This window comes from Caulobacter sp. BE254 (genome assembly GCF_031457295.1).
GTDB lineage: Bacteria > Pseudomonadota > Alphaproteobacteria > Caulobacterales > Caulobacteraceae > Caulobacter.
In genome coordinates this window covers 1-56425 of record NZ_JAVDWJ010000007.1, presented here as the reverse complement: position 1 = coordinate 56425, position 56425 = coordinate 1, and the positions used below count along the sequence as shown (strand labels likewise).

Annotated in this window: 51 protein-coding genes (1 of these 51 cut by a window edge); 26 read left to right on the top strand and 25 right to left on the bottom strand. The window is 68.7% G+C overall.

Annotated elements, in window-relative coordinates; all coding sequences use genetic code 11:
• Nucleotides 1-182, bottom strand: the 5' portion of a protein-coding gene (locus J2X41_RS14020) for a hypothetical protein (RefSeq protein WP_310082589.1). It extends 61 nt beyond the left edge of the window; the window shows 182 of its 243 coding nt (coding positions 1-182); its start codon is at nt 180-182; its stop codon lies beyond the left edge, outside the window.
• 121 nt (nt 183-303) lie between these two features.
• Here J2X41_RS14020 and gpmA point away from each other — a divergent pair, with 121 nt between their 5' ends.
• The 3 genes from gpmA to J2X41_RS14005 all read left to right on the top strand — a co-directional run bounded on the left by gpmA (nt 304) and on the right by J2X41_RS14005 (nt 3798).
• Complete coding sequence (gpmA, locus tag J2X41_RS14015; RefSeq protein WP_310082588.1) at nt 304-1017, top strand: 2,3-diphosphoglycerate-dependent phosphoglycerate mutase; 714 nt, start codon at nt 304-306, stop codon at nt 1015-1017.
• A 123-nt stretch (nt 1018-1140) separates the two neighbouring features.
• Nucleotides 1141-2400, top strand: a complete 1260-nt coding sequence (locus J2X41_RS14010; RefSeq protein ID WP_310082586.1) for a pentapeptide repeat-containing protein — start codon at nt 1141-1143, stop codon at nt 2398-2400.
• A 135-nt stretch (nt 2401-2535) separates the two neighbouring features.
• The gene (locus tag J2X41_RS14005) at nt 2536-3798 is read left to right on the top strand and encodes a pentapeptide repeat-containing protein (RefSeq protein ID WP_310082584.1); all 1263 of its coding nucleotides are present in this window, start codon (nt 2536-2538) and stop codon (nt 3796-3798) included.
• A 94-nt stretch (nt 3799-3892) separates the two neighbouring features.
• Here J2X41_RS14005 and J2X41_RS14000 read toward each other — a convergent pair whose 3' ends face one another.
• Nucleotides 3893-4360, bottom strand: coding sequence for an Hsp20 family protein (locus J2X41_RS14000; protein ID WP_310082583.1), 468 nt, complete (start codon nt 4358-4360; stop codon nt 3893-3895).
• Between the two features lie 241 nt (nt 4361-4601).
• Here J2X41_RS14000 and J2X41_RS13995 point away from each other — a divergent pair, with 241 nt between their 5' ends.
• The 7 genes from J2X41_RS13995 to J2X41_RS13965 all read left to right on the top strand — a co-directional run bounded on the left by J2X41_RS13995 (nt 4602) and on the right by J2X41_RS13965 (nt 9187).
• Nucleotides 4602-5444, top strand: coding sequence for a methyltransferase (locus tag J2X41_RS13995; RefSeq protein WP_310082582.1), 843 nt, complete (start codon nt 4602-4604; stop codon nt 5442-5444).
• A 77-nt stretch (nt 5445-5521) separates the two neighbouring features.
• Nucleotides 5522-6412, top strand: a complete 891-nt coding sequence (locus tag J2X41_RS13990; protein ID WP_310082581.1) for a methyltransferase — start codon at nt 5522-5524, stop codon at nt 6410-6412.
• Between the two features lie 38 nt (nt 6413-6450).
• Nucleotides 6451-7092, top strand: a complete 642-nt coding sequence (locus J2X41_RS13985) for a hypothetical protein (protein WP_310082579.1) — start codon at nt 6451-6453, stop codon at nt 7090-7092.
• Between the two features lie 90 nt (nt 7093-7182).
• A complete protein-coding gene (locus tag J2X41_RS13980; RefSeq protein WP_310082578.1) occupies nt 7183-7491 on the top strand; it encodes an SCP2 sterol-binding domain-containing protein in 309 nt (102 codons plus the stop codon).
• Nucleotides 7492-7494: 3 nt separating this feature from the next.
• Nucleotides 7495-8445: an alpha/beta hydrolase gene (locus tag J2X41_RS13975; protein ID WP_310082577.1), complete on the top strand. Its 951-nt coding sequence runs from the start codon at nt 7495-7497 to the stop codon at nt 8443-8445.
• 89 nt (nt 8446-8534) lie between these two features.
• Complete coding sequence (locus J2X41_RS13970; RefSeq protein WP_310082576.1) at nt 8535-8876, top strand: type II toxin-antitoxin system RelE/ParE family toxin; 342 nt, start codon at nt 8535-8537, stop codon at nt 8874-8876.
• Between the two features lie 11 nt (nt 8877-8887).
• Nucleotides 8888-9187 carry a hypothetical protein gene (locus J2X41_RS13965; RefSeq protein ID WP_310082575.1) on the top strand — a complete coding sequence of 100 codons (300 nt, stop codon included), beginning with the start codon at nt 8888-8890 and terminating at the stop codon, nt 9185-9187.
• Here J2X41_RS13965 and hisN read toward each other — a convergent pair whose 3' ends face one another.
• Together hisN and J2X41_RS13955 are read right to left on the bottom strand one after the other, a co-directional pair.
• Nucleotides 9188-10024, bottom strand: coding sequence for a histidinol-phosphatase (gene hisN, locus J2X41_RS13960; RefSeq protein WP_310082574.1), 837 nt, complete (start codon nt 10022-10024; stop codon nt 9188-9190).
• A gap of 46 nt (nt 10025-10070) precedes the next feature.
• Nucleotides 10071-10457, bottom strand: coding sequence for a helix-turn-helix transcriptional regulator (locus J2X41_RS13955; protein WP_310082572.1), 387 nt, complete (start codon nt 10455-10457; stop codon nt 10071-10073).
• 139 nt (nt 10458-10596) lie between these two features.
• Here J2X41_RS13955 and J2X41_RS13950 point away from each other — a divergent pair, with 139 nt between their 5' ends.
• Nucleotides 10597-11523 (top strand): lysophospholipid acyltransferase family protein, encoded by a 927-nt coding sequence (locus J2X41_RS13950; RefSeq protein ID WP_310082571.1) that lies wholly within the window; start codon nt 10597-10599, stop codon nt 11521-11523.
• On the opposite strand, the gene J2X41_RS13945 is transcribed toward J2X41_RS13950, so the two are convergent.
• The 10 genes from J2X41_RS13945 to J2X41_RS13900 all read right to left on the bottom strand — a co-directional run bounded on the left by J2X41_RS13945 (nt 11520) and on the right by J2X41_RS13900 (nt 18730).
• Complete coding sequence (locus J2X41_RS13945; RefSeq protein ID WP_310082569.1) at nt 11520-12023, bottom strand: response regulator; 504 nt, start codon at nt 12021-12023, stop codon at nt 11520-11522. The two genes, J2X41_RS13950 and J2X41_RS13945, sit on opposite strands and share 4 nt — an antisense overlap.
• Before the next feature lie 101 nt (nt 12024-12124).
• Nucleotides 12125-12865 carry a M23 family metallopeptidase gene (locus J2X41_RS13940; protein WP_404979937.1) on the bottom strand — a complete coding sequence of 247 codons (741 nt, stop codon included), beginning with the start codon at nt 12863-12865 and terminating at the stop codon, nt 12125-12127.
• Nucleotides 12866-12972: 107 nt separating this feature from the next.
• Nucleotides 12973-13194 carry a DUF2093 domain-containing protein gene (locus tag J2X41_RS13935; protein WP_028039552.1) on the bottom strand — a complete coding sequence of 74 codons (222 nt, stop codon included), beginning with the start codon at nt 13192-13194 and terminating at the stop codon, nt 12973-12975.
• Between the two features lie 56 nt (nt 13195-13250).
• The gene (xseA, locus tag J2X41_RS13930) at nt 13251-14840 is read right to left on the bottom strand and encodes an exodeoxyribonuclease VII large subunit (protein WP_310082567.1); all 1590 of its coding nucleotides are present in this window, start codon (nt 14838-14840) and stop codon (nt 13251-13253) included.
• A gap of 452 nt (nt 14841-15292) precedes the next feature.
• Complete coding sequence (locus tag J2X41_RS13925; protein ID WP_310082566.1) at nt 15293-15751, bottom strand: hypothetical protein; 459 nt, start codon at nt 15749-15751, stop codon at nt 15293-15295.
• 237 nt (nt 15752-15988) lie between these two features.
• The gene (locus tag J2X41_RS13920; protein WP_310082564.1) at nt 15989-16264 is read right to left on the bottom strand and encodes a hypothetical protein; all 276 of its coding nucleotides are present in this window, start codon (nt 16262-16264) and stop codon (nt 15989-15991) included.
• A 69-nt stretch (nt 16265-16333) separates the two neighbouring features.
• Nucleotides 16334-16786, bottom strand: a complete 453-nt coding sequence (locus J2X41_RS13915) for a hypothetical protein (protein ID WP_310082563.1) — start codon at nt 16784-16786, stop codon at nt 16334-16336.
• 69 nt (nt 16787-16855) lie between these two features.
• The gene (locus J2X41_RS13910) at nt 16856-17137 is read right to left on the bottom strand and encodes a hypothetical protein (protein ID WP_310082562.1); all 282 of its coding nucleotides are present in this window, start codon (nt 17135-17137) and stop codon (nt 16856-16858) included.
• Between the two features lie 170 nt (nt 17138-17307).
• Complete coding sequence (locus J2X41_RS13905; RefSeq protein WP_310082560.1) at nt 17308-18036, bottom strand: LysM domain-containing protein; 729 nt, start codon at nt 18034-18036, stop codon at nt 17308-17310.
• Nucleotides 18037-18211: 175 nt separating this feature from the next.
• Entirely contained in the window at nt 18212-18730 is a 519-nt protein-coding gene (locus J2X41_RS13900; protein ID WP_310082559.1) for a GcrA family cell cycle regulator, read from the bottom strand.
• 297 nt (nt 18731-19027) lie between these two features.
• On the opposite strand from J2X41_RS13900, the gene J2X41_RS13895 reads away from it, so the two are divergent.
• Nucleotides 19028-19849, top strand: a complete 822-nt coding sequence (locus J2X41_RS13895; protein ID WP_310082557.1) for an ABC transporter permease — start codon at nt 19028-19030, stop codon at nt 19847-19849.
• Between the two features lie 92 nt (nt 19850-19941).
• Here the strand turns inward: J2X41_RS13895 and J2X41_RS13890 are convergent, their stop codons facing one another.
• A complete protein-coding gene (locus J2X41_RS13890) occupies nt 19942-20367 on the bottom strand; it encodes a YbaY family lipoprotein (RefSeq protein WP_310082554.1) in 426 nt (141 codons plus the stop codon).
• A gap of 233 nt (nt 20368-20600) precedes the next feature.
• On the opposite strand from J2X41_RS13890, the gene J2X41_RS13885 reads away from it, so the two are divergent.
• The 4 genes from J2X41_RS13885 to J2X41_RS13870 all read left to right on the top strand — a co-directional run bounded on the left by J2X41_RS13885 (nt 20601) and on the right by J2X41_RS13870 (nt 24173).
• Entirely contained in the window at nt 20601-21815 is a 1215-nt protein-coding gene (locus J2X41_RS13885) for an aspartate aminotransferase family protein (RefSeq protein ID WP_310082552.1), read from the top strand.
• A gap of 67 nt (nt 21816-21882) precedes the next feature.
• Entirely contained in the window at nt 21883-22818 is a 936-nt protein-coding gene (gene argF / locus J2X41_RS13880) for an ornithine carbamoyltransferase (RefSeq protein ID WP_310082550.1), read from the top strand.
• A 10-nt stretch (nt 22819-22828) separates the two neighbouring features.
• The gene (locus J2X41_RS13875) at nt 22829-23068 is read left to right on the top strand and encodes a DUF2164 domain-containing protein (protein WP_007668579.1); all 240 of its coding nucleotides are present in this window, start codon (nt 22829-22831) and stop codon (nt 23066-23068) included.
• Between the two features lie 181 nt (nt 23069-23249).
• Complete coding sequence (locus tag J2X41_RS13870) at nt 23250-24173, top strand: Hsp33 family molecular chaperone (RefSeq protein ID WP_310082548.1); 924 nt, start codon at nt 23250-23252, stop codon at nt 24171-24173.
• Between the two features lie 79 nt (nt 24174-24252).
• On the opposite strand, the gene J2X41_RS13865 is transcribed toward J2X41_RS13870, so the two are convergent.
• Together J2X41_RS13865 and J2X41_RS13860 are read right to left on the bottom strand one after the other, a co-directional pair.
• Nucleotides 24253-26970, bottom strand: coding sequence for a glycoside hydrolase family 2 TIM barrel-domain containing protein (locus tag J2X41_RS13865; protein ID WP_310082547.1), 2718 nt, complete (start codon nt 26968-26970; stop codon nt 24253-24255).
• Nucleotides 26971-27065: 95 nt separating this feature from the next.
• On the bottom strand, nt 27066-27866 hold the full coding sequence (locus J2X41_RS13860; RefSeq protein WP_310082545.1) for a FadR/GntR family transcriptional regulator: 801 nt from the start codon (nt 27864-27866) through the stop codon (nt 27066-27068).
• Nucleotides 27867-28039: 173 nt separating this feature from the next.
• On the opposite strand from J2X41_RS13860, the gene J2X41_RS13855 reads away from it, so the two are divergent.
• Both J2X41_RS13855 and J2X41_RS13850 read left to right on the top strand, forming a co-directional pair.
• The gene (locus tag J2X41_RS13855; RefSeq protein WP_310082544.1) at nt 28040-30331 is read left to right on the top strand and encodes a TonB-dependent receptor; all 2292 of its coding nucleotides are present in this window, start codon (nt 28040-28042) and stop codon (nt 30329-30331) included.
• Between the two features lie 340 nt (nt 30332-30671).
• Nucleotides 30672-30929, top strand: a complete 258-nt coding sequence (locus J2X41_RS13850) for a hypothetical protein (protein ID WP_310082543.1) — start codon at nt 30672-30674, stop codon at nt 30927-30929.
• A 55-nt stretch (nt 30930-30984) separates the two neighbouring features.
• Here the strand turns inward: J2X41_RS13850 and J2X41_RS13845 are convergent, their stop codons facing one another.
• The 5 genes from J2X41_RS13845 to J2X41_RS13825 form a co-directional block, all read right to left on the bottom strand.
• On the bottom strand, nt 30985-32505 hold the full coding sequence (locus J2X41_RS13845) for a PepSY-associated TM helix domain-containing protein (protein ID WP_310082542.1): 1521 nt from the start codon (nt 32503-32505) through the stop codon (nt 30985-30987).
• Nucleotides 32505-33083 (bottom strand): hypothetical protein, encoded by a 579-nt coding sequence (locus J2X41_RS13840; RefSeq protein ID WP_310082862.1) that lies wholly within the window; start codon nt 33081-33083, stop codon nt 32505-32507. Before J2X41_RS13840 ends, J2X41_RS13845 begins: the two co-directional genes overlap by 1 nt.
• Nucleotides 33083-35422, bottom strand: a complete 2340-nt coding sequence (locus J2X41_RS13835; protein ID WP_310082541.1) for a TonB-dependent receptor — start codon at nt 35420-35422, stop codon at nt 33083-33085. The genes J2X41_RS13840 and J2X41_RS13835 overlap by 1 nt, the downstream gene beginning before the upstream one ends.
• Nucleotides 35423-35580: 158 nt before the next feature.
• Nucleotides 35581-37899, bottom strand: coding sequence for a TonB-dependent receptor domain-containing protein (locus J2X41_RS13830; RefSeq protein WP_310082540.1), 2319 nt, complete (start codon nt 37897-37899; stop codon nt 35581-35583).
• A gap of 104 nt (nt 37900-38003) precedes the next feature.
• Nucleotides 38004-40544: a TonB-dependent receptor gene (locus J2X41_RS13825; protein ID WP_310082539.1), complete on the bottom strand. Its 2541-nt coding sequence runs from the start codon at nt 40542-40544 to the stop codon at nt 38004-38006.
• A 271-nt stretch (nt 40545-40815) separates the two neighbouring features.
• Here J2X41_RS13825 and J2X41_RS13820 point away from each other — a divergent pair, with 271 nt between their 5' ends.
• Together J2X41_RS13820 and J2X41_RS13815 are read left to right on the top strand one after the other, a co-directional pair.
• Nucleotides 40816-41388 (top strand): sigma-70 family RNA polymerase sigma factor, encoded by a 573-nt coding sequence (locus J2X41_RS13820; RefSeq protein ID WP_310082538.1) that lies wholly within the window; start codon nt 40816-40818, stop codon nt 41386-41388.
• Complete coding sequence (locus J2X41_RS13815; RefSeq protein ID WP_310082537.1) at nt 41345-42367, top strand: FecR domain-containing protein; 1023 nt, start codon at nt 41345-41347, stop codon at nt 42365-42367. Before J2X41_RS13820 ends, J2X41_RS13815 begins: the two co-directional genes overlap by 44 nt.
• Before the next feature lie 78 nt (nt 42368-42445).
• Here J2X41_RS13815 and J2X41_RS13810 read toward each other — a convergent pair whose 3' ends face one another.
• Nucleotides 42446-45238, bottom strand: a complete 2793-nt coding sequence (locus tag J2X41_RS13810) for a M14 family metallopeptidase (protein WP_310082536.1) — start codon at nt 45236-45238, stop codon at nt 42446-42448.
• Nucleotides 45239-45448: 210 nt separating this feature from the next.
• Here J2X41_RS13810 and J2X41_RS13805 point away from each other — a divergent pair, with 210 nt between their 5' ends.
• The 4 genes from J2X41_RS13805 (at nt 45449) to J2X41_RS13790 (ending at nt 52361) form a co-directional block, all read left to right on the top strand.
• Complete coding sequence (locus J2X41_RS13805; RefSeq protein ID WP_310082535.1) at nt 45449-46930, top strand: amidohydrolase; 1482 nt, start codon at nt 45449-45451, stop codon at nt 46928-46930.
• Nucleotides 46931-47031: 101 nt separating this feature from the next.
• Nucleotides 47032-47244 carry a hypothetical protein gene (locus J2X41_RS13800; RefSeq protein ID WP_310082534.1) on the top strand — a complete coding sequence of 71 codons (213 nt, stop codon included), beginning with the start codon at nt 47032-47034 and terminating at the stop codon, nt 47242-47244.
• A gap of 126 nt (nt 47245-47370) precedes the next feature.
• A complete protein-coding gene (locus tag J2X41_RS13795) occupies nt 47371-49176 on the top strand; it encodes an amidohydrolase family protein (protein ID WP_310082533.1) in 1806 nt (601 codons plus the stop codon).
• Between the two features lie 137 nt (nt 49177-49313).
• The gene (locus J2X41_RS13790) at nt 49314-52361 is read left to right on the top strand and encodes a TonB-dependent receptor domain-containing protein (protein ID WP_310082532.1); all 3048 of its coding nucleotides are present in this window, start codon (nt 49314-49316) and stop codon (nt 52359-52361) included.
• Between the two features lie 59 nt (nt 52362-52420).
• Here J2X41_RS13790 and apaG read toward each other — a convergent pair whose 3' ends face one another.
• Both apaG and metZ read right to left on the bottom strand, forming a co-directional pair.
• Complete coding sequence (gene apaG / locus J2X41_RS13785; protein ID WP_310082530.1) at nt 52421-52885, bottom strand: Co2+/Mg2+ efflux protein ApaG; 465 nt, start codon at nt 52883-52885, stop codon at nt 52421-52423.
• A complete protein-coding gene (gene metZ, locus J2X41_RS13780; RefSeq protein WP_310082529.1) occupies nt 52866-54050 on the bottom strand; it encodes an O-succinylhomoserine sulfhydrylase in 1185 nt (394 codons plus the stop codon). The genes apaG and metZ overlap by 20 nt, the downstream gene beginning before the upstream one ends.
• Before the next feature lie 172 nt (nt 54051-54222).
• Here metZ and J2X41_RS13775 point away from each other — a divergent pair, with 172 nt between their 5' ends.
• Nucleotides 54223-55242 carry a 2'-deoxycytidine 5'-triphosphate deaminase gene (locus J2X41_RS13775; protein WP_310082527.1) on the top strand — a complete coding sequence of 340 codons (1020 nt, stop codon included), beginning with the start codon at nt 54223-54225 and terminating at the stop codon, nt 55240-55242.
• Nucleotides 55243-55328: 86 nt separating this feature from the next.
• Entirely contained in the window at nt 55329-56204 is an 876-nt protein-coding gene (locus J2X41_RS13770) for a TraB/GumN family protein (protein ID WP_310082526.1), read from the top strand.
• Nucleotides 56205-56425: the final 221 nt, after the last annotated feature.

Below are 56425 nucleotides of genomic sequence, written 5' to 3'. Positions count from 1 at the left end.
CGCTGGGCCGCCGCGTCCTTCTCGCGCTGGATCTTGGCCTTCATTTCCGGCGTCTGCTGGATCGGGACCGAGCCGAACGGGTCCGGCGAGCGGTCGCCGTAGCCCTGGGGCCAGACGAGCGACAACGCGACAAGGGCCAGGCCTAGGAGCGCCATGAAGGGCATGAAGATGCGATCGGGCATGGCCTGCCTATAGCATGTCGTCCAGAGGAGAGAAGGGCGAGAGAAGGGCGGGGAAGCGGCCGGGCGCTTGACGCGGAGCCGGCCGGGGCTTAGCCCGCCACCGTCACATCCTGGAGGTCCGATGCCCGTTCTCGTCCTGCTGCGCCACGGCCAGAGCCAATGGAATCTCGAAAACCGCTTCACCGGCTGGGTGGACGTCGACCTGACCGCCGAGGGCGAGGCCCAGGCCCGCAAGGGCGGCGAGCTGATCAAGGCGGCCGGCATCGATATCGACGAGGCCTTCACCTCGGTCCAGACCCGGGCCATCCGCACCTGCAACCTGGCGCTGGACGCGGCCAGCCAGAGCTTCGTGCCGGTGACCAAGGACTGGCGGCTGAACGAGCGCCACTACGGCGGCCTGACCGGGCTGAACAAGGCCGAGACCGCCGAGAAGCACGGCGAGGAGCAGGTCACCATCTGGCGCCGGTCCTACGATATCCCGCCGCCGGAACTGGCGCCGGGCGGCGAGTACGACTTCAGCAAGGACCGCCGCTACGCCGGCCAGGACCTGCCCAGCACCGAAAGCCTGAAGACCACCCTGGTGCGCGTGTTGCCCTATTGGGAGGCGGCCATCGCCCCCAAGCTGGCGGCTGGCGAGACGATCCTGGTGGCGGCGCACGGCAACTCGCTGCGCGCCATCGTCAAGCACCTGTTCGACGTGCCTGACGCCGACATCGTCCATGTCGAGATCCCGACCGGCAATCCGCTGGTCATCGACCTGGACGGCGGCCTGAAGCCGACCGGCGCGCGCTACCTCGACGAAAGCCGGGCCCAGCCGCTGCCGGCGGCCCGCTGATCCGGCGTTCGGGACACCCGGCCAAACCCGGCTCCGGTGTCCCGAACTGCCTGGAAACGCAGCGTTAATGCGGCGGCGCGCATTGTAAACGCCTAGCCCCTCGGGGAGCCGACAAGAGCAGCCATGAGCGCCCCTCCCGCGGCAGGCCAAGAGCACAAGCGCCTGACGCAACACGACGTCGACATGATCTGCGCCCGGCACGACCGTCTATGGTCGGCCCGGATGGGCGGGGCGCGCGCCGTCTTCGCCTTCTGCGACCTGTCGGGGCTGTCGGTCACCGGGCGTAATCTGTGCGACGCCGATTTCACCGGCGCCCTGATGGTCGGCTGCGACCTGCGCAAGGCCAAGCTGGACAACGCCACCCTGTACGGCGCGGATCTGCAGGGCTCGGACCTGACCGACGCCTCGATGCGGCGCGCCGACCTTCGCGGCTCCAGCCTGCGCGGCGCCAACCTGACCGGCGCCGACCTGTTCGAGGCCGACCTCCGCGAAGGCCAGATCGCCGCCGCTGACCGCAAGGAAGGCTACCGCATCATCGAACCCGTCCAGCGCGAGGCCCAGGCAAGCGGCGCGATCCTGGCCGGCGCCAACCTGGAACGCTCGCGCCTGTCGGGCATCATCGCCACCAAGGCCGACTTCAGCGACGCCATCCTCAAGGACGCCAAGCTGGTGCGGGCCAATCTCAAGCAGGCCAATTTCAACGGCGCCAACCTGGCGGGGGCCGACCTCTCGGGCGCCAATCTGGTCGGGGCCGACCTGCGCAATGCCGTGCTGGTCGGCGCCAAGACCATGTCCTGGAACATCAACGACACCAACATGGACGGCGCCCTGACCGACAAGGCGTCGGGCAAGGACGTGTCCGACATGCCCTACGAGCAGATGATCGCCGACCACGCCCGCTGGTGCGAGACCGGCGGCGCGGAGGGCGCGCCCTCGGTGTTCGACAGGGCCGACCTGCGCAACCTGAAGTCCGTGCGCGGCTTCAACCTGACGGCCCTGTCGGCCAAGGGCGCGGTGTTCTACGGCCTGGACATGGAAAGCGTCCAGATGCAGGGGGCGCAGCTGGAAGGCGCCGACCTGCGCTCGTGCAACCTGCGCCGGGCCGACCTGCGGGGCGCGCGGCTGAAGGGCGCCAAGCTGGCTGGGTCCGACCTGCGCGAGGCCCAGCTGGGTCCGCTGCTGATCGGCCGCGACCGCCTGCTGCCCAGCGACCTGACCGGCGCCTTGCTGACCAACGCCGACTTCGCCCGGGCCGACCTGCGCCAGGCTTGTCTGAGCGGCGCCGACCTGTCGCGCGCCAACTTCACCAACGCCCTGCTCAAGGACATCGACGTCACCGGCGCGATCCGCATGGGCGCTCGCGGCCTGGACGACGTGATCTAGCAATCCAGCACCATTGGCAATTTCCGCGCCGGTTCGCGAAAGTTGCGGCAAAACCGCGCGGCCTTAACGCTTCGCTCGTCGGTCTCGGGTATTTCCTAAGTCGATCAAGGGGTTCTCGGGGGAGAAGCATAGGACATGAGCGCGGCGCGGAGCATCGCGGGACGGCGACGCCTGAGCCAGGCCGAACTGGACATGATCGTGTCGGCCCACGAAAAGTTCGTCACCGGCAAGCAGGGCGGAAAGCGGGCCTCGCTGCGGTTCATGAACCTGTCGGGCCTGGACCTGTCGTTCCGCAACCTGGCCGACGCCGACTTCTCCGCCTCCATCCTCGACGGTTGCCGTATGGTCCGCACTCGGCTGGAGCGGGCCAATCTGTTCGGCGCCGACCTGCGCCAGGCCGACCTGCGCCAGGCCGTGCTGGTCCGCGCCGACCTGCGGGGCGCCTGCCTGCGGGGCGCCAACCTGTCGCAGGCCGACCTGACCCAGGCTGACTTCCGCGAAGGCCAGGTGGCCATCCCGCACCCTCGCAAGGGGTTTGAGACCGTTCGCCACGAGACCCGCAACGGCGAGGTCGACGAGGTCAACTTCTCGGGCGCGACCCTGGACGGCTCGCAGTTCGCGGGGGTATCGGGGTTCAAGGCCGACTTCAGCGACTGTTCGCTGCGCGGCGCCAAGCTGTCGGGCGCCAACCTCAAGGAAGCCAATCTCAGCGGCGCCATCCTGGACGGGGCGGACGTCAGGGGCGCCAATCTCGAAGGAGCCAACCTGACCGGCGCGGTCATGGCCGGGGTCGACACCTCCACCGCCCGCCTCAGCGGCGCGGCCATGCAGGGCTGCCTGACGGCGTCGACCGAACGCGCCCTGTCCCGCGTAGAGGAGATCCACCAGCGCTGCCTGGCCAACCAGGCCTGGTGCCGGACCGGCGGCAAGGAGGGCCAGCCCGCTCATCTGGACGGCGAGGACCTGCGCCCGCTCGGCGACCGGCTCAAGGGCCTGCGGCTGACGGCGATGAGCGCGGCTGGGGCGTGCATGGTCGGGATCGACCTGTCGGGAACCCAGCTGCAGGGCGCGGACCTGCGCAACGCCGATCTGCGCACGGCCAACCTACGGGGCGCCGACCTGCGCGGCGCCAAGCTGGCGGGGGCGAACCTGACCAAGGCCGACCTGCGCCAGGCGATCCTCTCGCCCCTGCCGCTGGGACCGGAACGCAGGACGCTGGTCGACCTGAAAGCCGCCCGTCTGCGCTATGGGCTGATGCAGGGCGCCGACCTCAGCGAGGCGGTGCTCGACGGCGCCGACCTGGGCGGGGCGGACCTCACCGGCGCCCGCCTGGCCAAGACCAGCCTGCGCGATTGCGACCTGAGCCAGGTGCAGGGCCTGGACCTGGCGCCGGCCTAGGCGGGTGGGTCCGCGTCCAGGCAGAAAAAAGGGCGGCGCTGATGCGCCGCCCTGAAAGTCTAGAGGGGGAATACGATAACGCGCGAAGGTGGTGTTAGGCTGCCTTCTCGCCTTCGATCTTGTCGCCTTCGATCAGCGGGGCCGCCGACTTGATCTCGATCGTGCGGGGCTTCAGCGCCTCGGGCAGTTCGCGCTTCAGCGAGATCGACAGCAGGCCATCGGAGAGGGCGGCGTCGGTCACGACCACATAGTCGGCCAGCTGGAAGCGCCGCTCGAAGTTGCGCTCGGCCAGGCCGCGATGCAGGTAGCGCTTGGCCTCGTCATTGGCCGGCTTGCGGCCGGTGACGGTGAGAAGGTTTTCCTTCACCTCGATGCCGAGTTCTTCCGACTTGAAGCCGGCGACGGCGATCTCGATGCGGTACGCGTTCTCGGCGGTGCGCTCGATATTGTAGGGGGGGTAGCCCGAGGCGGCTTCGTTCGAGGCGGCGGCGTCCAGCAGGGCGGCCAGCCGGTCGAAACCGACGACGGAGCGATACAGGGGGGACAGGTCGATCGTACGCATGGTCACATCCTTCTCATCAAGCAAGGTTGTTCAGTCTGTTCAAACCTTTGGCGACCCGGATTGGCGTCGCCGACGGTCTGGAAGGCCCGGGGTTCCAGCGCCTTCGAGACCAAGGTGGTGAGCCGTTTTTCGACTTCAAGGGGTTGAATGAACGGCCTGGTGGTGAATCGCTTGATCGATGTTCGGCCACCGCTAAGGTCGGCGCTGCCCCACCCCGGCCAAACCCTCGAGAGTTCCGACGATGACCCACCGCCGCCACCTCCTGTTGCTGGCCGCCGCCGCGCTTTGCCTGGGCGCGACCCCCGCGCTGGCTGACGATCCCGTCCTGAAGACCGCCATCAGTTCGCCCCATCGCACCGCCGCCAACACCGCCCGCGACCAGGCGCGTCACCCTTACGAAAGCCTGGTGTTCTGGGGGCTGAAGCCCAGGCAGACGGTGATCGAGGTGTCGCCGGGCGGCGGCTACTGGACCGAGATCCTGGCCCCCTACGCCAAGGCCACCGGCGGGACCTATGTCGCCGGCGTCGCCGACCTGGCCAATCCGAAGATCTCGGAAGGCGCCCGGAAGGGGCGGGCGGCGTTCGAGGCCCGCTTCGCCGATCCGGCCCTGTACGGCAAGATCCGGTTCGTCAACTTCGGCCCGGTGGCCGAGGCCCTGGGCGGCCCGGGTTCGGCCGACCTGGTCCTGACGGCGCGCAACGTCCACAACTGGACCGGCCAGCCGGGCGTCGCCGACAAGATCTTCGCCGACTTCTTCGCGGTGCTGAAGCCTGGCGGCCTCTTGGCGGTCGAGGACCATCGCGCCGATCCCAAGTCCGAGACCGACAAGGGCGCGGACGGCTATCTGGCGACGGCCACGGTGGTGGCCCTGGCGGAGAAGGCCGGCTTCAAATTGGACGCGACGTCGGAGATCAACGCCAATCCCAAGGACACCAAGGACCATCCGTTCGGCGTCTGGACCCTGCCGCCGACCCGGCAGAGCGCGCCGGACGGCCAGCCGGCTGATCCGGCGTTCGACCGCGCCAAGTACGACGCCATCGGCGAGAGCGACCGCATGACGCTGCGCTTCCGCAAGCCGGGCTGAAAACTTGGCCGCCCGGCGCCGTTTCGCCAAGGTCGGGTGTTCATGATCGGCAATTGCGAGTGAATGGTGGGGCAGGCATGGCTTCAGGACTTCGATGGTCACGGCGACGGCTGCTGGCGGGAGCGGCCGCGCTGAGCCTGGCGGGATGCGGCCGCAAGACGGCCGAGCCGGACGCCGACAAGCCCTCCGCCAAGGTCAAGCCCATGACCCTGGCGGCCGCCGCGCAGGGCGATTGGCGCTCGCCCGCCGACAAGGCCCGCGACGTCTGGCGCCATCCGGTCGAGAGCCTGGAATTCTGGGGGCTCAAGCCCGGACAGACCGTGGTCGAGTTCTGGCCCGGCGCCGGCTGGTACACCGACGTCCTGGCCCCGTACCTGGCGGCGACCGGCGGCAAGCTCTACGCCGCCTCGCTGCAGACCGACCTGCCGGACGACCCCGCCGCCAAGGCCGCGGTCGAGGAATACCAGCGCAAGCTGGCCGCCAGGAAGAAGCTCTATGGCGAGGTCGTGGTCACGGCCTTCGGGCCGACCAGCGGTCCGGTCGCGCCGGCGGGATCGGCCGACCTGGTGCTGTTCCTGCGCAACCTGCACAACTGGATGGCGGCGGGCCTGGCCGAGAAGGCGTTCCGCGACGCCCTGACCGCGCTCAAGCCGGGCGGCGTCCTGGGCGTCGAGGAGCACCGCGGCGAGCCGGGGCGCGTGCAGGACGTTCTGGCCGCCGACGGCTATGTGCAGCAGGCCTATGTGATCGAAATGGCCCGCGAGGCCGGCTTCGTCCTGGCCGGGGAGAGCGAGATCAACGCCAACCCGAAGGACACCAAGGACCATCCGTTCGGCGTCTGGACCCTGCCGCCGACCCGCCTGTCCGCTCCCCGCGGCGAGCCGGCCGAGCCCGGATTCGATCACGCCAAGTACGACGCCATCGGCGAAAGCGACCGCATGACCCTGAAATTCGTCAAACCGAAATGAGGACCTCCCTGAAACGCCGCGCCGCCCTCGTGGGCCTCATGGCCCTGGCTCTTGCGCCCCTGGGCCCCATCTCCAACGCCTGGGCCGACGCCGGCAAGATCGTGCCCGCGACCAAGGTCTTTCCGTTCCTAGAGGCGATGCTGAAGCTGCCGCCGACGGAACGGGCTCGGATCAAGGTGGGCTATGCCCTGAGGCGCGACGGCAAGCCGGCCGCGGGCGTCAAGGCCGCCCTGGTCGAGGCGAGCGGCGCGCGCACCCCATTGCCAATCGACGACAGGGGCCGTTTCGAGCGTCTGCCGACCCTGGCCCAATTGCAGGCCAAGGCCCAACTGCACCTCGACGTCCCGGCGGATGTGAAGTTCGGCACGGTGATGTTGCTGGACCCCGTGCTCAAGCCCTCGGCCGACTACGACGCCCGCGAGCTGGTGGCGACGGTCGAGGAATCCAACAGCACGATCCGCAAGGCCGCCGGCGCCATGGCCATGCTGGCCCCGCAGATGGAGGGGCTGGCCTTCCAGAAAGCTGAATCCGGTGTCGCGATCTTCCCTAACGGAAGCTCTCGGCCGCTGCCGTCGGAGGCCGGGACGGTCGTCTTCGAGCCAGGCCAGTTCAAGGGCGCGGCCCGAGTCCGCTTGGCCAAAACCCCGACGGCGGTGGATTATTACGACAAGAAGAAATAGCCGCCGGCGCGTCTGAACAGTGTTTACTCGCGGCGATCCAACGGCCAGTCTGCCGCCCAGAATCCACGCGCCACAGAGGGAGACGCGCTTATGGCTACGTTGCAGGAAATCACCGATCGCATGAAAGCCGCCGTCGGCGAGGACAGCGGACTGGGCAAGAGCCTCAAGTTCGACCTGAAGGACGCCGGCGTCATCCACATCGATGGCGGTTCGGTGAGCAACGAGGACAAGCCCGCCGACTTGACCATGACCCTGTCGATGGACGACCTGCTGGCCATCGGCGCCGGCGCGCTGGACCCGACCATGGCGGTGATGACCGGCAAGCTGAAGCTGTCGGACATGGGCACGGCCATGGCCCTGCAGTCGAAGATGGCGGCCCTCTTCGCGAAGATGCGCTGATCCATGGGGAGCGTGGCGCCGCTGGTCTCGATCCCCGAGGCGCCCGTTCCCGATCATGGACAGGCCGAATGGTTCAGCGGCGCGGATGGGGCGACCCTCCGCGCCGCCTTGTTTTCGCCGGACGGTCAGCCTCGCGGCTCGGTCGTGGTCAGTCCCGGCCGCAGCGAGCCGATCGAGAAGTATTTCGAGGTCGTGCAGGACCTGCTGGACCGCGGCTTCGTGGTGCTGGTCCACGACTGGCGCGGGCAGGGGCTGTCCCACCGCGCCTTGCCGGACCGGCTGAAGGGCCACGCGGCCGGTTTCAAGGACTTCCTGGGCGACTACCAGGCGCTGCTGGCGGCGTTCGAGACGCGGCTGCCCAAGCCCTGGATCGCCTTGGGCCACTCGATGGGCGGATGCCTGACGATGCTGGTCCTGGCCACGGGCGAGCGCCGCTTCGCCGCCGCCGTGCTGTCGGCGCCGATGCTAGGTCTCAACACCGGCGCTCGGCCCGCCGGCGGCGCCCGCGCCCTGGCCTGGCTGATGAGCCGTTCACGCTACAAGGGCGACTACGTGCTGGGCGACGCCGGCGACCCGTTCGTTCAGAGCTTTCCCGACGACGCCTTGACCCACGACGCGGCCCGCTATGCCCGCCACCGAGCCCAGATCCATGCCAATCCCGACATCGCCCTGGGCGGCATCACCTGGGGCTGGATCGACTTCGCCTTCTCGGCCTGCGCCTTCCTGCGCCGGACCAGGGGAGTGGAGGCCGTGCCGATCCCGGTGACCATTGTCGCGGCGGGGCAGGACAGCCGCGTGCTGATCGCCGACGAGAAGTCGATCGCCGGCCGCCTCCCGCAAGGCCGCTATGTCGAGATCCCCGACGCCTTCCACGAGATCCTGATCGAGACGGACGACCGCCGGGCGGTGTTCTGGAAGGCGTTCGACGAGACGGTGGACGCGGTCGGGATTTAACTTGACGAAGTACCATATAAGGTACAATCGTGTCGTGACGCTAGAACACGGAGGTTCGCTGATGCTCATACGGTCAGGAAAGCCCCGCCATGTTCACCGTCCTATTCTATGAAACCGCTACTGGAAATAAGGTCGTCAAGGATTGGCTTCGTAGCTTCGCGAAGGAAGATCGCACCGTTCTCGGTGAGGACCTGAAGACGGTCCAGATTGGCTTTCCGATGGGCTTGCCGCTTTGTCGGGCGCTTGGAAACGGTCTCTGGGAGGTTCGCAGCACCTTGCCGGTGAAGCGCGCCGAAGCCCGGATGATCTTCTATCAAGACAGCGATGCGGGCGCGCTGGTCGTCGTTCATGGCTTCATCAAGAAGGCTCAAAAGACGCCCAAGCGCGATATCGATATCGCCTTGCGCCGCAAGCGAGAGACCAGTCCCTGACGGGAGACGCCATGACAGACAAGATTCATAAGAGCCGCGTTGCGGAGTTCGAAACGCTTGATGACTTCCTCGACGAGGAAGGCGTCCGCGAAGAGGTGACCGCGCGTGCCATCAAGCGGATCATCGCTCTGCAGCTTCAAGAAGCCATGCGCGATCGCAAGCTGACCAAGGCGGCGATGGCCGATCTGATGGAAACCAGCCGCGCCCAACTGGCCCGCGTTCTGGATCCTGAGGAGTTCAACGTGACGCTGGATACGTTGACGCGCGCCGCCAAGGTGGTGGGCCGAAAGCTGCGGGTCGAACTGGTCTAGTTACTTCGCCGACCGCCGCAGCGCCACCAGCGCCTCGTCCAGGCAGCGACGGTCGCCGGCGATCGCCATCTGGCCCCCGTCCTGGCCGATCGGCTGGCCGCGCCAGTCGGTGACGATGCCGCCGGCGCCTTCGATCAGCGGAATGGCGGCCTCGATGTCCCACGACTTCAGGCCGGCCTCGATGACCATGTCCATCTTGCCCATGGCCACCATGGCGTAGGCGTAGGCGTCGCAGCCCAGGCGGGCCAGCTTGGCGGCGGCGCGCACCTGCAGCCAGGCGCCGCGCTCGGCCCCGTCGAAACAGGCGTCCGGGTCGGTGGTGGCGATGATCGCGTCGGTCAGGCTGGGGCATTCGCGCACCCGGATCACCTGCTCCGAGCCTCGCGACAACAGGCGCGAGCCGGCGGCCGAGCCGATGAAGATCTCGCCGGTATAGGGCTGGCCGATCGAGCCCAGCACCGGACGCCCCTGGTGGCGCAGGCCGATCAGGGTGGTCCACAGCGGCAGGCCCGAGATGAAGGCGCGGGTGCCGTCGATCGGATCCAGCACCCAGACGAACTCGGCGTCGGGGCGGTCCTCGCCGTACTCCTCGCCGATCACCCCGTGCTCGGGATAGCGCTCGGCGATCAGCTGGCGGATCGCCGCCTCGGCGCCGCGGTCGGCTTGCGTCACCGGATCGAACGCCGCGTGGCTGTCGCGCGGCAGGTTCTTGCCCGCGCCCTTGTCTTCCAGCCCATGGTCGGTCCGGAACAGCGGCAGGATCGCCGCGGCCGAGGCGCGGTTCAGGTCGATGACGAAGGCGTCGAGCTGGGCGAGAGGGGCGGCGGCGAGGGTCATGGACGAGGACTTAGCCCGCCCTTCGACTCGACGCCACCGTTCGAACCTAGGCTTCGAGCATCTCGCCGCCGTTCAGCGACTTGGCCAGGTCCAGCAGGCGACGACGCGGGCGCTCGCCCAGCAGGTAGTAGGCGCGCACCAGGTCCAGCGTCTCCTTGCGAGCGAACATCTCGCCGCCGCCTTCGGCCTCCAGGTTGGTTTCCTTCTCCATCCGGTCCGACAGGCCGTCGTAGAAATAGCCGACCGGCACCTCCAGCGCCTCGGAAAGCTGCCACAGCCGCGCGGCCGAGATGCGGTTGGCGCCGCATTCGTACTTCTGGATCTGCTGGAAGCGCACCCCGACGACGCCGGCCAACTGTTGTTGGGTCAGGCCCAGCAGGCGGCGGCGGCGGCGCAAGCGCTTGCCCAGATACACGTCGATGTCGTTGCCCATGATGACGCCCCGATTTCATGTTCCCGTCCCGAAACGGAACGGCGTGGGTCGAAGTTCGCAAGTCGCGTGCCGGGCGAACCGCGCGGATCGACGCACGCGGCGAGTCCCACTCGCCCGCGAAGCAGGCTACGAAGGGCTCATGTCGGATAAGCGTCGGCCTTGGGCCCAGGACCTCCTTTGGCGCGCGGAAGCGCTGGGTTTTGACCTGTTCATAGGCGTGGTGCGCCTGCTCGGCGTGGACGCCGCCTCGGCGTTCGGCGGCTGGCTGGGCCGCACGGTCGGGCCCTTGAGCGGCGCCCACAAGGTGGCGGTGCGCAATCTGAAGCTGGCCTTTCCCGACAAGGACGAGGCCTGGCGGGCGGCCATGCTCAAGGCGCAGTGGGACGGCCTGGGCCGCACCTTCGCCGAGTTCCCGCTGATGGACAGGATCCTGCCGTCCACCGGGCGGGTCGAGGTGGTCAACCAGGAGCGCCTGTTCCAGATCGCAGCCGACAAGGTCCCGGTGGTCTTCGTTTCGGGACACCTGTCGAACTGGGAGGTGATGCCGGCGGCCATCGTCGATTCCGGGGTGGTCTGCGAGATGACCTACCGGGCGGCCAACAATCCGTATGTCGACGAACGGATCAAGGCCAGCCGCTTCCGCTACGGCGTGCGGCTGTTTGCTCCCAAGGGCGGGGACGGGGCTCGAGAGCTGCTGGAGGGCATGAAGCAGGGCAAGTCGGTGGCGCTGATGAACGACCAGAAGTTCAACACCGGCGTCGAGGGCCTGTTCTTCGGCCATCCCGTGCGTACGGCCCCGGGGCCTTCGCGCCTGGCGATCCGCTTCGGAACGGTCCTGCAGCCGATGTCGGTGCAGCGCATCAAGGGCGCGCGCTTCCGGGCCGTGGTCCACGATCCGATCCGCCTGCCCAACACCGGCGACCGCACGGCCGACATCGAGTCCGGCGTCAGGCTGGTCAACGCCTTCATGGAAGAGCGCATCCGCGAGCGGCCCGAGGAATGGTTCTGGGTCCATCGGCGCTGGCCGAACGAGGTCTATGCCGCGCTGGCGGCTTCTGGACGCTAGAGTTCCAGCGCCCGCTCGGTCCCCCGGCGGCGGGGGCCGTCATAGGCCGGGTCGTCGCGGCGACGGCGGCAGGGTCCGAAATAGTCCTCGACGCGGATGAACGGCCGGGGCTTGAAGATCACCGTGTTGATCCGGTCCAGCAGCGAGCGGGCGGTGACCGGCTTGACGACGATCTCGGTCACGCCGGCGTCGCGGGCCTCGAACACCCGGTGCCGCTCGGCGAAACCCGTCAGCATGATGATCGGCAGGAACGGGTCGGGGCTGTCGGGCGACTGGCGGACCAGCTGGGTGAACTGCACCCCGTCCAGGGGCGACATCTTGAAGTCGACGATGGCGATGTCGATCTGGCGGTCGCGCACCACCTGCAGGGCCTCGGCCCCGTCCATGGCCTCCAGCACGTGCCGCACGCCCACGCTTTTCAGGATCGTCGAGACGATCGCCCGCATGTGATGGTTGTCGTCCACCAGCAGGAACCGCAGCTGCTCGAGCGTCGCGGACATGCGGGGCGGGCCTCCATCGCGAAAAAGGGGATGGTGGGGGATACTTCACCGTCAACGGGCTGTCGATCCCCTGCGAGGGGAATTGACCGATAGGGCTCGCCCTATGCGCGAGGCGGCGTGAAGCCGACCATCAGGGACGGGTCCAGGTTCTGGTCGCGCCAGCGCATCCGCCAGCACAGGTGCGGACCGGTGGCGCGGCCTTCCTTGCCGACGGCGCCGATCACCTGGCCCTGGGTCACCGACTGGCCGGCGACGACGGCGATGCGCGACAGGTGCAGATAGGCGGTGACCAGGCCCTGGCCATGGTCGATCAGGATCAGGCCGCCCTCGAAGTGCAGGCCAGTCTCGGCGAAGCTGACCATCCCGGCCGCCGGGGCGACCACCGGCGCGCCGACCGGCGCGGCCAAATCGACGCCGTAGTGCGGGCGCTTGGCCTGGCCGTTCAGGATCCGTTGGCCGCCGAACCGGGACGAGCGCCGCACGGCCTGGACCGGCAGGATGAAGCCGGTGCGGAAAAAGTCGCCGTCGATGCGACTGGCGAAACCGACGCTTTTGCGGGCGCTTTCGGCGGCGATGCGGGCCAGCAGGGCCGGGTCGCTGGGCGACACCTGGTCGTCGGCCAGGCCGTCGATCCGCTGGATGTCGAAATCCCCGGCCGCGATCGTCAGCTGTTGGCTGGCCGAGCCCTCCGGGGTCGCGACCGTGATCAAGGCCGCCGGCGGGGCGTCGCGATCGAAGCCGATCACGAACCACCCGGCCGCCGAGGCCTGGGCGACGGGGGCGCCGTTCAGCAGCACGGTGGCGCGAGGCGCGGTGCGGCCGACCGCGAAACCGCCCTGCACGAAGCGGCCCGACAGGGACAGGCCCGGCGCGGCGGCGCGGGCGACGGATCCCAGGGAAAGCGCGCCGGTCAGGCCCGTGGCCAGGCCGACGAGCGCGCGGCGGCGGTTCAGCCGCGGCTCTCCCGCCAGCGCTTGAGGGCCTCGGCCGGGCCGGCATAGGCCTCCTGCAACTCGGGGCTCCAGTAGCGCAGGGCTTCCAGCGCGACCTTCGCGCCGGTGACCGCGCACAGCACGTATTGCCCCGGGCTCATGACGGCGAACTCGCCGTCGCCATAGTGCAGGGTGGCCGGGCCGCCGGATTTGCCGAGATGGGGGTCGAACGCGTTCATGCAGGTCTTTTACGCCAGTTGAGGGCCGGGGAACAGGTGGGCGGAGGCGCGCGGGGTCAAAACAGGCTGCCCTGGTCCGGGGAGGGAGGCGGCTTGGGCCTGGGAGACGGGCGGGGCGCGGCGACGGGCGGCGGCGGCGGGGTCGGGGGCGAGCCCTCGCCGTCGATCACCGCGTCGCGGTCGCCTTGCTTGAACTTCAGGTTCACGCGTTCGCCGCTGGTCAGTTCGGCCGCCGAGCGGGCGATCGTGCCGTCGGCCTTGCGGACCAGGGCGAAGCCAAGCTCCAGGGGCCGTTCGGGATTGAGCGAGATCCGCAGCTTGTCCAGGGCGACCAGGCGGTCGGTCTCGCGCTCCAGTCGCCGCGTGGCGCAGTTGTTCATCCGCTCCTGCAAGGCCGGGAGGCGGGCGTGCTGGGCGACGCGTTCCGGAACGCGCCGGGCGGCCAGGTCCAGCCGCCGGCCCAGGTCCTGCACCCGCCGGCCGCAGTCGGCGCGTTGGCGATGCAGAGTGTCGGGCGACAGGCGGGCGGTGACCTTCAAGAGGTCGCGGGCGTGGATGTCGGTGTTGCGCTGCAGGGCCGCGTCCAGGCGGGCGGCGACCTCCTTGAAGCGGCGCTCGGCCGGGGCGGTCAGGTCGTCCAGACGCGGCAGGCCGCGCACGGCCAGGTCCAGGCGCTGCTGGGCCAGGGCCAGCAGGTCGGCGGGACGGGGCAGGCCGCGGGCGGCGCCGACCAGGCGGGTGCGGCGCTCCTCGATCGCCCGGCCGCCGCAAGTGTTCAGGCGACGGTCGTAGTCGCTGACCAGGGCCCGCAACTCGGCCAGGACGGGGGTGGCCATCTCGGCGGCGGCGGTCGGGGTCGGGGCGCGGCGGTCGGAGACGAAGTCGATCAGGGTGGTGTCGGTCTCGTGGCCGACGGCCGAGATCAGCGGGATCGTCCCTTCGACCACGGTGCGCGCCAGGCCCTCGTCGTTGAAGGCCCACAGGTCCTCGACCGAGCCGCCGCCCCGGGCGACGATCAGGATGTCGGGGCGTGGCACGGAACCGCCGGGCGCGATGGCGTTGAAGCCGCGGATCGCGGCGCTGACCTGGCCGGCGGCGGCATCGCCCTGGACCACGCAGGGCCAGACCAGCACCTGGCAGGGCCAGCGGTCGCGGATGCGGTGCAGGATGTCGCGGATCACCGCCCCGGTCGGGCTGGTGATCACCCCGATCACGGCGGGCATGGCGGGCAGGGGGCGCTTGCGGTCGGGAGCGAACAGGCCCTCGGCCTGGAGTTTCGCCTTCAGGCGCTCCAACTGGGCCAGCAGGGCGCCGACCCCGGCCGCCTCCATGGTCTCGATGACGATCTGGTAGCGCGAGCCGGCCGGATAGGTGGTGATCTTGCCGGTGACGATGACCTCCAGCCCGTGCTCGGGCCGGATCTGCAACTGGCGGACATTGCCCTTCCAGATCACGCCGTCGATGGCGGCCTTGTCGTCCTTGACGGTCAGGTAGACGTGGCCGTTGGAATGGTGGGTGACCTTGGAAAGCTCGCCGCGCAGTCGCACGAAGCTGTACCGGTCTTCCAGCGTGCGCTTCAGGGCGAAGGCCAGTTCCGAGACGGAATAGGCCTGGGCGTTGGAATCAGGGGCGACGGTGTCGGTCATGGGCCTCTAGATAGGACGGATCGGGGTTTGGCTGAAATGGGCTCCAGCCCCTCCCCCCATGGGGGAGGCGATCGCGCAGCGATCGGTGGGGGGCGTTTTGGGGTCGTCGATCCGGGTTGCGGCCATCGGCCGATCACTCCCCCTCCGTCGCCCTTTGGGCGACACCTCCCCCACAGGGGGAGGATCTTGGACGCACAACTTGGCCGCCTCGCAGCCGGGGAGGTGCACTCATGGCAAGGCCTTGCGCATCGATCCCCGGCCGTCGGGTGAATGCATGTCCCCACCCACATCACGGCGTCATGGGACTTCAGCGCCGGACTCAGCAGGTCCGTTGGGGACACGCACTCACGGCCAGCGCCCTGCAAGCCGGCGGGCGTCCTGCCGTGAGAGCGCGTCCCCGGCTACGACTCGGCCCCTGAGGCGAGGGCGTGTCCCGAGCCGCCGACCGTCGATTAATCCAGCTTCACCAGAGGGCAGTTGAGCCGATCGACCTTGGCTTCGGCCTTGTAGGCTTTCATGGAGGTGAAGCCGGAGGCGTGCCATTCGACCCGGCCGTCCACGTCGACGAGCTTTTTCAGCATCACCACCTTGTAGAAGCAGCTCTTGGGCGTACGGACGAACCGATAGGCCCATTGGGTGGCGTCGCCCTCCCGGCGACGCTCGACCAGGGTGTAGGCCGAGGCGGGGCAGGGACTGAAGGCGGTGTTCCAGCTTAACCGCTTGGGAGTGATCTTCAGCAGTCCGCTGCAGGCCCGTCCTGTGCCTTCGAACACGCCTAGCTGGACGCGCGGCTCGACCGGCGGTGAAACGGTGGCCGGCGTCTGCGCGGGCTTGTTGGGCGCTCTGGCGAGAGCCGCCGGGGGTGCGCACAGCAGAAGCGCGAGGAGGAGGAGACGGAGCGAGGGCTTCATGGTGAGGCCTGTGAGATCCAGGTGAAAACTCTGGGGGCCGCGTCTCGATCCCTCGTCGCCGAACTAATCCAGCTTCACCAGATAGCAACTGAGACGGATATCAGAGCTGGCCTTGTAGGCCTGCATCGAGGTGAAGCCAGTGACGTTCCACGCGATCGAGCTGTCTGGGCTGACCACTTTCTTCAGCACAACCAATTTGTAGAAACAGCTCTTGGGGGCGCCGACGCGCCCATAGACCTATCGGGTGGTCCCGTCCTCCTGGCGACGCTCCGCCAGGGTGAAGGCCAAGGTGGGGCAGGAACTAAAGGGGGTCTTCCAGCTCAGCCGCTTGGGCGTGATCTTCAGCAGTCCGCTGCAGGCGCGTCCGGTGCCCTCGAAGACGCCGAGTTGAAGGCGGGGCTCGCTCGGCGGCGCAGCGGCGGCCGGCGCGGGCTTGTCGGGTGCCCCGGCGCGCGCCGCGGCGGGTGCGTACAGCAGCAGGGTGAGCAGGAAGAGGCGGGGCGCGAGCTTCATGATCGGGCCTTCGCAATTCAAACAAGGGCCGTCGGATCCGTCCTAGCATCTCCAACCGCCTGCCGTCGACTAATCCAGCTTCACCAGATAGCAACTGAGCTGGTCGTTGGAGTCGGCTCTATAGGCTTTCATCGAGGTGAAGCTGTAGGCGTTCCAGGCGATCCTGGCCTCCGGGCGGGCCACCTTTTCCAGAACAACCACCTTGTAGGTGCAGCTTTTGGGCGCGCCGACGAGCCGATAGACCCAACGGGTGGCTTCGCCCTTCTGGCGACGCTCCGCCAGGGTAAAGGTCGAGGGGGGGCAGGGGCTGAAGGGGGGGCTCCAGCTCAACTGCTTGGGTGTGATCTTCAATTGTCCACCGCAGGCGCGTCCAGTGCCGTCGAAGAGGCCGAGCTGAAGGCGGGGCTCGCCCGGCGGGACAGCGGACTCGGCCCGCACGGGCTTGTCAGGCGCCCTAGCGCGCGCCGCAGCGGGCGCACACAGCAGAAGCGCGAGGAGGAGGAGGCGGGACGAGGGTTTCATGGTCAGGTCTGTGGATCCACGTCAAAGCCATGGGCGAACGTGCAGCTTTGGCGTCCCCGAGTCATCGAGCTAGTCGAGCTTCACCAGAGGGCAGTTGAGCCAGACATTGGAGTTAGCCTTGTAGGCTTTCATCGAGGTGAAGCCGTAGACGCTCCAAGATGTCGTGTCGCTCGGGTCGACCGCCTTTTCCAGGATCACAACTTTATAGAGGCAGCTCTTGGGAGCGCCGACACGTTGATAAATCCATTGGGTGGTGGCGCCCTCCTGGCGACGCTCCGCCAGGGTGAAGGCTGACGGGGGGCAGGGATTGAAGGGGGGGCTCCAGCTTAGCCGCTTGGGGGTGATCTTCAAAAGTCCACTGCAGGCGCGTCCGGTGCCCTCGAAGACGCCCAACTGAAGGTGTGGCCTGCTCGGCGGCGAAGCGGCGGTTGGTGTCCGCGCGGGAGGATGAGGCGCTCTGTCGCGCGCCGTGGCGGGCGCGCACAGAAGCAGGGCAAGCAGAAGGAGACGGGGAGAGGGTTTCATTTGATCTTCCCCTGGCAATAGGCGAGCTTTTCGGCGTAACGACTGTCGCCGACATTGTAGAGCCGGGCCACGGTGGCGTTGTCGAGCGACTTGAAGCCGGCGATCATCTTCGTGTTCGTGGCTTTTTGAACCTTGAGGGCTCGGCCGATCTTCAATGGCCTGTGCTGGTCCATCTCGCTCTGAAGGCCGGGATTGAGCCAGTACAGGTGGCCCACGGTCGAGCCGGTGCGCTTGGCGATGCGATCGATGCTGTCACCGGCGGCGACTTTGTACTCGTCGATCGGGGCCTTGGGATTCCAGACGTCGTCGTATTTGAAGTTGGCGGCCCGCATCAGCAGATAGCCGACGCCCGCCTGGATGTTTTTCACCGGGTCGGTGCCGACATTCTGGACCGTCAAGCCGCTGGCGATGTCGCTGGGCATGATCAGTTCGCCGCCCTCCTTGCCGCCCAACAAGGCGGCCAGGCCTGGGTCGTCCTTGTTGCCGATCTGCATGGGCCGTGTCGCCCAGGCCAGTTTGGCGGTGGCTCCGGTCTCGGTCCACGCCATCGCCTTGATCAGCTTCCAGTCCAGCGCGGTGAAGCCCGGGGCCGACTGCAGGTGAGCGTTGTACTTGTCGACCGTGCTTTTGATAATCGCGTCGTAGCCGTGCCAGGCCGGGTTCGTCTTTTCCGTGTCGATGGTGTCCTTCCACAGCTGGAAGGGGGTCTTCGGGGGCAACGGCATGCGACGCTCACGGGTAGCGGACAGGGCGGGCGAAACGCGCCCAGGTAGAGCAGCTTGGGCTGGAATCCGGTTTTCGTCCAGGCGCGCGGCGGCGCCTGGCGCAGGCCCCATACGAAAAAATCCCGGAGCGGCCTTTCGGGCCGTCCGGGATTTTCGGTCCGCCGTTGGGGACGGGCTAGATGTAGCGGCGCAGCGAGCGGGCCAGTTCGGTCGGGCCCGACTTCTTCTTGGTCTGCTGCGGCTGGTAGGCGACCCGGGCGTGCTCGTTGCAGTACGGGCCGTCCGACGAGCGGCGGCCGCAGAAGGTGAAGCCGTCGGTCGACGGGTCGCCAATCGGCCACTTGCACATGTGGGCGCCCAGGGTCAGCACGGTGGCCGAGCCCGGCTCCTCGGCGCGGAACGCCGGGACCGACGGCTGCTGGGCCACGGCCGGCAGAGCCGCCGGCTCGGCGGCGATCACCCGGCGCGGCGCCGAGGGCATGGCCGTGGCGGCCGGACGCGCCGGACGCGGGGCCTTGAAGGCCGGGCGCGCCGGTTGCGACGGCGCGGCGCGGCCCGACAGGCCCAGGCGGTGCACCTTGCCGATCACGGCGTTGCGCGTGACGCCGCCCAGCTGTTTGGCGATCTGACTGGCGGACAGGCCGTCCAGCCAGAGCTTCTTCAAGGTGGTGACCCGTTCGTCAGTCCAGCTCATGACCCATCTCCGCCTAAAAAAGAGTCCGAAACGGGTTTCCCCGACTCGCCCCGGCCTCTACATCTGGTGTACGGACGACCCCGCCGGCCGCTCGCCTACCAGATAGTGTAAAGAATACGTTAAAACACACAATAGGCGCCATCCGGTCTGTCCACAGAAACAACATATTGATTCCGTCGAAGCGCCGCTTGCGCCGGGCTCGCCTCAAGCGCACATGCCAGGGGCTTGGCTGATCGAGGGCCCTGGCGGCGCCAGGCCCTCGGGCCGTTCGATCGAGACCTCCAGGACCGCAAGACCATGAAAGACGTGACGGCCTCCGTCATCCCCCCGCAGCCGCGCGACTATCACGGCTGGAACTGGAGCGGGTTCTTCACCCTCTACCAGCGCGAGATCCGCCGCTTCTGGAAGGTGGGCACCCAGACGGTGGCCGCCCCGGTGGTGACGACCCTGCTCTACATGCTGGTGTTCGTGGTGGCGGTGGGCGGCAGCCGGCCGGCGGTGGGCGGCGTGACCTTCGGCCATTTCGTGGCCCCGGGCCTGATCATGATGGCCATCCTCAACAACGCCTTCGCCAATTCGTCCTCATCGCTGATCCAGGCCAAGATGATGGGCCTGACGCCGGACTTCCTGACCCCGCCGCTGTCGCCGCTGGAGCAGGTGGCCGCGTTCGGCCTGGGCGCGGCGACGCGCGGCGTCGTGGTGGGAGCGGTCACGGCCTTGGTGATCGGCGTGCTGCCCGGCGCGGGCCTGCAGGTCAGCCACCTGTGGGCGATCGTCTATTTCGCGGTCGGCGCCTCGATCATCCTGGGCCTGGCCGGCGTGCTGGCCGGTCTGTGGGCCGAGAAGTTCGACCAGCTGGCCGCGGTGACCAATTTCCTGATCATGCCCATGACCTTCCTGTCGGGCACCTTTTACCTGGTGGACCGCCTGCCCGAGCCGTTCCGCTCGGCCAGCCACTTCAACCCGTTCTTCTACCTGATCGACGGCTTCCGCTACGGCTTCATCGGCCACGCCGACGGCTCGGTGGCGATCGGGGCGGTGGTGACCGCGGCCCTGTCGGTGGGGCTGTTCCTGTGGTGCTGGTGGCTGTTCCGGACCGGGTACCGGCTGAAGAGCTAGGTCGCCGCCAAGGGTGTTTGATGAAACGGCCGCTTCCCCAGGGAGGCGGCCGTTTTGCCTTCTACATTCTCAAAACGCCGGGATGAGCGGATTCAAGGAACCCCCTTCACCAGCACCTCGACGTCCTGCGTCGGTCCGCCGTTGATGACCGGGATGTGGGTGTCGTTGATGAACTTCAACTGCCCGTCCACCTCGACCCGGGCCGAGACGGCGATGCGGGCCGACGGCGAAACCTGGGCCGGGTCGTAGCCCAGCGAAAAGGCGACGGGCGGGGTCTGGGCGGGGATCACGGCTTCGGAAATGACCTTGGCCGGGGCGTCGGCCAGGCTGACGTCCTGCAGCCGCACGATCACCTTGGTCTGGGGCGGCAGCATGATCCGCTCGCGCCAGACGACCTGGCCGGTGACCGCCGCGCTGGACGGGCCGGACGGCGGCGCGGACGCGGCGCCGGCGCATCCGGTCAAGAGCGTGCCGGTCAAGAGCGTGAGAGCGAGGAGGGCGGGCGCGAGGGGCTTCATGGACGATCTCCTGAACCTAGGCTCCCCCGAGCGATCAAGGCGTACGGTCTTGACGATCTCAGTTCAACCGGCTGGTCCGGCATGGGACCGCAAACAGTGTGGCTCAACCGTCCCTGACACCCAAAATTCACGGCCGGTTTGTTGACAGGGCCGGCTTACACGCCGACAACGCTGGGCCTTCCGGTCCCCGCGCTTTCGAGCACGGGGGCTTCTTTCCTTTTTGGGAGGCCGTCTTGAGCACGTCGACGTCGTCTAACCCCGCACAACACCACATCATGGGCGTCTACAACCGCGCCCCGCTGGCGTTCGAGCGAGGCCGAGGCGCGCGCCTGTTCTCGACCACCGGCGAGGAATATCTGGACTGCGTGGCCGGCATCGCCACCTGCGGCCTGGGCCACGCCCACCCGGTGCTGGTCGATGCGCTGAAGACCCAGGGCGAGAAGCTCTGGCACGTCTCCAACATCTACACGATCCCCGAGCAGGAAGTGCTGGCCGACAGGCTGTGCGCGGCCACCTTCGCCGACGTGGTGTTCTTCACCAACTCCGGCACCGAGGCGATCGAGTGCGCCCTGAAGGCCGCGCGCCGCTACCACGTGGTCAACGGCCAGCCCGAGCGGGTCGACATCATCGGCTTCGACGGCTCGTTCCACGGCCGCTCGTACGCGGCGGTCAACGCCTCGGGCAATCCCGGCTACCTGGACGGCTTCGGGCCGCGCCTGCCGGGCTACATCCAGCTGCCGTTCGGCGACTGGGACGCCCTGAAGGCCGCCATCGGCCCGACCACGGCCGGGGTGATCATCGAGCCGGTGCAGGGCGAGGGCGGGGCGCGGGCCCTGACCGACGCCCAGCTCAACGAGCTGCGCCAGATCACCCGCGACGCCGGCGTCCTGCTGATCTTCGACGAGGTCCAGAGCGGCATGGGCCGGACCGGCAAGCTGTTCGCCCACGAATGGGCCAGCGACGCCGCGCCGGACATCATGGCGGTGGCCAAGGCCCTGGGCGGCGGCTTCCCGGTCGGCGCCTGCCTGGCGTCCACCGAGGGCGCGCGCGGCATGACCCCGGGCGTCCACGGCTCGACCTACGGCGGCAACCCCCTGGCCATGGCCGTGGGCAAGGCGGCGTTCGACGCGATCAACACGCCGGAGATCCTGGACAACGTGAAGACCGTCGCCGGCTTCTTCACCCAGCAGCTGGAAGGCCTCAAGGACCGCTTCCCGGACGTCATCGTCGACATCCGCGGCAAGGGCCTGCTGATCGGCATCAAGCTGGTCCCGAACAATCGCGAGTTCATGGTCCTGGCCCGCGACGAGAAGCTGCTGATCGCCGGCGGCGGCGACAACTGCGTGCGCCTGCTGCCGCCGCTGAACCTGACGGTCGAGGAAGCATCCGAGGCCATCGCCAAGCTCGAAAAGGCCTGCGAGGCCGCCCGGGCCAAAGCCGCCGCCTAAACACGGCCGCGACCGATCAAACCGCTCGTTCCGGCAAGGCCGGGGCGGGCGGGCAGGGGGATTTGCAATGACCGAACCCAGGCACTTCATCGACCTGTGGAAGCTGGACGGCCCGACGCTGCGGCTGATGCTGGAGGACGCCAAGGCCCGCAAGGCCGCCCGCGCCGGCTGGCCCAAGGGCCGCGTCGACGCCGACGCCCCGGCCGCCGACCGCGTGCTGGCGATGATCTTCCAGAAGAACTCGACCCGCACCCGCTTCTCGTTCGACGCGGCGATCCGCCAGTTGGGCGGCAGCGGCATCATTTCCACGTCCAACGACATGCAGCTGGGCCGCGGCGAGACCATCGAGGACACCGCCAAGGTGCTGTCGCGGATGGTCGATGCGGTGATGATCCGCGCCAACAGCCACGCCGACGTCGAGCGCTTCGCCCAGGTCTCGACCGTGCCGGTGATCAACGGCCTGACCGACAAGAGCCACCCGTGCCAGATCATGGCCGATCTGCTGACGATCGAGGAGCATCGCGGCGACGTCGGCGGCAAGACCATCGCCTGGGTCGGCGACGGCAACAACGTTTGTTCCAGCTTCATCCACGCCGCGCCGTTGCTGGGCTTCAAGCTGAACATCGCCTGCCCGGCGGTCTACCACCCCGACCTGGTCGACCTGGCCCGCGCCCAGGAGCGCCAGGGCCAAATCACGATGACCGACGACCCGCGCGAGGCCGTGCGCGGCGCCGACGTGGTGGTGGCCGACACCTGGGTGTCGATGGGCGACACCGACCATGACGAGCGCCTGGCGGCCCTGGAGCCCTACCAGGTCGACGACGCGCTGATGGACCTGTCGGCGCCCGACGGCGTCTTCCTGCACTGCCTGCCGGCCCACCGCGGCGAGGAGGTCACCGACAGCGTGCTGGACGGCCCGCGCTCGCTGGCCTGGGACGAGGCGGAGAACCGCATCCACGCCCAGAAGTCGGTGCTGGCCTGGTGCTTCGGGGCCATCGGCTAGGAGGCGCACGATGGCCAAGATCGAGTTCAACAAGCAGAAGCGCGACGCCCTGCTCGACAAGCTGACGCGCTATCTGGACCGCGAACTCGACTGCGAGGCCAGCCCGCTGCAGGCCGGGTTCCTGCTGGACTTCATCTCCGAGCAGATGGGGCCGTACTACTACAACCAGGGCGTCCAGGACGCCCAGCAGCTGTTCCGCGACAAGCTGGAAGACGCGGTGTACGAGATCGAGAAGCCGTTTGTGGATTGAGCGGCTGACACTTGCCCCCACCTGACCGCTTCGCGGTCTGTCCGCCCCCACAGGGGGCGGAGCCTTCGCGCCTTAGGCTCTTCCCCCTATGGGGGAAGACGGTCGCGAAGCGACCCGTAGGGGGCAGGTGCGCCAACTCTCCCCCTCGCAATTTCCGCCGAACCGCCTATCTAGCCTCCCCATGACCGACATCGCCGCCCAAACCGCCTTCGGGGACGCTCCCGACGACCTCGTTTCCGCCTTCCAGATCGAAGGCCTGCCCGTGCGCGGCCGGGCCGTGCGCCTGGGCGCGGCGGTCGACGAGGTGCTGACCCGCCACGACTATCCCGAGCCTGTCGCCAACCTGCTGGGCGAGGCCTGCGCCCTGGCCGCCCTGGTCGGCTCCAGCCTGAAGTTCGAGGGCCGGCTGATCGTCCAGGCCCAGGGCGACGGGCCCGTGCGTTACGTCGTGGTCGACTACGACACCACCGGCGCCCTGCGCGGCTATTGCCGGTTCGATCCGGACGAGGTGGCCAAGGCCTCGGAGGGTTTCGCGCGTCCAGGGGCCCGCACCCTGCTGGGCGGCGGCACCTTCGTGATGACCGTCGACCAGGGTCCGGACATGGACCGCTACCAGGGCATCACCCCGATCGAAGGCGAGACCCTGGCCCTGTGCGCCGAGCAATACTTCGCCCAGTCCGAGCAGACCCCGACCCGGGTCCGTCTGGCCGTCGGCCAGGCCGACAGCGGCGAGGGCCTGAAGTGGCGGGCCGGCGGCATCCTGATCCAGGCCATCGCCGGCGACGAGAGCCGCGGCGAGACGAAGGAGGCCTGGACCCACGTCCAGGCCCTGTTCGAGACCACCGGCGAGGACGAACTGATCGACCCGACCGTGCCGACCACCACCCTGCTGTGGCGGCTGTTCAACGAGGACGGCGTGCGCCTGCTGGAGGAAAAGCCGCTGCGCGCCTTCTGCCGCTGCTCGGAAGACCGCATCGGCGCAGTGCTGGGCTCGTTCACGGCCGAGGAAGTGGCCGAGATGATCGAGCCCGACGGCAAGATCCACGTGACCTGCGAGTACTGCTCGCGAGTCTACGCGCTGGAGCCGACGGCGGCGGCGAGCTGAAGGCGCGAAAACAAGGGTTTGGGCGGGCCGCCCGCCGGCCGGCTCCGCCAAATAGCGGTGAGCAAACGGATCCGGGCCCTCAACGCGCCGCCGGTTCCTGACGCTTGGCGGCTTGCAGGGGCGTGATCTCGATCGTCGAGACGATCGCCTCGCCCCGGCTTGGGTTGAACGCCAGCGTCAGGCCTTGATCGGCGACGCTGGTCTCGAAGGTCCTGGTCAGGGCCTTGAGCGGACCGCCGGCTTCAGCGGCCACGTCCAGGTCCGGCAGGACCCGGGCGCCACTGGCCACGACATCGAAGCGGCGCTCGCCGGCCGCCAGCTTGGGCTCGACGAAGGTCAGGCGCACGCTGTAGCGGCCGGGCGTCAGGGGGACCGCATAGATGAAGCGGCCTTGCCGGTAGCTGCTGGCGGCGTCGATCTCCTCGGTCCCGGTGATCGCCGCCCGGACCTCGGGCCGCCCATAGTCGGCGGGGGTGTTGGCCGACAGGGCCTGGCCGCCCTTGAAGAAGGCGTCCGAGCCGAACTTGACCGCCTTGCCGGCCCCGACGAGAGATCCCGCGTCGATGCGGATCGGCGCGTTCGCGTCGCTTGGGCGACGCCAGACGATGCGGTCCTCGACCGTCTGGCCTTCGAACCGGGCGCGGGCGACCAGGACGTTCTCTCCCGGCTCCAGGCGGACGGCCGGCCAGACGCAGACCCGCTGCGGACAATCGGCGCGCTCGCCCAGCGATCGGCCGTTCAGGGTGAGCTCCGTGGCCGCGCCGTTCGAATAGACGCGCACGTCCGTGACGGGATAGGCGCGGTCGACATAGCGCCGGCCGTTGATGTGGATCGTCGGCGTCGTCGCCCAGTTGGCCTTGTAGAAGTACCAGGCGTCCTTGCGGATCTTGCGGTCGTAGGTGACCAGGCCCTTGGTGTTGATATCGTCGGCGTCGCCCTCGTGGCGAATGGTGGTGGCGAAGTCGAAGGCGTTCCACAGCCAGGTTCCCCAGAGATAGGGCTTCTGCGACAGCGTCGCCCAGGCGGTCTCGTGGATGTAACTCTCATATTCCTCCGGCTGCACGCGGCCCCGGGAGTCGATTGGCCCGCCCAGAACGTCGTCGGTGTGGATGGTTACCCCGCCGCCGGCGCCATACTCCGTGACGGACAGCGGCTGGCGCGGACGCTTGGCGTGCAGCGCGTCCAGGTGCGGTCCCAGGTCTTCGGGCGCGCCGAAATACCAGCCGAAATAGCGGTTGGCGCCGCCCAGATCGGCCGCCTCGGCGGTGGTCGGAACGTCGACGCCGGCCGCGAACACCCGGCCTTCGCAGCAGGTCGCCAGCGCCGTCGGGCGACTGGGATCTTCCTCGTGCGCCAGGGTGTTCAGCGCCTTCAGCAGCGGCATGGGATCGGGCGCGCCGTCCTTGTAGCCGGTCAGGAAGGCGGGGAACGAGTTGCCGAAATCGACCTCGTTGGCGATGCCCCAGGTCGCCACCGAGGCGTGGTTGGCGTTCTGGCGGATCAGTTCCTTGAGCTGCTGGCGCGCATTTTCAACCAGGCCCGGGGTGGGCTCCAGCGCGCCGCCCGTCGTCCAGGCCGAGACCAGCGGGATCTCGTCCCACAGGACGAAGCCGTACTTGTCGGCCAGGTCGTGGATGACCTGGCCGTGCTGGTAGTGGGTCAGGCGAATGGTGTTGGCGCCCATCTCCCGCAGGATCGCCATGTCTTCCTCGACATCCGCCGCGTCGATCGCCCAGCCCTTGCCTTCGCGGTCCTGGTGATAACCGACGCCGTGCAGGCGGTAGGGCTTGCCGTTCAGCAGGAACCCGCGCTCGGGGTCGAAGCCCATCTGGCGGACGCCGAACGGCGTCGAGACGCGGTCCAGCACCTTGCCGTCGGCGCCGACCAGGTCGGTCTCCAGCCTGTAGAGGTAAGGATCGGCCGTCCCGTTCCAAGGATGGGGATCGGCCACCGACAGCGACAGCGCCGTCTCCTGGGCGCCCTTGGCGGGCAGGGCGACCGAAGCGCTGGCTTGGGCGGCCACGTGACCGGCCGCGTCATAGAGCCTGGTCTCCAGCCGGACCGGCCGGGCCTTGGCCAGGTCGTTGCGGAGCCGGGCTCGGACCTGGATCCCGGCCTTGGCCGCGGAAAGGTCGGTGGTGGTCGCATAGACCCCGGGGCCGCCGAAATCGAGCATGTCGAAATGGACGGGGCTGGTCAGCACCAGGCTGACCGGGCGGTAGAGGCCGCCGTGCACGAAGAAGTCGCCGGTCAAGGGCAGGTTGTCGGCGGTCGCCGAGCCGGGCGCGGGCTTGGTGTTGTCGGCGCGCACGACCAGCAGGTTCTGGCCGTCGGCCCGCAGGGCGTCGGTGGCGTCGAGACGGAACCGCGAAAAGCCGCCCTGGTGCTCGCCCAGATAGGCGCCGTTCAGCCAGACCTTGGCGTTGCGGCTGGCGGCGTCGAACTGCAGATAGGCGCGGCGGCCGTCCAGCCTGGGCGCGGTGAACGACAGGCGGTACCAGCCCACGCCCTGGGTCTTGTTGATCGTCTCGGACCTGTTGAGCCGCTCGACAGGGCCGGGCAGGTAGACGCCCACGCGGTTCCAGGTATGGGGCACGGTCACGCGCGCCCAATCCTGGTCGTCGAAGGCCGGGTTCTCGACGCCGCTCAGCCCGTCGTCCTGACGAAAGCGCCAGTCCTGCGCCAGCGGGGTCTGGACCCGAACCGGGTCGGACGCCGCCTCGGCGCGCGCGATCGCTGGGGCGATCAGGGGGGCGACCAGGATCGCCATCGTCGTGGCCAGCAACAATCGCTTCATCGGCATGCCTCCCACGCGCCGCCTGAATTGCGACGTTAGGGCGAGCTTAGCGCCTCGAAACGAATCTGCCAGATCAATTTACAAAAATTGGTCAGTCAGATCTCGGCGACCTTCGAGAAGCGGGCGCGGGCTCCGGCGGCGGCGCGGCGCGCTTCTTCCAGGGCGATCTCCTCGGTGGTGAACAGCAGGTGGTCCATGACCGCGGCAAGATGGGCGCGCATGGCCGCGCGGGCCGCCTGCGAATCGCGGGCTTTCAGGGCTTCGACGATCCGGCGGTGCTCGGCGACGACGGGGCGGATCTTGGCGCTGCGGGCCTTGTCGTGCAGCAGGGCGCAGGCTGGGGAGGTCGAGCGCAGGCGCCAGAGCTCGTCGATCATCAGCACGATGCCGGCATTGCGCGTGGCCCTGGCGATCGTCATGTGGAACTCGCGGTCGGCGTCCTCGGTGACCTTCGCGCGCAGGTTCTCGGCGGTCATGTCGTCCAGCAGGGCCTCAAGCTTGGCGATCTCGTCGTCGGTGATCTGCTTGGCGGCCAGCGCGGCGGCCTCGCCCTCGAACGCCAGGCGGGTCTCGGTGAGCTCAAAGGCCGTAATGGCAAAGCCTGGATGGTCTTCGCGGCCCGGCAGGCGGCGAACATAGGCGCCCGAGCCGACGCGGATGTCGATATAGCCCTGCACCTCCAGGGCGATCAGCGCCTCGCGCACCGCCGGGCGGCTGGCGCCGTATTCGACGCAGAGCTCGCGTTCGGCGGGGAGGCGGCTGCCGATCTCGTACCGTCCGGCGACCAGGTCGTCGAAAATATGCCGGGCCAGCCTCTGGTAGATTCGGTCGCCGTTCGAGGTTCCGTCCTCGGCCGCGCCGACCTTTTCCGCGCTCCCCTTTGCGCGAGCCGCCATTCCCTACCTCCAGGATCCGTCGCCGACCGCCGGGTCAGCGCGGTGATTGTGGGCCGGATCGGTCAAGTTGTCAGGCAAAAAGAGGTTGACGCAAATCCTCGATCCCCAAAATTGGTCAGGCAGATTAAGCGAGAGCGGACAGGCCGCTCATCAAGAAAAATAGGAGGGGAAACATGAACAGGCGTCTTCTTTGGATGGCCAGCGCCGCCTTGGTCGCGATGTCGGGTCACGCCTGGGCGCAGACCGCGGCCCAGCCGGCCGACGAGGCCACCGCGCTCGACACCATCGTCGTGACCGCGCAGAAACGCGAACAGAACCTCCAGGACGTGCCCGCCGCGGTCAGCGCGGTGAGCGGCGAGCAGCTTGAAACGCGCAACGTGGTCCAGGTCACGGACGTGGTGCGCATCTCGCCCAGCCTGACGGTGACCGAGAACACCAACGCCACGGGCAACAGCATCAACCTGCGGGGCATCGGCACCTTCTCGTTCAGCATCGGCATCGAGCCCAGCGTCGCCGTGGTGGTCGACGACGTCGCGCTGCTGCAGCAGGCCCAGGCCTTCTCGGGCCTCAACGACATCGCCCGCCTTGAAGTGCTGCGCGGACCGCAGGGCACGCTGTTCGGCAAGAACGCCGCCGCCGGCGTCATCAACATCGTCACCCAGGCGCCGACCAAGACCCTGACCGGCTCGGTCGGCGGCGCCCTGACCAGCGACGGCGAAAAGCGCGTCGACGGCATGATCTCCGGCCCGATCTCGGACAAGGCCGGCTTCCGCCTCAACGCCTTCTACGGTGACCGCGACGGCTATGTCCGCAACCTCAACACCGGTCACAAGCTCAACGGCGACCGCTCCTACGGCGTCCGGGGCCGGCTGGAGCTGGATCCGACCGACAATCTCAACATCGCCCTGACGGCGTCGCACACCAACACCAAGACCGACGGCCAGGTCCGCACCTTCCGGAGCGTCAAGCCCGGTGCCACCGCCTTTGGCGCGCCGCTGGCCCTGTCCGCCGTCGGCCTGACGCCCGGCCCGGACAACTACAGGATCCGCCTCGACACCGAACCGAAGAACACCAGCAAGCAGACCATGCTGACGGGGCGGGCCAACCTGGACCTTGGCCAGGCCAACCTGATCTCGATCACCGGCTATCAGGACTGGCGCTTCCGCTTCCGGGAAGACCTCGACACGCTGGGCACGCCGACCCTGCTCAACGCCGCCGACCCGACCAGCATCCTGCCGAACGGCTCCGTCGCGGGCGGTCCGTTCCATTCGACCAACTTCACCCAGGAAGTGCGCCTGGTGTCGAGCGGCGCGCGCAAGCTCGACTACCTGTTCGCCCTGTTCTACGCCGACGGCGACTCCAACCGCTCGTATTCGCGCGGGCCCAACGCCGCGACCAGCTGGGCGGCGACCGCCGGCACCAAGACCATGGCCGCCTTCACTCAGATGACCTATCACGTCGGCTCGAGCACCCACGTCGACGGCGGCCTGCGCTTCAATCACGAAGCCATTGAAGCCACCTTCATCAACCGCACGCCGACGGCGACGCCGCCGGCCAACAACGCCTCGTGCCTGTCGGTCTGCTCGGGCAAGGCCAAGGACGACCACGTCACCTACAAGGTGGCGCTGCGCCAGGACCTCGCCGACAACGTCATGGCCTATGCCTCGTTCTCGACGGGCTACAAGGGCCAGGGCTTCGACATCAGCACCGGATTCACCCCGGCCCGGGCGGCCAAGCCCGTTCGCCCCGAGACCAGCGAGGCCTACGAACTGGGTCTCAAGAGCCGCCTCCTGGAGAACCGGGTCCAGCTGAACGTCACCGGCTTCCTGACCGACTTCACCGATTTCCAGGCCCAGGGCGGCGTCACCCAGCCCGACGGCACCATCGTGCCGCAGCTGAGCAATGTCGGGGCGCTGCGCAGCAAGGGCGTCGAGATCGAGGCTTCGGCCAGGCCGGTGCGCGCCCTGCGCCTGGACGCCTCGGCCGCCTATACCGACGCGACCATCCGCGAGTTCGCCAACGCGCCGTGCTACACCAACCAGACGGTCGCGCAGGGTTGCCGTCCGGTCGGTGGCTCCAACTTCCAGGATCTCTCCGGCAGCCCCTTGGCCAATTCGCCGAAGTTCAAGTACTCGCTGGCCGGCGCCTATGACATCGCGCTGCCGAGCCTGCCGTTCGACGGCTTCGTGACCGCCGAATACACCCACCAGAGCGCGGTCATGCTCGACCTGCTGGGCACGCCGATCTCGCGCCAGAAGGCGTTCGGCGTGGTCAACGCCAGCATCGGCGTGGCGGGACGCGACGAGCAGAACTACCGCGTGGCGCTGTTCGTCAACAATCTGTTTGACCAGTCCTACGCGACCTCGCTCGGCTATACCGGCTCGTCCAACGCCGGCGCCGTCGCCCAGCTGCTGCCGCGCAATTCCAGGCGCTACGTCGGCATCCGCGCGCGGATGGGCTTCTAGCCGCGACAGGTTCCGCGCGGCGGGCCGGGTCAAGCCCTCCCCAGGGACTTTTTCCCCGGTTCCTGGGTCTTCTCGCCTCGGCGAGCGGCGGTGCGCCTGGTTGGCGCGCCGCCTTTTTCTTGTCGAGCAGCCTTGTCTGCATCCGAGGTTCGACAGCGATGTCAATGCGGTAGCTTATAGACAACGTTGTCGTGGAGGATTAGGACAACGTTGTCGTAATCACCATTCAGAGGGTGGAGCGGCCATGGCCTCGATCGGAAGGCCGGAGGAAGCAGATGGAAGCCTCAAGACGCAGGTTTCGCCGCGGGCGCCCGCTGTCCGACCGACGCGGGATGCCCACATGAACATGGTGCTTGTCAATCAGGAGCAGGTCCTGGCCCTGCGCAACGCGCTGCCGGCGGTGACCAAGGTCTGGCTCCAGGAGGTGCTGGGCGTCAGCGAAACGACCTGGCGGTCGTTGCGGGACGGAAGGCCGATCCGCCAGTCGACCTACGATCGGCTGGTCGCCAGGTTCGAGAGAACGCCGCAGGGCGCCGTCGTCGGCTCGTTCGCCGCCGCTACGTCACGAAATCACGGCGTGTCCGCAGACGCCCGGTGAAGCGGGGCAGCTCGCGCTCGCCAGGCTAGTCTCGGAGGTTGGACCGGGACCGCGGCTATCGAGCCATATCGGCCTGGACGATCGGGCGGCGTCCGGGTTTGTAGATGCTGCCCGCCAGGACAAGCGCGGCGAGGAGCAGGCCGGCGTCGACGACCCAGCCCGCTCCATCGTCCAGTCGCGCGCCGTTTACGGCCACATGGGCGCAGGCGGTGAGCGCCAGAAGGCCCGCCGTCGCGGCGCGCAGGCGGAGCGAGATCGCCGCAGGAGTCCAGAAGGCCGCCGTGGCGCTGGCCGCCAGGGTCGCGGCCCCCCAGATCGCCACCGGCGGGACCGGCAGGAACAGCGCTGCTAGCGCCGAGGCGGCGTAGGCGACGGGCTGGCTCCAGACGAAGGCGATCCAGACCCGCTCCCAGCGCGGGGCCGGGCGGCCCTTGTCGCGCCGGCGGGCCAGCCAGATGGCCACGCCGCTGGAGGTGACGGCGGTCAGGCCCAGGCCCAGCAGGAAATAGGCGACCTTGACCGGCCAGCCGCCGAACCAGCCGAAGTGCAGCGGCGTCAGGGTCGACAGCACCCGCAGGCCGACGCTGCCGCTCTCGTAACCGACCGCGCCCAGCGGCCTGGCGTCGCCGCCGACCACCACCAGTTCGCCGCGCGACAGACGGCCCGGCGTGATCAGGGCGACGCTGGCGTGTTGGCCCGCCTCGCCGGGATGCTCGACGAACAGGTAGCTGGGCCGCGCCTTCGGATAGGCGGCTTCGAGGTTGGCCAGCACCTGGGCGAGGTCGATCACCTGGGCGGCCGGGCGCGGGTCGTCGGCGACCTTGGGGCCGGCGAATAGGGCATAGGCCTTGGCGGTGTCGCCCTTGAAGGTGGCCAGGGCCAGCACGCCCACGATGATCGTCGTCAGGCCCAGGAAGGCGCCGGTCAGCGACACCACCAGGTGGAACGGCAGGCCCCAGACGCTGATGCGGTTGTGGAGGTCGGCCTCCTGCAGGCGCTTGGACCCGCCCCAGCGCAGGGCGAAGGCGTCCTTGAAGACGCGCGGGTGCGAGAGCACGCCAGACACCAGCGACGACAGCAGAGCCACGCCGGTCAGGCCGACGATGAAGCCGCCCCAGGCGCGCGGCAGGTGCAGGACCGTGTGCAGGTCGACCTGGAACCGGGTCCAGGGCGTCTTCTGCTCGCGGACGATCCGCCCGGCGGCGTCGGCGACCCAGGTGTGCTCGCGGCCTTGCGCGTCGTCGCCCTGCACGCTGAGGCGCGGATAGGTCGGCTCGGGCAGGCGGACGAACAGGTCGTGGGCCTTGGGATTCTTGGCCAGGACGGCGCGGAACGCCGCGTCGGCCGCCTGGGGCGAGGCTTGGTTCAGGATCGGCCCCGCCGGTTGCTCCCAGCGTCCGTATTCCTGAGTGAAGACGGCGATCGAGCCGGAGAAGCAGACCAGATAGATCAGCGCCGCGAAGGCCAGGCCCAGGGCCGAGTGGCCGGCCAGCATGGCGCGCACGAACTCGGCCGGGATCCTGGGCCAGATCGGCTTGCCCGTCGCCTGGCCGGACTTGGACTCATCGCGCGCCATCAGAGCGCTCCCTTCAGGAAGGCCGCGCCCAGGGTGACGACGGCGACGCCGGTCAGCACGGCGGTGGCGCGCGGGATCCTGTCGTCCGATAGGGTCCAGGCCATGCCCGCGGCCCACAGGAACGGGACCATCAGTCCGCCGATGACCATCCGGCTTTGCACCGCGCCAGGCGCGCAGATGGCGACGGCCAGGCCGCAGCCGAGGGCGGCGACGCCGGCCAGCGGTCCGGCGAGGAAGCCCCGCAGCCAGCCGCGCCAGGCGACGCGGCGGCGGTCGGAGGGCTCAAGGGCCAGTTCGCGCGGGGTCTTCCGCCTGGCCCCGCGCCATTCGACTCCCGCGCCGACCAGGGCCAGGGCCGCGGTGGAGGCCAGGGCCAGCACGATGGCCGGGCCGCGCGCGGCGCCCAGCAGGACGACGCTCAGGGCCACGGCCAGGGCCAGCAGGCCCCAGCCGCCGAGGATCAGCCACGGGCGCTGGGGCGAGGCCTGCCGCCAGGCCCGCCGCAGCAGCAGGGCGCCGGCGAGGGGCGCGGGTGCGAGGGCCAGCCCGACCAGGGCGTCCGGAGCCAGCGGTCCCATCACCAGCGGGTCTCCAACGTGACGCCGATCAGCCGGGGCTCGCTCAGCAGGGCGATCGGGACGTCGTTGCGATTGTACTGGCTGTAGGTGGCGTCCAGCAGGTTCTTGCCGAACACATAGGCGCCCCAGTGCTCGCGCTCGTAGCCGAAGCGGCCGTTGAACAGCATGCGGCTTTTGACCAGGGCCTGGCGCGCCTGGTCGACGTCGGCCTGGGAATAGGACTTGCCGCGATAATTGCCGTCCAGGTGGCCGACCAGGCCGTTGGTCCAGCGGTAGTCGACGCCGGCGCTCAGGGTCCAGCGCGGCGCGTAGGGGAACTCGGCCCCCGACAGGTCGGTGCTGGTCGTGCCGACATCGACGCTGAAGTCGTCGAACTGGGTGCGGGTGTGGCCCAGCGACGCGTACCAGCTCAGGGCTTCGTTGACGCGCTGGGCGACCTCGACCTCGAAGCCGTAGAGGTGCGACTGGCCGGCGTTCTCGACCTGGGTGTCGTAGGTGTTGAGCCCCAGATTGACGAGGACCTGCTGGTCCTTCCAGTCGACGTAGAAGGCGTTGGCGTTGACCGTCAGGGCGCCGTCCAGCCAGGCCGTGCGCAGGGCGGCCTCGTAGTTCCAGGTGTATTCCTGGTCGTAGGGCGACACCCGCGAGCGGGCGATGTTGACGGTCGAGCCGCCAGACCGGTAGCCGCGCTGGGCCGTCAGGCTGGTGGAGATGTCGTCGGTCCAGTCGTACTTGACCCCGACCTTGGGCAGGAAGGCGTTGAACTTGCGCGTCGCCTTGGGGGCGGTGGAGCCGGCCTGGGCGACCATGTTCCCGACGAACTGGTTCACCAGGGTCACATAGGCGGCGAACGGGCCGAAGGCCGCCGGGTCGGGATAGGCTCCGGCGAAGGTCGCCGACTGCACGCTGCTGCTGGTGTTGTCCTCGTGGTCATAGCGGAACCCGCCCAGCAGGCTGAGCTTCGGCGTCACGGCGAACGACCCGTCGGCGAACACGGCGGTGGTCTCGACCACCTCGGGCAGGCTGCCCGAATAATCGACCGGGATGACCGGCAGGGCTGCGACATAGAGATTGGCGAAGGCGTTGGCCTGGGCCGACGCGGCGGCCTGCTGGGCGGGGGTGGGATTGCTCACCCCGGCCAGCAGGGTCGAGGTCAGGACGCTGACCAGGGTCGGCTTGGGAAACGGCACGTTGGTGATGCTGACCGTCAGGTCCTTTGTGTCGCGCCGGGCGTGGTAGAGACCGACCAGGCCCCGGAGCCGCTCGCCCTCGTAGTTCAGCCGCAGCTCATGGGAGGCGGTCTTGATGTTCTGGTCGCGCGTGCCGTAGGCCAGCCGCTCGGCGGTGTAGTCGGTGTCGTAGCTGCCCAGGGAGTCGATCTTGTTCCACGAGGCGACGCCGGTCAGCGTCAGCGCGTCGCTCAGCCTGTAGCTCGTCTCCAGGGTGAAGATGTCGACCTTGGAATCGGTGCGGCTCGGGTCGTTCGAATAGTCCAGGCGGTGCTCGTAGTAGTCCGGCGTGTCGGTGCGGGCATAGGTGAACAGGTAGGCGGACTTGCGCCTGTTGTGGGCGTAGGTCGCCAGCACCTTGAGGCCAGGCAGGGCGGTCGGGGTCAGCAGCAGCTTGCCGCGAACGCTGAGATTGTCGACCGCGTCGACGTCCTCGTGGCGGACGGGGTTGTAGAGGAAGCCGTCGGACTCCTTCTTCTCCGCGGCCAGGCGGAAGGCCAGCTGGTCGGCGATCAACGGACCGCCGCCGGCCACGGCGATCGAACGCTCGTCGCCGCTGGCGGCGGTCACGCGGGCCCGGAAGCCGTAGTCGAAGCTGGGATCCGTGGAGCGGATGATCACCGCGCCGGCCAGCGAGTTGCGCCCCTGCAGCGTCGATTGCGGGCCGCGCAGGATCTCCACCTGACCGATGTCCCACATCTCCAGCGGACCGCTGAACACCGCCTGCTCGGGCAGGGCCGCCCCGTCGACATAGACGGTGGACAGGCCGCCGGTGCCACCGCCCGACACGTTGCTGTTGCTGATTCCGCGGATGGTGAAGCCGGTCTTGCCGTAGGTCTCGCTCATGTTGGCGGTGCGGTTGACCACGTCATAGAGCGTCTGGATGTTCTCGCGCTCGATCCGGGCGGCGGTGGTCACCGCGACGCTGGTGACCGTCTGTTGCAGGGTGCGCGACGACTTTTCGCCGGTCACGATCACGGCCTCGACGGCGGTCGACGGCGCGTCGGCCGGCGACGCGGCATTGGGCGTGGCGGCGGCGGTCTCGGCGGCGGCGGCTTGGGCGAGCGCCCATAGGCTCAGCGCGCTGGTCACCAACAGTCGTTGTCTCATGCGTACCCCCGGTAAGGAACGACGGGAGGTACTTCGCGATAATAATGAGAGTCAATCTCATTCGCAAAAACACTTGCGTGGGAAGGGGCGCGGAGCGGACGATGGCGGCGTTCCAAATAATGGGCGGCTCCCGATGCGCGGGAGCCGCCCAACCTCGGCTAGAACCGCTTGCGGACCGAAAAGCCCACGGTGCGCGGATTGATGCTCACCGCCTGCCGCCTGTTGTTGAGCGCGGAGGTGACGCTCATCAGGCCGACTTCGTTGGCGACGTTGTTGAGGAACAGGTAGGCGCCCCAATCGGCCCCCTCGACGCCGCCACGCAGGTTGGCGTAGCCGTAGTCGCCCTGCTTCTCATAGTAGACGTAGGTGGGGCGGAACTGCGAAGCGGACTCGCCCACATAGGCGTAGTCGGCCCGGAGCAGGCCGTTCAGGCTGTCCGTCAGCGGCCAGCTGTACTCGATCGCCGCCGAACCGCTGAAGTCGGCCACGTTCGGGAACTCGTCGCCGCGCAGGCCGGTCGATCCGGTGATCAGGATCGTGGAGTTCGCCTGGTCCTGCGTCAGCTTGGCGTCGACGAAGGCCGCCGTCGCGTTGAGGGTCAGGCCGGGAATCGGACGGGCGACGGCTTCGAGTTCGAGGCCCTTGATGCGCGCCTTGCCGGCGTTGGTGAGATAGCTGAAGGCTCCGTTGGCGCTGGTCGCCGAGATCTGCATGTTGTTCCAGTCGATCTGGTACGCAGCGGCGTTCAAGGTCAGGCGGTGATCGAACCATTGGCTCTTCACGCCGGCCTCGTAGTTCCAGAGGCTGTCGGGCGCGTAGGCCAGCAGGGCCGACTGCAGACCTGGCACGTTGTTGGCGCCGCCCGGGCGGAAGCCCTTGGCCGCCAGGCCGTAGACCATGATGTCGGACGTGACCTGATAGCTGACATTGAACTTGCTGACCCAGCCGCTGGCGCTGGCGTCGACCTGGGCGGCCGGACCGACATAGGACTGGGTGATGAAGTTGCTAATCCGCACCTGGCCCGAGACGGTCTTGTCGTAGTCGAAGCGCCGCGCGCCGACGGTCAGGCTCAACTTCTCGATCGGCTTGTAGGTCACCTCGCCGAAGAAGGCGGTCTGCTTGGTGTCGGTGCCCACGTGGCGCCAGGCGGTCAGGTCGCTGGGGTTGATGACTCCCGTCGTGGCGTCGGCCTTGGCCACCTGGCTCTCGATATAGTCGGAGCGGTCCTCGTAATAGACGCCGGCGGTCCAATCGATCTTGTCTTCGAACAGCGAGCCGTTGGCCCGCAGTTCGTGGTTCCACGAGGTCAGGCCCATCGGCTGGTACAGGGCGCCCGGCGTGCGGCTGTCCGCATAGGCCGTATACTGCGTCATCTGGGCGGGGGTGCAGGCCGGGTTGGTGGTCCCCGCGGCGGGCGCGCCGCCAGCGATGTAGTTGCGGCACGACGTGGCGTTGGCGCGGTTGGCCGACAGGGTGGGGCTGTAGTCGGAGTTCCGCAGCAGCGTCCATTTGTAATAGGACGAGGTCCCGGTCAGGGTGGCGAAGCCCAGGTTCCACTTGGCCGTGACATTGTAGACGCGCAGATTGTCGTCGGTCGGCGCGATGGTGCGGGCGTTGGTCGAATAATCCTTGGCGCCCAAGGCCGGGTACCAGCTGTTCTGGCCGTCCAGGGTGGTCTTCTGGAACAGGCCCGAGGCGTTGATCGTCAGCTTGTCGGTGGGCGTGAAGCCCAGCATCAGGCGGCCGCCGGTCGAATGCTGGTCGTTGATGTCCTTCCTGTTCAGCAGGACGTCGTCGACATAGCCGCCCTGTTCGGCCTGATAGAGCACCAGGCGGGCGGCCAGCTTGTCTTCGATCAGCGGCACGTTGACCATGCCCTTGACCGAATAGCCCGTGCCGCCGTCCTTCTGAGCTGTCCCCTGGGCCTCGACCGCGCCCGAATACTGGGTGCTGTCGGGCTTGTTGAGGATGACGCGCAGCGTGCCGCCCATCGAGCCCGAGCCGTAGAGCGTGCCCTGCGGCCCGCGCAGGACTTCCACGCGTTCGACGTCGAACAGGTTGACGTCGGCGCTGGTCGAGCTGGCGTCGGCGGTGGTGCCGGCCGGGCCGGTCAGCGGGGTTTCGTCGTAATAGAGACCGACCGTCGCCTCGCCCGCGCTGCGCACGCCGCGCAAGGTCAGGCGCCGGTTGGTCGGCGAGTTGCCTTCGACCTGCAGGTTGGGAACGGTGCGGAAGTAATCCTGGATCCCCGAGGCGCCCAAGGCCTGCAGCGACTTCTCGGTGACGGCGCTGATACTGATGGGCGTGGTCTGGATGGTGGTCGAGCGTTTCAACGCGGTGACGACCACTTCCTCGATCGTGCTGTTGTCGGCCGGCAGCGGCGCCGCCTCCTGCGCGAGGGCCGCGTGCGCGCCCAAGGCGGTGAGCGCGGTCGCGCCCAGGGCCAGGGCCTTCAGGCCTCGAAACGGCTGTCTCATGATTATCCCCTCGTTTTCCGACCGCCTGGCGACGACGGTCCGAAGGGTCAGACGTGAGGAAGAGGGACGTCCTCATCGGCCTGGGAAAAAATGGGTGAACGCCCTTAGAAGCCGCGCTCCAGCGTCAGGCGCATCGAGCGGGGCGCGATGCCGTAGTAGTCGATCGGCCCGGAGGTGTTGCGTTGGGCCGAGGCGCGCCCGGCGCGGTCCAGCAGGTTGTCGATCGCCAGCTCGCCGCGCCAGGAAGCGTATTCGACGCCGAAGCTTGCGCCGAACGTGGCGTAGCCGCCCATCTTCAGATAGTCGGCGTTTCCGGGATTGAACGCCGATCGCGAGGTTCCGGTATAGGCCGCGTCCAGCCGAAGGCGGCCTTCGAAACCATTCGCCAGGGCCCACCGCCGCTCCAGCGAACCGGCGGTCGCGAACCGCGGCACGACCGGCAGCCGGTCGCCCTCCAGGCCCAGGCCGATGGCGGTGTTGGTGACCTGGTCGGCGGTCAGGCGCGCGTCGGTGAAGGTGGCGCTGGCGACGGCGTCCCAACCCCACAGCGACCGGGCGGCGAACTCGGCCTCCATCCCCCGGATGCGGCTGGCGCCGATATTGGTCAGGAACGAGAAGGCGCGGTTCTGGGTCTGGGCGCTGTACTGCATGTCGCGCCAGTCGATCTGGTAGACGGCCAGGTTGGCGGTGAAGCGATGGCCGGCCGACTGGCTCTTCAGGCCGGCCTCGTAGTTGGTGAGCCGGTCGGAACGGTAGGGCGCCAGGGTGTCGGCCAGGCCCGGCACGACATTGACCCCGCCCGGACGAAAGCCCTGCGAGACCTGGACATAGCCCAGGACGTCGGCTGTGAACTGGCGGCTGGCCAGGACCTTGAGGCTCCAGCCCTGCTCGGGAGTCCGCGCGTCGATCGCATAGTCGGCCCAGGTGCCGGACACGACGTTGGGGACCTGCACCTCGCCCCGGTCGCGCTTGACGTAGCTGAAGCGCCGAGCGCCCAGGGTGACACGGGTTTCCGGCGCCGGATCGTAGGAAATCTCGCCGAAGACCGCGCTCTGGCCGAGATGGTTGTCGATGCTGCGTCGGCCGATCAGCACCGCCGGCTGCTGTGGCGCGCCGGTCAGCGGGTCGACATGCGGAACCTGGCTGTCGATGTGATCGTCGCGAACCTCGTTGTAGACGCCGACGGTCCAACCGAGCGGGCTGTCGCGAACCGACGAGGCTCGGACCTCCTGGATCGACGAAGTCAGCCTGGCCGGCTGGTTGAGGATCGCCGGATACAGGCTGTCCACATAGGCGGCGTAGCCTTGCATCTGGCCAGGATCGCAAGCCCCGCCCAGGGCGTAGTAGCGCGCGCAGCCCGAGGCGCTGTCGCGTTCGCCCAGCAGCACGCCGCTGTAGTCGGAACGCCGCGTCAGCCGCCAGCGGTACCACGACGCCGTGGCGGTGACGTCGACGGCCTCGCCCCGCCAGTGGAGACTGGCGCTGGCCAGGTCGATCCGGCCGTCGAAAGGGGCTCGCGCCGCATGGCGGGTCCGCCAGGGGCCGGCGACGTCGTGCCAGGCCGAGATGTCGTCGCGATGCGTGGTCTGGGTGGTGGCCGACAACAGCACCGAAAGCCGCTGGTCCGGCCGCCATTGCAAGCCCAGGCGAGCGCCCTTCACCGCCGTGGAATCGACGTCGGACAGGCCCAGGCGGACATTGTCGACCGCGCCGGGCGTGTCGAGGTCGTAGACCGTCAGGCGGGCGGCGAGCACGCCCGACACGATCACCGGGTTGACCGCCGCCGTAATCCCGCCCGCCTGCCCGCCGTGGCGCAGGCTGGTGGCGCTGGCGCTGACGAAGCCGTTGGCGTCGTCCAGATCGGGACGCCGGAACAGCACGCGCAGCGCGCCGCCCATGGATCCCGAGCCATACAGCGTGCCTTGCGGGCCGCGCAGCAACTCGATGCGGTCGACGTCGACCAGCGCCAGCTCCGGCGTCATGACGCCGGGATCGGCGGTGGTGCCGACCGGGCCGGTCATCGGCGTTTCGTCATAGTAGAGGCCCGTCGTGGCTTCCCCGGCCCCATAGACGCCGCGCAGCACCAACCGGCGACCGAACGAGGTCGAGACCAGTTTCAGCCCGGGCAGCAGGGGCGCGGCCCGCTCCAGATCGACCATGCCCAGGCGGGACAGGGTCCCGCCGGTCAGCACGGTCATGCTGACCGGCGTCTTCTGCATCTCGCTGTCGCGCCTGAGCGCGGTGACCACCACCGCCTCCAGCGGATCGTCGCGGTCGGACGCGGCGTCCGGCGCCGTTTTCGCCGGATGCGGCGCGGCGGGAGCGACCGGGGCCGGCTGGATCAGGAAGCTGCGCCCCTCCAGCCGCACCGTCAGGCCCGACCCCGCCAGCAGTTTCGCCAGCGCGTCCTCGGCGGAGAAGACGCCCCTCACCGGCGGACCGCGGCGGCCGGCGGTCAGGCGCGGGGAAAACAGGATCTCGCGATTGCTCTGCAGGGCCAGCTGGTTGAGCGCCTGGCCAAGCGGCTGGGCGGGGATGTCGAAACGCGACGCCGCCTCGGCTCGGGCGGCCTGGGCGCAAGGCGGCGCCAGAAGAGCCGATCCGCTCGCCGCCCAGGCCACGGCCGCGACGGTGCGAAGCCGCATGGACGCTCCCGACCTGCCCGACCCCCACACGACGACTCTCGCACCCCTTGCCCGCCAGCACGCCAGCCACGTCCCCAGAGGGCCCGGAGCGTGCCCAGTCCACCCCGAACTGCGTTGCGACCGTTGATTTCCGCCGCCCAGCATCGCCTCTTGCACACCCTTTAGGCAACGCACTCAGGGTAGCGCACGGCGGGTCCCCACGCGGTCGTGCGCCTTGACACGGGGAGCGGGGCGCTTTCACCTCGTTGTCACGAAGGTCGGGGCTGTGTGGATGATGCGTATCGGCAGGGTGGCGACGCCCTCGGGGGGAGGGCAGGCGCTCGTCGACATGGGCGCCCGGTTCACGCCGGCCTTGCGGGCGTTCTTCTCGCGCAGGGCCCCGATGAACGATGTCGAAGACCTCGTCCAGGAAGTCCTGCTCCGCATCCACAAGCGTCAGCCCGAAGCGGTGGTGAACAATGTCGAGGGCTATCTCTTCGAGGTGGCGGCCAATGTCCTGATCGACAAGGGACGGGCGGACCGCACGCGGTGTCGCTCGGCCCATTGCGAATTTCAGGAAATTCATCATCCCGTTGATGAAATGTCTCCCGAGCGCGTCTTACAGGCTCGGGAACAGATGGCGCGAGCGCTGGCGGCTCTGAACGAGCTTCCGGAGCGGACCCGGCGGGTTTTCGTCCTCGTGCGCTTCGAGGAGATGAGCTACAAGCTCGTCGCCCAGCGCCTGGGCGTTTCCGTCAGCGCTGTCGAGAAACATGTGATGAAGGCGCTGCGTCTTTTGGGCGAGCGTCTGCGGGACCAGGATGACCTCGACCACGCCGGTCAACGACAGACACGACGACCCTGACGTCGCCGCGGCGACTTGGTTCGCGCGACTGCAGGGCGACGCCGTTCTGGCGGAGGATCGCCGCGCCTTCGAACGCTGGCTGGCCGCCGATCCGCGCAACACGGTCGCCTGGGCCCGTTGCCAGGACGTCTGGAACGGCCTGGGCCTCCTGGAGGCCGACCCCGCCCTGGCCGCCCTGCGGGCCGACGCCCTGGAGGCGGGGGAACCCTCCTCTCGGCGTCTCAACCGTCGCGGACTGCTGGCCGCGGCGGGGGTGGTCGCCATGGTCGGCGGCGCCGCCGTCGGTTGGCGCGTGCTCGGCAAGAAGGCCGCGCCGGCCGCGGACTCCTCGGCCGACCCGATCTTCACGACGGCCCTGGGCGAGCTGTCCACCTTCCATCTGGCCGACGGCTCGATGGTCACCCTCGGCACCGACTCCGCGGTCAGGGTCAATCCCTGGGATCGCGAACGACGGCTGACCCTGGTGCGCGGCCAGGCCTTCTTCAAGGTGGCCAAGGACGCCGCGCGGCCCTTCGTGGTCGCGGTGGGCGACAAGCTGGTCACGGCGGTGGGCACGGCCTTCGACGTCCGCCTGGATCCGGGCAAGCTGTCGGTGACCCTCCTCGAGGGCCGCGTGCGCATCGCCGGTCCTTCGCCGCGCGGGGATCGGATGGTCGAGATGTCGGCGGGATCCAGGTTCGTGGCCGCCGACGCCGCCGACTGGACCATCGCGGCCGTCGACACGGTCAAGGAATCCAGCTGGCTGCAGGGGCGGCTGGTGTTCGACGGCGAACCGCTGTCGGCCGTGGTCGACGAGATGAACCGGTTCTCGGCGCGCAAGCTGCGGGTCGCCGATCCCGTGGTCGCCGCCACGCCGGTCAGTGGCGTGTTCAAGACGGGACAGGTCGACGCCTTCGTGGCGGCCATCCGCAGCTATGGCCTGGCGGATATCGGTCGCGCCGACGGCGACGAGATCGTCCTGGTCCGGCCCCGGGCCTAGCCCCATCGCGCAGGCATGAGAAAAGGGCGGACGTCTCGCGACGTCCGCCCTTTTTCCGTCATGGCGCGGCTGGAGCGCCTAGCGACCCGACACGGCCGGACCATAATAAAGGCCGTTGAACAGCAGCTTGAACGTCCCGGCCGTCTGGGCGCGCTGGGTGACCACGGGACCCATCAACATGACGCGGCCCTTGCCGACCTTGGCGTCGACGACGCTCGCCGTGCCGTCGAGCCGCTTTTCCCCCAGGGCCCAGCCACTGCGCAGCAGGTCGCCGCTGAACCAGGCCACGCGCTTGATGTCGGCGGCGTCCTGCACCGCGAAGGACGGGTTGTTATCGTAGTAGACGTCGACCGCGTCGCTCAGGCCGTAGGCCAGCGGCTGGCTCGGATCGACCTTGGCGCGCAGGATCGAGCCGGGGATGTAGAAGTCCCGGGTCGCGGCCATGGTCGGTTTGCCGTCCTTGTCTTCGACCAGCACGTTGCGCACCGGCAGGCCCAGCAGCGCGCCGATGGCGCTGGAGCCGCCGACCGCGATCACCGACCCGCCGTCGCGCACGAAGCGGTCGAGCTGGGGAACGGTCCTGTCCGGCGTGACCGAGCCCAGCCACGCGCGATAGTCGGCGGGGATCGTGGCCGCCTCGGGCTGCTTGGTCCGGAAGGCCGAACGGACCCCGGCGACGGGAGGCGAATAGGCGCCGTCCGGCAGCAGGATCACGTCGAAGTCCTTGGCCAGCTTGCCCGCGTCCAGGCGTTGCGGCCGGACGATCGTGTAGGGCATCTCGTATTTCTCGAACAACCAGCGGGTCCAGCCGGTCGGCATCAGGCCGCCATAGAGGTCGACCACGCCCACGCGCACGGGCTTGAGCCTGATCGTCTCGCCGGCCGGCTTGGCGTCGACGCCGTAGGCGGTCAGGCCCAGGTCCGTCGTGGCCTCGCGGACGATGGCGTCGGCCTTGGCCGAGGCGGGAATCCACAGGGTCCCGGTCGCGAAGGTCCGGCCCCGGGCCGTGGTCGGCGACTTGAGCCAGAACACCGGCGCGCCGGCCTTCACCAGGCGATTGGTCAGGGTGAAGGCGTTGTTGGGCGCATGGCTGACCAGCCAGCCGGCGCCGGCGCGACCGACGACCGCGCCGGGCGGCGTCGCGATCACGTCGGGCACGGTCTCGAACGGACCGTCGAAGCCCTCGGTCACCCGGTCGAAGCCGATGGCCATCTGCATGGCCGGCGTATAGCCGGTGGCGTCATAGGGCGGCTTGGGCGGTCCTCCCGGATATTCCAAGTCGTGCGGATGGTCCTGCGGTTCGAACATGTCCAGCACGTGCGGGCGATAGGCCTGGTCGGCCTTCACCACGAACGAACCGGCCGGATAGGTCTTGCCGCCGACGTCGAACGCCTTGGTCGCTCGCTGGACCTCGACGCCGCTCTTGATCAGGGCGTTGAGGAATTCGACCGCGGTGGGCAGGTCCGCCTGGTCGGCGGGGATGATGTAGCCGCGGGCGTCACGATGGGCCGGGTCGTGCAGCACGGTGTCGTAGAGCTTGGGATCCACGCCCTGGGCGCCATAGGAGAAGGCGTCGACCTTCTCGTGCGCGCCGGCCGCGGCCTTCAGCGCCTCGATGCGCTTGGGGGTGATGGTCCAACTGTCGGTCTGGCCCTTGGCGATCGAGTCCTGGCCCATGCGCCAGGCGTTGAACAGCAGGCGCTCCTTGTTGCTGACGGCATAGTCGATGACCGCCCGGTCGAGGCTGAGGCTGTAGTCGATCGATTTCTTCAGATGCCAGACCTGCGGGCGTTCGGGCAGGGGCAGGTCGTTGTGCGGCAACTGGCGGTCGGGGACCATGCCCAGCTTCATCGGCGTGGGGTGGCCGATGATCTCGGTCAGCAGGCCGATCGCGTTGTGGAAATAGGTGACCGTGCGCTCCAGGCCGTTGGTCCAGGTGGAGTAGGGGGCCTCGCCGCGCATGGCCGAGCCGCCCTTGCCCTCGGCGATCAGCCGGCTGTGCATGATCGCCCCGACTTCGCTGAGCTGGCTCATGATCAGCGGGTCATAGTTGTAGTTGAAGGGGTCGCGGAACGGCGGCATCACAACGGTGGTGCCAGGGCTGTTGGGCTGGTGCTGGTTGTAGATGATCTGCGGGAACCACTCGCGGAAGAAAACCCGGCTGAGGTTCTCGGTCTCCTTCTGGCTCATCATGTAGAAGTCGCGGTTGTCGTCGTGGCCGACGTACTTGTTGTACAGGCGCGGCAGGCTGTCCCAGTTGGCCTCGCGCTTCGTCGGCTCAGGGATGCGCATGTACCAGTCGGAGACGAACTCCATGCCGTCGGGGTTGGCCTGGCCGATCAGGATGATGGCGCCGTCGAGGAAACGCCGGGTCTCGGCGTCGTCGTGGCTGGCCAGTTCGTAGGTGATCTGGGCCAGGTGCTGGGGCGGGACGATCTCGCTGGCGTGCAGGCCGCCGTCGATCCAGACGATCGCCTTGCCCTCCCGCGCCAGGGCGCGGGCCTGGACCTCGTCCACCCCCTTGGCCAGGGCCAGCTTGCGAGCGATCTGGCGGTAGTGGTCCAGTTTGGCCAGGTTCTCCGGGCTGGAGACGGCCATCATGTATTGGGTGCGGCCTTCCTCGGTCCGGCCGATCGGGATCATCTTCAGCCGGTCGGACTGTGCCGCCAGGGTTTTCCAGTAGCTGACCAGCTGGGTGTAGTTGGCCAGGAAATAGTCCTCGCCGGCCTCGTGGCCCCAGGCCTGCTTGGGCGTGGCGATGGCGGCGTTGATCGTGGCGGGCGGCGGCGCGGCGGCGGTCTGGGCGAGCGCCGGTCCGGCGGCCTGCAGGGCGAGCGTGATGGCGACGGTCGCCAGTAGCGGTCTGCGCATGGTCGGTGAAACCCTTGGATCCACCCCCACGGCGGTCCTCGTCCTTCAAGACGGAAGCCGGGAAACCTTCCTCATCGTCAAAAAGGCAAAACGTTACTTTATTACAGAGGTTTTTTGACGCCCTCGCGGTGAGGGAGGGGCGCGAGGTTGCGTCTCATTGGACAGCCGCCCGTCGGCGCCGTCCTTCGCTTACCTGGGGAAACGTCCATAATGAAGCTTTCGACCTTGAAGCTCGTCCTGCTGTCGGCCGCCATGACGACAGCCTTCGCGGTTCCGGCCGGCGCCAAGCCGCTCACCGACGCCGACCGCGCCCAGATCCTCAAGACCGTCGACGCCGACGCGCCGCAAATCTCGGACGCAGCCCTAAAGATCTGGGGCTTCGCCGAGGTCGGCTACCAGGAGACCAAGAGCTCGACCCTGCTGCAGGAGCAGCTCAAGGCTGGCGGCTTCGAGGTCCAGGCCGGCGTGGCCGGCATGCCGACCGCGTTCGTCGCCAGTTTCAAGAACGGCCCCGGCCCCGTCATCGCCATCCTCGCCGAGTTCGACGCCCTGCCGGGCCTGGCCCAGACCCACGATCCGGTGAAGACCGGGATCCCCGGCCAAGTCGCCGGCCATGGCTGCGGCCACAACCTGTTCGGCGCGGCTTCCGTCGGCGCGGCCGTCGCGCTGAAGGAATGGATGGTCAAGAACGACATCAAGGGCGAGCTGCGCGTCTACGGCTCGCCGGCCGAGGAGGGCGGCTCGGGCAAGGTCTATTTGGTGCGCGCGGGTCTGTTCAAGGACGTCGACGCCACCCTGCACTGGCACCCCAACAACGAAAACACCGCCGTCCAGGGCGTGTCGATGGCCAATATCAGCGGCAAGTTCCGCTTTCACGGGATCTCGGCTCACGCCGCCGGCGCGCCTGAAAAGGGCCGCTCGGCCCTGGACGGCGTGGAGATCATGGACGTGGCCACCAACTTCCTGCGGGAACACACGCCCGACAAGACGCGGATCCACTACGTGATCACGGCCGGCGGCACGGCGCCCAACGTCGTGCCCGACTTCGCCGAGGTCTATTACTATGTCCGTCACCCCGACCCGGCGGTGGTCAAGGACGTCTGGGCGCGGGTCGAGAAGGCCGCCCAGGGCGCGGCCATGGCCACGGGCACGACGGTCGACACCGAGATCACCGGCGGGGTCTACGCCCTGCTGCCCAACGACACCCTGGGCAAAGTGATGGACGCCAACCTGCGCAAGGTGGGCGGCGTCGCCTGGACGCCGGAAGAGATCGCCTTCGCCAAGAAGATCCAGGAATCCCTGCCCGGCGCGCCGTCGATCGACACAGTCAAGACGGTCGTGCCCTACAAGGTCGAGATGGAAGGCGGCGGCGGGTCGACCGATGTGTCCGACATCAGTTGGGTGACGCCGACCGTGGGACTGGGCACGGCGACCTTCGTCCCGGGCTCGGCCGGGCACAGCTGGCAGAACGTCGCCGCCGCCGGCTCGACGATCGGCGTCAAGGGCGCGGTCAACGCGGCCAAGACCCTGGCCCTGACCGGGGCGGACCTGTTCTCCAATCCCGAGACGATCAAGAAGGCCAAGGCCGAGCTCGACCAGCGCCGCGGGCCGAACTTCGCCTACAAGGCCATGCTGGGTGATCGGCCGCCGGCCCTCGACTACCGCAAGCCCAGCGCCGGCGGACACGAATAGCGATCGAAGGTCCGCCTTTCGATCGTCAGCGGCCGGCGCTCCCGCCCCCGGTACGGCGCCGGCCGCGCCCCTTCATCGTTTTCCCACCACGGAGATCCCTCATGGCCCAGGCCATCATCGTTCCCCGAGACCGTTTCGAGGTGCTGAAGGACGCCTTGCCCGCCATCACCCGCGACCATCTGTTCAGCGTCTACGGCATCAGCGAGACCACCTGGGGCAAGCTGCGCAAGGGCCAGCCGATCAAGCTGAGCACCTGGGAGCGGATCCAGGCGCGCTACGAGCGCGCGTGCTCGGTCCTGGCCCGGGCCGCCTGACCACGTCAGTCCGTGGAAGGAGCCCGAGGCGCGGGCGTCAGAAAAATCAACGCCGGGGATGAGGGGCTCGGCGCAGCTTCCGTCTTGGTCTTATCAGCACCGTCGACCTCAGTAGGATCGCGTTCCATGAAGCTCGCCTTGAAAGCCGCCGTCAGCGCCATCGCGCTGGGCGCAGCCCTGCTCCTCGTGTCGGCCGGCGCCAGCGTCGCGGCGTCTCCCAAGGCCGAGGTGACGGCGATCATGGGCGCGACCGTGTTCGACGGCACGGGCGCCGCGCCGCGCCTGGCCAACGTGGTGATCCGCGACGGGCGCATCGCCGAAGTGGGACCCGGCGTGAAGCCGCCCCGGGGCGCGCGGGTGATCGACGCCAAGGGCGAGGCCCTGCTGCCGGGCTTCTACGACCTGCACACCCACTGGACGCCCAGCGGCATGCCGGGAACCACGCCCCAGATCGCCGCCGCCTATGTCTCGGCCGGGGTCACCACGGTCAGCGACTTCAACGCCGCGCCGGAATCCTTCGCGCCGCGCCGCCAGTGGCTGTCGACCCTGGTCGCGCCCCACGTCAATTTCGCCGCCCGCATGAGCACGCCCGGCGGCCATGGCGCGGACTGGGCCGACAGCAACACCACCAAATGGGTCAATACGCCCGAGGCCGCCCGCGCCGCGGTCCGCGCGATCGCCGCCTACAAGCCCGACCTGATCAAGGCCTTTACCGACGGCTGGCGTTACGGCGTCGCGCCCGACAACACCAGCATGGACGAGTGGACCCTGGCGGCGCTGGTGGACGAGGCCCACAAGAACCAGCTGAAGGTCTTCACCCACACCGTGACGGTCGATCGCGGCGAGGCCGCGGGCCGCGCCAAGGTCGATGTGATCACCCACAGCCTGCAGGATCAGCCGCTGGACGCCGAGGCCATCTCGGCGATCAAGGCCGGCGGCACGTCCGACACCCCGACCCTGGCCGTCTATGAACCGACCAAGGCGGGTCCGCCGCGCGACATGAGCGATCCCAAGGTCAAGCAGAGCTTCCAGAAGTTCGACTACGCCCTGGGCAACGCCAAGGCGCTGCACGACGCGGGGGTGACCATCGCCCTAGGCACCGACGCGGGCATGCCCGCGACGCCGCACGGCGTCTCGACCCTGCACGAGATGGAGCTGCTGGTCCGCGCGGGCCTGACGCCGGCCGAGGCCTTGATCGCGGGCACCGCCGACAGCGCCAGGGTCATCGGCCAGCTCGACGATCGCGGCACGATCCAGCCCGGCAAGCGCGCCGACCTGGTGCTGATCAGGGGCGCGCCCTGGAAGACCATCGAGGACGTCCGCAAGACCGACAGGGTGTTCATCGACGGCAAGCTGGTGTTCGGCCCCGGCGCGCCGGCCATGACCGCCAACGCCGCGACCACCATGTCGCCGGTCCCGGCCAAGGCGCTGATCGACGATTTCGAGCGCGCCGACGGCCGGTCCAGCCTGGACACCTTGCGCAACGACGATCCCGACGGCGGGCTGGATCGCACCGTCGAGATCAGCCAGGTGATCTCGCGGGGGACCGAGGGCAGGGCGCTGTCGATCGCCGCGCGCATGGCCATGAAGGCCAAGCCCAACGCCGGCGTGATCATTCCCCTGACCCGCGGCTCGATCCAGCCGGTGGACGCCCGCGCCTTCAAGGGCGTGCGCTTCGAGGTTCGCGGCGACGGCGACTACGCCCTGGGCGTCACCACCACCAGCGCCCGCTGGTCGGCGCCGTTCTCGGCAGGGCAGGCATGGCGCACGGTGGAGGTGCCGTTCTCCGCGCTCAGCGCCATGACCTATCGCGGCGACAAGGACGACAAGGCGACCTGGAGCGGCCTGGACCTGACCGAGGTCGAGTTCATGGGCGGCCGACTGGGCGGCGAGAAGATGTGGATGGAGATCGACAACGTCATCTTCTACTGAGGCCCTTTCCGCACGGGCTCCGAAAAAAGTCGCTTCAGCAGGTGAGGGACCGCTCCCCGCTTCCGTCTGACTGACCCTGAGGGCCCCGATCCACGTCTGGATCCGGCGGTCCCGGGTCCAGGATCGGGGATACTGAAATGAACAACGCCAAGGCGCTCCGCGCCGTCATGCTGGCGACCTCGGCGCTCTGCGCGGGTTGGACCAGCGCCGCCGTCGCCCAGAACGCGCCGCCGCCGCAGGACGCCGTCGTCGAGGAAATCGTCGTCGTCGGCTCGCGCATCGAAGGCGCCAAGGCCACCGCCGCCCTGCCGGTCACAGTGGTCGACTCCAAACAACTGGACGCCATCGCAGCCACGTCGGGCGACGACCTGTTCCGCGCGATCCCCCAGATGGGCGACGTCAACTACAACAGCAGCTACCTGCCGGGCAGCAGCAATTCCGCGCGCGGCGACATCGGCTCGGTGAACCTGCGCAACCTGGGTTCGGGCAACACCCTGGTGCTGCTGAACGGTCGCCGCGTGGTGGCCCACCCGACCAGCCAGGCGGACGGCACGAGCCTGGTGCCGACGATCACCTACAACACCAACGCCATTCCGACGACGGGCCTCAAGCGTCTCGAAGTCCTGCGCGACGGCGCGGCCGCGATCTACGGCACCGACGCGGTCGCCGGCGTGGTCAACACCGTGCTGCAGGACAACTACGACGGCGGCGATGTCGAGGCCCAGTACGGCTACGCGCCGGGCACGCACCTGAAGGAATACGGCCTGACGGGTCTGTTCGGCAAAACCTTCGACCGGGGCAATGTCACGGCTTTCCTGACCTACGACCAGCGCACGGCGCTGCGTACGGGGGACCAAGACTACACCGCCTCGACCGACAAGCGTCCGTTGTTCGTCGGCACGGCCTTCGAAGGCGCCACGGGGCTGGACGGCCGCGCCACCGCCACGCCATGGGGCAGCTTCACAGCCTCAGCCGCCGTCCGCCGGAACGGGGCCCTGATCACCAGTTCGGCCGGGGCTTTCCACATTCAGCCGACCACCAACGCCGGCAGTCTGGTCTCGCTGGGCAACGGCATCAGCATCGACGACGGCGCCATCGCCACCTCGGGCGACGATCGAAACCTGCGCTACGACGCGGCCGCCACCGGCCTGTCGGTGATGCCCGAACTGAAGCGCATCAACATCTTCCTGACCGGCAACTATCGGGTCACCGAAAAGATCACGGCCTTTGGTGAACTGGGCGTCTATCGGGCCACCACCCATGCCTGGCAGGCCCCGTCCGCGACGACCTCGGCCCAGGTGATCACGGTTCCGCGCTCGAACTACTGGAACCCCTTCGGCCCGACGACCTTCGCCGACGGAACGGTCAACCCCAACCGCCTGGCGGGGACCACCGCGCCCGCGGCCGGTCTGAACGTCACCATAAACGGCTATCAGTTCGCCGACGCCGGTTTGTCCAGGGTGGACGTCGAGAACACCCAGACCCGCTACCTGGGCGGCCTGAAGGGCGAGAAGTTCGGCTTCAAGTGGGAATCGGCGCTGCTCTATTCGGCGGCCGAGGTGAAGGACGTCTCCGACGGCGTCAGCGCCACGGCGCTGCAGCGGCAGCTGGCCCTGTCGACACCCGACGCCTACAACCCCTTCAACGGCGCCAACCTGTCCAGCCCCAGCGTCGGCGACGCCGCGGCCAGCAGCGCCGCCACGCTCAACGCCATCCGGGTCAAGTCGACGCGCGACAGCAAGAGCACCCTGGCCTCATGGGATTTCCGGATCTCGAAGGCCGACCTGTTTTCCCTGCCGGGCGGCGACCTGGGCCTGGCGGCCGGCGTCGAGTTCCGTCGCGAGACGCAGAAGGACGACCGCGACGCCCGCGTCGACGGCGCGATCCCCTACACCAACAGCGTCACGGGGGTGGTCTATGGCAGCGACCTGATCGGCGTCAGCCCCTCGCCGGACACCAAGGGGTCGCGCAAGGTCGCCTCGGCCTATATCGAACTGGCCGTGCCCGTCATCTCGCCGGAGATGAACATCCCGCTGGCGCGCAGCGTCGAGGTCCAGCTGGCCGGTCGCGCCGAGGACTACAGCGACGTCGGCTCGGTCGCCAAGCCCAAGGTGGCGGTGGCCTGGGACGTCCTGGACGGCTTCCGCCTGCGCGGCTCCTGGGCCCAGGGCTTCAAGGCTCCGAACCTGGAGCAGATCAACGCCAAGGTCATCACCCGTTCCAACACCCGAACGGACTATGTGCGATGCGAGGCCGACCTGCGAGCCAATCGGATCACCAGCTTCAGCAACTGCTCGCGTTCGCTCAGCGTCGCCGCGCAGCGTTCGGGCAACCCCGACCTGAAGCCGGAAGATTCCGAGACCTCGGGCTTCGGATTCGTGTTCGAACCCAAGTTCGTGCCGTCCGACTACGGCCAGTTCACCCTCACGGTCGACTACTGGCGCGTGAAGCAGAAGGGCATCGTCAGTCTGTTCGGCGAGGGCAACGCCCTGATCCTCGATTATCTGCTGCGCACGCAAGGCGGCAGCAACGCCAACGTCGTCCGCGCGGCGCCCACGGCCGACGACGACGCGGCGTTCGCGGGCACTGGCCTGACGCCCGTCGGCACGGTGCTCTACGTCAAGGACCAGTACGTCAACGCCCTGCCGCAAGAGGCGCGTGGCATCGACATCGGCGCGATGTGGCGTCTGCACGGAACCCGGCTGGGCGACTTTGACGTCAGCGTCAACGGCGCCCACCTGCTGAAGTTCTACCAGCGGCCGTCGCCGGCCATCGCCGAATTGATGGCGGCGCGCGCGGACGGCGACATCAACGCCGGCACCACCATTTCGGGCGGTGGGGACTACATCCGCCAGAACGGCAAGCCGGAATGGAAGTGGACCGCCGCGCTCAGCTGGCGTCTGAACAACGTTTCGGCCGGGGTGTTCACCCAGTACGTGTCGGACGTCGACGACACCAACCTGTTGGACTCGGCGGGCGCGCCCTGGGTGATCGACTCCCAGCTCACGGGCAACGTCTACGCGCAGTATGAATTCACCGACGGTTGGGCGGCCAACACCAAGGTCAAGCTGGGCGTGCGCAACATCACCGATGAGGCGCCGCCGCTGTCGTCAAACGGCTATCTTGGTTCGATGTATCAGCCCTATGGACGCTATCTCTACGCCAGCGTCCGCAAGAGCTTCTAACAGCGAATGGCCGCGCTCTTCGGAGCGCGGCCATTCGCGCATCCGCTCTCGGGGAAGTCTCAGTTCACCCGTCGCGCCGCGCCCGGCAGGTGCAGCGAGAACTCCGGGATCGCCGCCTCGAACACCTCGCCGGCCTCGGTCATCATCTGGAAATGGCCGACCATGGCCCCCGACGGGGTCGGCAGGGGGCAGTTGCTGACATAGCGGAACGCCTCGCGCGGCCGCAGTTCCGGCTGTTCGCCGACCACGCCTGAGCCCTCCACCTCGGTCGAACGATTGAGCCCGTCGGTGATCGTCCACGAACGCGCGACCAGTTGCACCGCCTCCGCGCCGTGGTTTTCGATCTCGACCGTGTAGCCCCACATCCACAGCCCGTCTTCGGGCGCGGAGTCCTCGGGTTGGAAGACCGGCGAGACGCGCACGACGATGTCGCGGGTGCGCGCCTCGTAGATGCCCGCGTCGGCGCCGCGCCGGCGGCGGATCCGCTTCAGGGGCGGGGAGGATTCACGCCTGGTCGAGCGCACGGATCACGTCTCGGCTCAGGTCGGCGAGGCTCTCCAGCCCGACCGACAGGCGCACGCCGCCCTCGACCACGCCCAGCGACGGACGCATCTCCTCGGGCACCGAGCGGTGGGTGGTGGTCGGCGGGTGGGTGGCCATCGACTTGGCGTCGCCCAGATTGTTGGAGATGTCGACGATCTCCAGGGCGTTGAGGAACTTGAACGCCGCCTCGCGCGAGCCCAGGTCCAGGGCCAGCACCGTGCCGCCGCCGCTCATCTGCGACTTGGCGACGTTGTGGCCCGGATGGTCGTGGCGGAAGGGATAGAGCACCTGCTTGACCGCCTTGTGCCCGGCCACCACGTCGGCCAGGGCCGCGCAGGTGTCGTTCTGACGGCGGACGCGCAGGTCCAGGGTCTCCAGGCCCTTGACCAGGACCCAGGCGTTGAACGGCGACAGCGAGGGGCCGGTGTGGCGCAGCGGGTCGCGGTAGAACTCCTCGTTGATCGCCTCGCTGGTCAGGATCGCCCCGCCCAGCACCCGGCCCTGGCCGTCGATGTGCTTGGTGGCCGAATAGACCACGATGTCGGCCCCCAGCTTCAGCGGCTGCTGGAAGATCGGGGTGGCGAAGACGTTGTCGACGATGACCTTGGCCCCGACCGCGTGGGCCAGTTCCGACACCGCGCGGATGTCGGTGATCTCCAGCACCGGGTTGGACGGGGTCTCGATCAGCACCGCCTTGGTGTTCGGGCGGATCGCCGCCTCCCAGGCCTTGGGATCGGTGGCGTCGACGAAGGTGGTCTCGACGCCGAAGCGCGGCAGCCACTCGGCGATCAGCCAGCGGCACGAGCCGAACAGGGCGCGGCCGGCCACCACGTGGTCGCCGGCCCGGACCAGGCCCATCAGGGCGGCGTGGATCGAGGCCATGCCGGTGGCCTGGGCGCGGCACACCTCCGCGCCCTCAAGCAGAGCCAGGCGGTCCTCGAACATCTTGACGGTCGGATTGTTGAACCGCGAATAGACGAAGCCGGGATCCTCGCCCGAGAACCGGCGGTCGGCCCCCTCGGCGCTGTCATAGGTGAAGCCCTGGGTCAGGTAGAGGGCCTCGGCGGTCTCCATATATTGCGAACGCGCCAGACCGCCACGGATCAGCTTGGTGGCGATATCCCAGTCCTTCGGGTCCTCGGCCATGGCGGTTCCTTTCCTCCTACGCTGGAAACGGCCGGCATAAGGGGTTTCGGCGGGCCCAGGGTCAAGGCGGACAAGTCTGATTTCAACATTAGAATTGTCACAGGCGAGTAAGAGGTCGGCGGATGGACCGCGAGCCTTGCCTTCATGGCGCGGTTTAGCGAGTGTCGCCCCGATGACCGACGCCCACGCCGCGGGGATTCTGCCCTGCCAATCCATCGAGGACCTGATCGCGCAAGAGGCGATCACCTCTCAGACCCCGTTCGACACCGACCAGGTGCAGCCGGCCAGCCTGGACCTGCGCCTGGGCGCGCGGTGCTGGCGGGCGCGCGCCTCGTTCCTGCCCGGCGTCGCCCGCCGTGTGCCCGAGCGCCTGAAGGACGTGGCGATGCACGAGCTGGACCTGACCAAGGGCGCGGTGCTGGAAAAGGGCTGCGTCTACATCGCCGAGATCCAGGAAAGCCTGGCCCTGCCGGCCAACATCGCCGCCCGTGGCAACCCCAAGAGCTCGACAGGCCGGGTCGATGTCTTCGTTCGCCTGCTCAGCGACCACAGCAAGGCCTTCGACGACATCGAAGCCGGCTATGAGGGGCCGCTCTATATCGAGATCGCGCCGCAGACCTTCTCGGTGCTGGTGCGGTCGGGAACGCGGCTGAACCAGTTGCGCCTCAAGCGCGGCGAGCCGGCCAAGCTGGCGACCCGGAGCGTCGGCGTCGACCTGACCACCGGCATCGTCGGCTTCCGAGGTCGCCGCCACGCCGGCGTCGTCGACCTGGACCACGAGGACGGCCACGACCCGCGCGACTTCTGGGAGCCGCTGGAGACCCGCCACGGCGAGCTGCTGCTGGATCCGGGCGAATTCTACATCCTGGCCTCCAAGGACAATATCGAGATCCCGGTGCTGGAGGCGGCCGAGATGACGCCCATCGATCCGTCGGTCGGCGAGTTCCGGGTGCACTATGCCGGTTTCTTCGATCCCGGCTTCGGCACCGAGGAGGCGGGGGCCGTCGGCTCCAAGGGCGTGCTGGAGGTGCGCAGCCACGAGACGCCGTTCCTGCTGGAGGACGGCCAGATCGTCGCCCGCCTGGTCTACGAGCCCCTCACCGCCCGGCCGCGCCGCCTCTATGGCGAGGGCGGGTCGCACTACCAGCGCCAGGGCCTGAAGCTGTCCAAGCACTTCAAGGCGTGGCGTTAGGCCGCAACGCGCGGCCCTTCCCCGGTTAACCGGCGGCTTCGTACCTTGGGCGCCTGTCGAGTCCAGGCGTCGGGGGACGTGTGTCGGTGTTTCGTTTTCGTAGAGCGCTGGTCGCAGCCTGCGCCGCGGGTTGGGCGCTGATCGGCGGCGCGGCCCATGCCGCCCCGGCCATGTGGGAAGTACGCGACCACGACACCCGCATCTACCTGTTCGGCGCCATGCACGTCCTGGCGCCGAACGTGAAGTGGCGCACCCGGGCCTTCGACCGCGCCTACGCCCGGGCTGACAAGGTCTGGTTCGAGACCCGCGCCGACGCCGACCCGGCCGAGGTCCGGGCCCTGGTCGATCGCTACGGCGTCGATCCCGAGCGCTCCCTGACCGAAAAGCTGCCGCCGCGCACGGTGGCGACCCTGAAGGCGGCGCTGGAGCGCGACGGCGGCTCGTTGGACCGGGTGGACCGGCTGCGGCCCTGGGCGGCGGCGATGATGCTGTCGGTGCTGCCGATGACCCAGCAGGGCGCCTCGGTCGCGGCCGGCGCCGACGCCACGGTCACCCGCCAGGCCCGCGCCGCCGACAAGCCGGTCGCGACCTTCGAGACCGTGGAGCAGCAGATCCGGCTGTTCGCCAGCCTGCCCGAGGCGGTGGAGGTGCAATATCTGGACGACGTGGCGGCCGAGACGCTGTCGCCGCCGCGCAACGGCGTGGCCCTGCAATCGGCCTGGCTGCACGGCGACATGGACAGGCTGGGGCCGCTGGTCGTCGACGTGATGCGCCGCGACCGGCCGGCGCTGTACGACGCCCTGCTCAAGCGCCGCAACCAGGCCTGGGCCCAGGCCTTGGCCGGCGAGATGGACAGGCCCGGCGTCCAGTTGGTCGCGGTCGGCGCCCTGCACATGGCCGGCGCCGATGGCCTGCCGGCCCTGATGGCGGCGCGCGGCTTCCAGGTGCGGCGGGTGCAGTAGAATCTTCCTTCTCCCCTTGCGGGAGAAGGTGGCGCGCAGCGCCGGATGAGGGGTTTCTCAAACCTGTCCATTCGTCCTCTTGCGGCGCCGACTTGCGCCGTGCGACCCCTCATCCGTCAGCTTCGCTTGTCCAGCGGATAGATGGGTAACAGTTTAGCCCGGTTGGATGGGTAACAGTTTTTGGCCCCGGTGATCGAGGAGGCCGATGGGCTGTTGATAGA

Coding starts and splice junctions, on each gene's coding strand:
- gpmA (WP_310082588.1), top strand. CDS start 304: ATGCCCGTTCTCGTCCTGCTGCGCCACGGCCAGAGCCAATGGAATCTC.
- J2X41_RS14010 (WP_310082586.1), top strand. CDS start 1,141: ATGAGCGCCCCTCCCGCGGCAGGCCAAGAGCACAAGCGCCTGACGCAA.
- J2X41_RS14005 (WP_310082584.1), top strand. CDS start 2,536: ATGAGCGCGGCGCGGAGCATCGCGGGACGGCGACGCCTGAGCCAGGCC.
- J2X41_RS14000 (WP_310082583.1), bottom strand. CDS start 4,360: ATGCGTACGATCGACCTGTCCCCCCTGTATCGCTCCGTCGTCGGTTTC.
- J2X41_RS13995 (WP_310082582.1), top strand. CDS start 4,602: ATGACCCACCGCCGCCACCTCCTGTTGCTGGCCGCCGCCGCGCTTTGC.
- J2X41_RS13990 (WP_310082581.1), top strand. CDS start 5,522: ATGGCTTCAGGACTTCGATGGTCACGGCGACGGCTGCTGGCGGGAGCG.
- J2X41_RS13985 (WP_310082579.1), top strand. CDS start 6,451: ATGGCCCTGGCTCTTGCGCCCCTGGGCCCCATCTCCAACGCCTGGGCC.
- J2X41_RS13980 (WP_310082578.1), top strand. CDS start 7,183: ATGGCTACGTTGCAGGAAATCACCGATCGCATGAAAGCCGCCGTCGGC.
- J2X41_RS13975 (WP_310082577.1), top strand. CDS start 7,495: ATGGGGAGCGTGGCGCCGCTGGTCTCGATCCCCGAGGCGCCCGTTCCC.
- J2X41_RS13970 (WP_310082576.1), top strand. CDS start 8,535: ATGTTCACCGTCCTATTCTATGAAACCGCTACTGGAAATAAGGTCGTC.
- J2X41_RS13965 (WP_310082575.1), top strand. CDS start 8,888: ATGACAGACAAGATTCATAAGAGCCGCGTTGCGGAGTTCGAAACGCTT.
- hisN (WP_310082574.1), bottom strand. CDS start 10,024: ATGACCCTCGCCGCCGCCCCTCTCGCCCAGCTCGACGCCTTCGTCATC.
- J2X41_RS13955 (WP_310082572.1), bottom strand. CDS start 10,457: ATGGGCAACGACATCGACGTGTATCTGGGCAAGCGCTTGCGCCGCCGC.
- J2X41_RS13950 (WP_310082571.1), top strand. CDS start 10,597: ATGTCGGATAAGCGTCGGCCTTGGGCCCAGGACCTCCTTTGGCGCGCG.
- J2X41_RS13945 (WP_310082569.1), bottom strand. CDS start 12,023: ATGTCCGCGACGCTCGAGCAGCTGCGGTTCCTGCTGGTGGACGACAAC.
- J2X41_RS13935 (WP_028039552.1), bottom strand. CDS start 13,194: ATGAACGCGTTCGACCCCCATCTCGGCAAATCCGGCGGCCCGGCCACC.
- xseA (WP_310082567.1), bottom strand. CDS start 14,840: ATGACCGACACCGTCGCCCCTGATTCCAACGCCCAGGCCTATTCCGTC.
- J2X41_RS13925 (WP_310082566.1), bottom strand. CDS start 15,751: ATGAAGCCCTCGCTCCGTCTCCTCCTCCTCGCGCTTCTGCTGTGCGCA.
- J2X41_RS13920 (WP_310082564.1), bottom strand. CDS start 16,264: ATGAAGCTCGCGCCCCGCCTCTTCCTGCTCACCCTGCTGCTGTACGCA.
- J2X41_RS13915 (WP_310082563.1), bottom strand. CDS start 16,786: ATGAAACCCTCGTCCCGCCTCCTCCTCCTCGCGCTTCTGCTGTGTGCG.
- J2X41_RS13905 (WP_310082560.1), bottom strand. CDS start 18,036: ATGCCGTTGCCCCCGAAGACCCCCTTCCAGCTGTGGAAGGACACCATC.
- J2X41_RS13900 (WP_310082559.1), bottom strand. CDS start 18,730: ATGAGCTGGACTGACGAACGGGTCACCACCTTGAAGAAGCTCTGGCTG.
- J2X41_RS13895 (WP_310082557.1), top strand. CDS start 19,028: ATGAAAGACGTGACGGCCTCCGTCATCCCCCCGCAGCCGCGCGACTAT.
- J2X41_RS13890 (WP_310082554.1), bottom strand. CDS start 20,367: ATGAAGCCCCTCGCGCCCGCCCTCCTCGCTCTCACGCTCTTGACCGGC.
- argF (WP_310082550.1), top strand. CDS start 21,883: ATGACCGAACCCAGGCACTTCATCGACCTGTGGAAGCTGGACGGCCCG.
- J2X41_RS13875 (WP_007668579.1), top strand. CDS start 22,829: ATGGCCAAGATCGAGTTCAACAAGCAGAAGCGCGACGCCCTGCTCGAC.
- J2X41_RS13870 (WP_310082548.1), top strand. CDS start 23,250: ATGACCGACATCGCCGCCCAAACCGCCTTCGGGGACGCTCCCGACGAC.
- J2X41_RS13865 (WP_310082547.1), bottom strand. CDS start 26,970: ATGAAGCGATTGTTGCTGGCCACGACGATGGCGATCCTGGTCGCCCCC.
- J2X41_RS13860 (WP_310082545.1), bottom strand. CDS start 27,866: ATGGCGGCTCGCGCAAAGGGGAGCGCGGAAAAGGTCGGCGCGGCCGAG.
- J2X41_RS13855 (WP_310082544.1), top strand. CDS start 28,040: ATGAACAGGCGTCTTCTTTGGATGGCCAGCGCCGCCTTGGTCGCGATG.
- J2X41_RS13850 (WP_310082543.1), top strand. CDS start 30,672: ATGAACATGGTGCTTGTCAATCAGGAGCAGGTCCTGGCCCTGCGCAAC.
- J2X41_RS13845 (WP_310082542.1), bottom strand. CDS start 32,505: ATGGCGCGCGATGAGTCCAAGTCCGGCCAGGCGACGGGCAAGCCGATC.
- J2X41_RS13840 (WP_310082862.1), bottom strand. CDS start 33,083: ATGGGACCGCTGGCTCCGGACGCCCTGGTCGGGCTGGCCCTCGCACCC.
- J2X41_RS13835 (WP_310082541.1), bottom strand. CDS start 35,422: ATGAGACAACGACTGTTGGTGACCAGCGCGCTGAGCCTATGGGCGCTC.
- J2X41_RS13830 (WP_310082540.1), bottom strand. CDS start 37,899: ATGAGACAGCCGTTTCGAGGCCTGAAGGCCCTGGCCCTGGGCGCGACC.
- J2X41_RS13825 (WP_310082539.1), bottom strand. CDS start 40,544: ATGCGGCTTCGCACCGTCGCGGCCGTGGCCTGGGCGGCGAGCGGATCG.
- J2X41_RS13820 (WP_310082538.1), top strand. CDS start 40,816: ATGATGCGTATCGGCAGGGTGGCGACGCCCTCGGGGGGAGGGCAGGCG.
- J2X41_RS13815 (WP_310082537.1), top strand. CDS start 41,345: ATGACCTCGACCACGCCGGTCAACGACAGACACGACGACCCTGACGTC.
- J2X41_RS13810 (WP_310082536.1), bottom strand. CDS start 45,238: ATGCGCAGACCGCTACTGGCGACCGTCGCCATCACGCTCGCCCTGCAG.
- J2X41_RS13805 (WP_310082535.1), top strand. CDS start 45,449: ATGAAGCTTTCGACCTTGAAGCTCGTCCTGCTGTCGGCCGCCATGACG.
- J2X41_RS13800 (WP_310082534.1), top strand. CDS start 47,032: ATGGCCCAGGCCATCATCGTTCCCCGAGACCGTTTCGAGGTGCTGAAG.
- J2X41_RS13795 (WP_310082533.1), top strand. CDS start 47,371: ATGAAGCTCGCCTTGAAAGCCGCCGTCAGCGCCATCGCGCTGGGCGCA.
- J2X41_RS13790 (WP_310082532.1), top strand. CDS start 49,314: ATGAACAACGCCAAGGCGCTCCGCGCCGTCATGCTGGCGACCTCGGCG.
- metZ (WP_310082529.1), bottom strand. CDS start 54,050: ATGGCCGAGGACCCGAAGGACTGGGATATCGCCACCAAGCTGATCCGT.
- J2X41_RS13775 (WP_310082527.1), top strand. CDS start 54,223: ATGACCGACGCCCACGCCGCGGGGATTCTGCCCTGCCAATCCATCGAG.